Raw genomic sequence first — 51,972 nt, 5'->3', positions numbered from 1 at the left:
TTCCCCCCCCCCCCCCCCCCACCACCCCGGGTCACCAGACGGTGGGCCGGCCCCCCACTCACCCGGTCCACCGGACCGGGGAAGCAACGACAGTCCGAGGAGGACCCCCAGTGGCGAAGGCGAAGTTCGAGCGGACTAAGCCGCACGTCAACATCGGCACGATCGGTCACATCGACCACGGGAAGACGACGCTGACTGCGGCGATCACCCGCGTGCTGCACGACAAGTACCCGGACCTGAACCAGGCCTCGGCGTTCGACCAGATCGACAAGGCTCCCGAGGAGCGTCAGCGCGGCATCACGATCTCGATCGCGCACGTCGAGTACCAGACCGAGGCGCGCCACTACGCGCACGTCGACTGCCCGGGTCACGCGGACTACATCAAGAACATGATCACCGGTGCGGCGCAGATGGACGGCGCCATCCTGGTGGTCGCCGCCACCGACGGCCCGATGCCGCAGACCAAGGAGCACGTCATCCTGGCCCGCCAGGTCGGCGTCCCCTACATCGTCGTCGCGCTGAACAAGGCCGACATGGTGGAGGACGAGGAGCTCCTCGAGCTCGTCGAGATGGAGGTGCGTGAGCTCCTCTCCAGCTACGAGTTCCCCGGCGACGACGTCCCCGTCGTGCGCGTCTCCGCGCTGAAGGCCCTCGAGGGCGACGCCGAGTGGGGCGACAAGCTCATGGAGCTCATGAACGCGGTCGACACCGCGATCCCCGAGCCCCAGCGCGCGGTCGACCAGCCGTTCCTGATGCCGATCGAGGACGTCTTCACCATCACCGGCCGCGGCACCGTGGTGACCGGCCGCATCGAGCGCGGTGTGCTCAACGTCAACCAGGAGGTGGAGGTCGTCGGCATCCGCCCCGCGTCGACCAAGACCACCGTGACCAGCATCGAGATGTTCAACAAGATGCTGGACACCGGCCAGGCCGGCGACAACGCCGCCCTGCTCCTGCGCGGCCTCAAGCGCGACGACGTGGAGCGCGGTCAGGTCGTCGTGAAGCCCGGCAGCATCACGCCGCACACCGAGTTCGAGGGCCAGGCCTACATCCTGTCCAAGGACGAGGGTGGCCGTCACACGCCCTTCTACAACAACTACCGTCCGCAGTTCTACTTCCGGACGACCGACGTCACCGGCGTCGTCTCGCTGCCCGAGGGCACCGAGATGGTCATGCCCGGTGACAACACCGAGATGAAGGTCGACCTCATCCAGCCCATCGCCATGGAAGAGGGCCTGAAGTTCGCGATCCGTGAGGGTGGCCGCACCGTCGGCGCCGGTCGGGTCACGAAGATCATCAAGTGAGCTGAGCCGGCGGGGGAGCGCGAGCCTCCCCGCCGGATCGCTCCCTGCGCGGAGGGGCGGGTCCACCTGGGCCCGCCCCTCCGTCGTGAGGGGTACCCGCCGTCGGCGGGTACCCCGGAGGTCCTCCGGGCGCGCGGCCCGATTCGCCAAGGTGGGGTCCTGTCTGGCAGACTATCGGGGTTGCTGTGCCGCCGCGGGTTCATCCCGCCCGGTGGCCGGCGGCCGCGAACGTCGAACGTCTCGTACGGGCGGCGGACGGTCAACCTGAACAGGACGACCGCCGTGGGTGACCACGGCTAGGGACCACACCGGGCAACCGGGCGAGGGTGCAGAACGTGCGAGAGCGCGACACGCCCGACCTCGGGGGTCGGGGCCCCAGGCGGGGCCCCGCGCCGCGCGCGAGTCAGTAGCGGTACGAAGAGAGAGAGTCAGACGACGCCATGGCGGGACAGAAGATCCGCATCAGGCTCAAGGCCTACGACCACGAGGTCATCGACAGCTCGGCGCGCAAGATCGTCGACACGGTGACCCGGACCGGCGCCTCGGTGGCCGGGCCCGTGCCGCTGCCGACCGAGAAGAACGTCTACTGCGTGATCCGCTCGCCGCACAAGTACAAGGACAGCCGCGAGCACTTCGAGATGCGCACGCACAAGCGCCTCATCGACATCATCGACCCCACGCCGAAGACCGTCGACTCGCTCATGCGTCTCGACCTCCCGGCCGGTGTCGACATCGAGATCAAGCTCTGAGGGACTGCACACGATGAGCGACAGGCAAGTGCGAGGGGTGCTCGGCACCAAGCTCGGCATGACGCAGCTGTGGGACGAGGCCAACCGCCTCATCCCGGTCACGGTCGTCAAGGTCGAGCCCAACGTCGTGACCCAGGTCCGCACCACTACCACCGACGGCTACGAGGCCGTCCAGCTCGCCGCCATGGCGATCCCGCAGCGGAAGGCGAACAAGCCGGCCGCCGGGCACTTCGCGAAGGCCGGCGTCGCGCCGCGCCGCCACCTGGTCGAGCTCCGCACCAGTGACGCCGCGTCCTACGAGCCCGGCCAGGAGGTCACGGCCGAGGTGTTCGACGCGGGCACCACCGTCGACGTGGTCGGCACCACCAAGGGCAAGGGCTTCGCCGGCGTCATGAAGCGCCACGGCTTCGCGGGTGTGAGCGCGTCCCACGGCTCGCACCGCAACCACCGCAAGCCGGGCTCCATCGGCGGGTGCGCGACCCCCGGTCGCGTCTTCAAGGGCCTGCGCATGGCGGGCCGCATGGGTGCCGAGCGCCAGACCACCCAGAACCTGACCGTGCACGCCGTCGACGCGGAGAAGGGCCTGCTGCTCATCACGGGCGCCGTCCCCGGTCCCCGCGGCGGGCTCGTGCTCGTCAAGACCGCCGCCAAGGCGCGCGTGAAGGAGGCCTGAGCACATGACCACGACGACTGAGGCCATCACCGTCCCGCTGCGCACCGCCGACGGCGGTACCAACGGCACCGTCGAGCTGCCCGCGACCGACTTCGGCCGCCAGGTGAACGTCGCCCTGATCCACCAGGTCGTGACGGCCCAGCTGGCCGCCGCGCGCCAGGGCACGCACGCCACCAAGACCCGCGGCGACGTCCGCGGCGGCGGCAAGAAGCCGTACAAGCAGAAGGGCACCGGCCGCGCGCGCCAGGGCTCGCTGCGCGCCCCGCAGTTCACCGGCGGTGGCACCGTGCACGGCCCCCAGCCCCGCGACTACTCGCAGCGCACCCCGAAGAAGATGAAGGCCGCCGCCCTGCGCGGTGCCCTCTCGGACCGGGTCCGTCACGAGCGCCTGCACGTCGTGGAGGGCATGGCCATCGGCGAGGCCCCCTCGACGAAGACGGCCGTCAAGCTCCTGTCGACGCTGTCCGGCCGCAAGAACGTGCTGGTCGTCCTCACCCGCGACGACGAGGTGTCGGCCAAGAGCCTGCGCAACATCGCCGGCGTGCACGTCCTGCCCGCCGACCAGCTGAACACCTACGACGTCGTGAAGAGCGACGACATCGTCTTCACCCGCGCGGCGCTGGACGCCTTCGTGGCGGGACCGCCGAAGGGTCGCAGCGCGACCGCGGTGGCTGCGGAGTCGGAAGGGAGCACCCTGTGAGCGCGCTCGGCGGAACCCAGAAGGACCCGCGCGACATCCTCATCGCGCCGGTCGTCTCGGAGAAGAGCTACGGGCTCATCGACGAGGGCAAGTACACGTTCATCGTGGACCCGGCGGCCAACAAGACCGAGATCAAGATCGCGGTCGAGAAGGTCTTCGGCGTGAAGGTCTCCGCGGTGAACACCGCCAACCGGCAGGGCAAGAGCCGGCGCACCCGGTACGGCACGGGCAAGCGCAAGGACACCAAGCGGGCCATCGTGACGTTGCGCGAGGGCACGATCGACATCTTCGGCGGCTCGGTCGCCTGAGCCCCAGGGCTCGCACGAGAAGCCGTAGACACCTTCGAACCCGAGGAACGACGCAATGGGAATCCGCAAGTACAAGCCGACGACGCCGGGCCGCCGCGGCTCGTCCGTCGCCGACTTCGTCGAGGTCACGCGGAGCGAGCCGGAGAAGTCGCTCGTCCGTCCGCTGACCAAGTCCGGTGGCCGCAACTCCACCGGGCGCATCACCACCCGCCACATCGGTGGCGGTCACAAGCGCGCCTACCGCGTCATCGACTTCCGTCGCAACGACAAGGACGGCGTGCCGGCGAAGGTCGCGCACATCGAGTACGACCCGAACCGCACCGCGCGCATCGCGCTGCTCCACTACGTGGACGGCGAGAAGCGCTACATCATCGCCCCGAGCCGCCTGAAGCAGGGTGACCGGATCGAGAACGGCCCCACGGCCGACATCAAGCCCGGCAACAACCTGCCGCTGCGGAACATCCCGGTCGGCACCGTGGTCCACGCGATCGAGCTGCGCCCCGGCGGCGGCGCCAAGATCGCTCGCTCCGCGGGCGCCAGCGTGCAGCTCGTGGCCCGCGAGGGCCGCTTCGCGCAGCTGCGCATGCCCTCCGGCGAGATCCGCAACGTCGACGTCCGCTGCCGCGCGACGATCGGCGAGGTCGGCAACGCCGAGCAGTCGAACATCAACTGGGGCAAGGCCGGCCGCATGCGCTGGAAGGGCAAGCGCCCGACCGTCCGCGGTGTGGCCATGAACCCGATCGACCACCCGCACGGTGGTGGTGAGGGCAAGACGTCCGGTGGCCGTCACCCCGTCAGCCCCTGGGGTCAGCCTGAGGGCCGCACGCGGCGTCCGGGCAAGGAGAGCGACAAGCTCATCGTCCGTCGTCGCCGCACCGGCAAGAAGCGCTGATAGGGAGTCCAGGCCACCATGCCTCGCAGCTTGAAGAAGGGCCCGTTCATCGACGACCACCTTCAGAAGAAGGTGGACGTCCAGAACGAGGCCGGCACGCACAACGTCATCCGGACCTGGTCCCGCCGTTCGGTCATCACGCCGGACTTCCTGGGTCACACGTTCGCGGTGCACGACGGCCGCAAGCACGTCCCCGTCTTCGTCACCGAGGCGATGGTGGGGCACAAGCTCGGCGAGTTCGCGCCCACGCGGACGTTCAAGGGCCACGAGAAGGACGACCGCAAGGGTCGTCGTCGCTGAGCCCCGCGGTTCAGTGCAACGAAGTCACGAACTGAGACCAGAAGGCAGGACAGGGATGGAAGCCAAGGCGCAGACGCGGTACCTCCGCGTCACGCCCCAGAAGGCGCGCCGAGTCGTCGACCTCGTCCGGGGCAAGCAGGCCACCGAGGCCGTCGCCGTGCTGTCGTTCGCCCCGCAGTCGGCGGCTGAGCCGGTGCGCAAGCTCGTCGAGAGCGCCATCGCGAACGCGAAGTTCCTCGCGGACAAGCACTCGGAGGCGTTCGACCCGAACGACTACGTGGTCAAGGCGATCCACGTGGACGAAGGCCCCACGATGAAGCGCTTCCGTCCCCGCGCCCAGGGCCGCGCGGGACGCATCCTGAAGCGCACCAGCCACATCACGGTGGTCGTCGCCCCCGCAGTCGCCGGCGCCAAGAAGACGAGGAGGACCCGCTAGTGGGACAGAAGGTCAACCCGCACGGGTTCCGACTGGGCATCACCACCGACCACAAGAGCCGCTGGTTCGCGGACTCCACCAAGACGGGTCAGCGCTACGCCGACTACGTCAAGGAGGACGTCGCGATCCGCCGCCTCATGTCCAAGGGCATGGAGCGGGCCGGCATCTCCAAGGTCGAGATCGAGCGCACCCGCGACCGCGTGCGCGTCGACATCCACACCGCCCGGCCGGGCATCGTCATCGGCCGTCGCGGTGCGGAGGCCGACCGCATCCGCGGCGAGCTGGAGAAGCTGACCGGCAAGCAGGTGCAGCTGAACATCCTCGAGGTGAAGAACCCCGAGATCGACGCTCAGCTCGTCGCGCAGGGCATCGCCGAGCAGCTCGCCAGCCGCGTGTCGTTCCGCCGCGCCATGCGCAAGGGCATGCAGACGTCCCTGCGCTCCGGCGCCAAGGGCATCCGCGTGCAGTGCGCCGGCCGCCTGGGCGGCGCCGAGATGAGCCGCTCGGAGTTCTACCGCGAGGGTCGCGTGCCGCTGCACACGCTGCGCGCGAACATCGACTACGGCTTCTACGAGGCCCGCACGACCTTCGGCCGCATCGGCGTGAAGGTCTGGATCTACCACGGTGACGTCACCAGCCGTGAGCTCGCCCAGTCGCAGGCCGCCGCTCCGCGCGCCCCGCGTCGTGGTGAGCGCAGTGACCGCGGCGAGCGCGGCGGCCGTCGCCCCCGTCCCGCGCAGGACGCGACCAGCGCGCCCGTGGCCGAGGCCGCTGCCGGTGGCAGCACCTCGACCGGGACCGCGGCGAGCGAGCCGGTGATCGGCAAGGGCAGCAACGGAACGGAGGGCTGAGTAGTGCTCATCCCACGGCGAGTCAAGCACCGCAAGCAGCACCACCCCACGCGGCGCGGTGCGGCCAGCGGCGGCACCCGCGTCACGTTCGGCGAGTACGGGATCATGGCCGTCGAGGGCGGCTACGTGACCAACCGGCAGATCGAGTCGGCTCGTATCGCCATCACCCGCCACATCCGTCGTGGCGGCAAGGTCTGGATCAACATCTACCCGGACCGCCCCCTCACGAAGAAGCCGGCCGAGACCCGCATGGGTTCCGGTAAGGGCTCCCCGGAGTGGTGGATCGCGAACGTGAAGCCGGGAAGAGTCATGTTCGAGCTGTCGTTCCCCAACGAGAAGGTCGCTTCGGAGGCGCTGACCCGCGCCATCCACAAGCTGCCGGTGAAGTGCAAGATCGTGCGCCGCGAGGGTGGTGAGTGATGGCCATCGGGACCAAGGGCCTGGGTGTCGACGACCTGCGTGGCTTCGAGGACGCGAAGCTGGTCGAGGAGCTCAAGAAGGCCAAGGAAGAGCTGTTCAACCTGCGCTTCCAGTCCGCGACCGGGCAGCTGGAGAACAACTCCCGGCTCCGGGCCGTCAAGCGGGACATCTCCCGCATCTACACCACGATGCGCGAGCGCGAGCTCGGCATCACCGAGGCGCCGATCACGAAGGAGGCCGCGGAGTGAGCGAGCAGACCGCCGCCGCCGCGACGAGCGAGCGCGGCTACCGCAAGACGCGCCGTGGCTACGTCGTCAGCGACAAGATGCAGAAGACCGTCGTGGTCGAGGTCGAGGACCGCGTGAAGCACCCGCTCTACGCGAAGGTCATCCGCCGCACCACCAAGGTCAAGGCGCACGACGAGGCTTCGACCGCCGGCGTGGGGGACCTCGTCCTCATCGCCGAGACGCGGCCGCTGTCCGCCACCAAGCGCTGGCGCGTCGTCGAGGTCCTCGAGCGCGCCAAGTGACCTCGGGCGGAGCGCAGGTGCGCACCGCCTCCCGTACCCCATGTCCGTTCGGCCAGGCTCGGCGCCCCCTCGCGGGGCGTCGAGAACCGGCGCGACGAAGGAGTAGAGAGTGATCCAGCAGGAGTCGCGGCTCAAGGTCGCCGACAACACGGGTGCCAAGGAGATCCTGTGCATCCGCGTGCTCGGCGGTTCCGGCCGCCGCTACGCGGGCATCGGTGACGTGATCGTGGCCACGGTCAAGGACGCGATCCCCGGTGGCAACGTGAAGAAGGGCGACGTGGTCAAGGCCGTGATCGTCCGCACCAAGAAGGAGCGTCGCCGCGCCGACGGTTCCTACATCCGCTTCGACGAGAACGCGGCCGTGATCCTCCGCGCCGACGGCGGCGACCCGCGCGGTACCCGAATCTTCGGGCCCGTCGGTCGTGAACTGCGCGAGAAGAAGTTCATGAGGATCATCTCGCTGGCTCCGGAGGTGCTCTGACCATGGGGAAGATCCGCATCAAGAAGGGTGACCTCGTCCAGGTCGTCACCCGCGTGCGCGGTCGCCGCAACGAGGACGGCACCAAGACCTCGGACCTCGGCAAGCAGGGCAAGGTCCTGGAGGTCTTCGCCGACACGCAGCGCGTGCTCGTCGAGGGCGTCAACCAGATCAAGCGCCACACGAAGGCCCGCCCGGGCGTCGCCGGCGGCGTCGAGGTCCGCGAGGCCCCGATCCACATCAGCAACGTGCAGCTGGTCGACCCGGAGTCGGGCAAGCCGACCCGCGTGGGCATCCGCACCGAGCAGGTCGAGCGCGACGGCCGGACCAAGACCAACCGGATCCGTGTCGCCAAGCGTTCCGGCAAGGACATCTGATGACTACTGAGACTGAAGCTCGCCCGCTGCCCCGTCTGAAGCAGCGCTACCGCGACGAGATCAAGGGTCAGCTGAACGAGCAGTTCGCCTACGGCAACGTCATGCAGATCCCCGGCCTGGTCAAGGTCGTGGTGAACATGGGCGTCGGCGAGGCGGCTCGCGACTCCAAGCTGATCGACGGCGCCGTGCGCGACCTGACCGTGATCACCGGCCAGAAGCCCCAGATCACCAAGGCCCGCAAGTCCATCGCGCAGTTCAAGCTGCGCGAGGGCATGCCGATCGGTGCGCACACCACGCTGCGCGGCGACCGCATGTGGGAGTTCCTGGACCGCCTCGTGTCGCTGGCGCTGCCGCGCATCCGCGACTTCCGCGGCCTGTCGCCCAAGCAGTTCGACGGCAACGGCAACTACACGTTCGGCCTGACCGAGCAGTCGATGTTCCACGAGATCGACCAGGACAAGATCGACCGTGTGCGCGGCATGGACATCACGGTCGTGACGACGGCCAAGACCGACGAGGAGGGCCGGGCGCTGCTGCGTGCGCTGGGCTTCCCGTTCAAGGAGAACTGACCGTGGCGAAGACCGCTCTCATCACCAAGGCCGCGCGCAAGCCGAAGTTCGCTGTCCGCGCCTACACCCGTTGCCAGCGCTGCGGCCGGCCCCACGCCGTGTTCCGCAAGTTCGGCATCTGCCGCATCTGCCTGCGGGAGATGGCGCACCGCGGCGAGCTGCCCGGTGTGACCAAGAGCAGCTGGTGACCTCCAACATCACGACGACGCCGAAGGTCCGCACCGCGCTCCGCGGTGCGGAAACCCCGGCGAGGAAGGGCGGACGAGCCCGATGACGATGACCGACCCCATCGCAGACATGTTGACGCGTCTGCGCAACGCCAACTCGGCGTACCACGACACGGTCTCCATGCCGTACAGCAAGCTGAAGTCGCACATCGCCGAGATCCTCCAGGCCGAGGGCTACATCGCCTCCTGGTCCGTCGAGGACGCCGAGGTCGGCAAGAAGCTGACGCTGGACCTGAAGTTCGGCCCCAACCGCGAGCGTGCGATCGCCGGCCTGCGCCGCGTGAGCAAGCCCGGTCTGCGGGTCTACGCGAAGTCGACCAACCTGCCCCGCGTGCTGGGCGGCCTGGGCGTGGCGATCCTGTCCACGTCCTCCGGGCTCCTGACCGACAAGCAGGCCAACAAGAAGGGCGTGGGTGGGGAAGTCCTCGCCTACGTCTGGTGAGGGAGGAGGACTCATGTCGCGCATCGGTCGACTCCCGATCCCCGTCCCCGCGGGCGTGGACGTGACCATCGACGGCCCCGCCGTCACGGTCAAGGGCCCCAAGGGCACGCTGACGCACACCGTCGCCTCGCCGATCGCGGTGGAGCGCACGGAGGAGGGCACCCTGCAGGTGACCCGCCCCGACGACGAGCGCACCTCGCGCGCTCTGCACGGCCTGACCCGCACCCTGCTGGCCAACATGGTCCAGGGCGTGACGCAGGGCTACGAGAAGCGTCTCGAGATCGTCGGCACCGGGTACCGCGTGACCCCTCGGGGCACGGACCTGGAGTTCGCGCTCGGCTTCAGCCACCCGGTCGTCATCAAGGCCCCGGAGGGCATCACCTTCGCGGTGGAGAACAACACGCGCTTCTCGGTGTCCGGCATCGACAAGCAGCAGGTCGGCGAGGTGGCTGCGAACATCCGCAAGCTGCGCAAGCCCGACCCGTACAAGGGCAAGGGCGTGCGCTACGCCGGCGAGCAGATCCGCCGCAAGGTCGGAAAGGCGGGTAAGTGACGATGGCTCTCTCCACCCAGCGGACCCAGAAGGGCAAGGCGGCTGCGCTCAAGCGCCGTCACACCCGAGTGCGCAAGAAGGTCGTGGGCACCGCCGTGCGCCCGCGCCTGGTCGTCACCCGCTCCAGCCGGCACGTCTTCGTGCAGGTCATCGACGACGCGGCGGGTCACACCCTCGCGTCGGCCTCGACCATGGAGGCGGACCTGCGTGCCAGCGGTGACGACAAGTCGGCCAAGGCGAAGGCCGTCGGCGTCCTCGTCGGCGAGCGGGCCAAGGCGGCCGGCATCGAGGCCGTGGTCTTCGACCGCGGCGGCAACCGGTACGCCGGGCGTGTCGCGGCGATCGCCGACGGCGCCCGCGAGGCTGGTCTCGCCCTGTGATGACCCGAACTGTCGATGAGATGAGGAACGTCTGATGCCTGGACCCCAGCGCCGAGGCGCCGGCGCCGGTGCGGCCGGCGGCGGCGACAACCGTGGCAACGACCGTCGGGACCGCCGTGACGGCGGCCGCGACCAGCGCGGGCGGGGCGACGCGGGTGACCGCGGCAACTTCGTCGAGCGCGTGGTGACCATCAACCGCGTGGCCAAGGTCGTCAAGGGCGGCCGGCGCTTCAGCTTCACGGCCCTCGTGGTCGTGGGCGACGGCGACGGCACCGTCGGCGTCGGCTACGGCAAGGCCAAGGAGGTGCCCGCGGCGATCGCCAAGGGCGTCGAGGAGGCCAAGAAGAACTTCTTCCGGGTGCCCCGCATCCAGGGCACCATCCCGCACCCCATCCAGGGCGAGAAGGCGGCCGGCGTGGTCATGCTGCGCCCGGCCTCCCCGGGTACCGGCGTCATCGCCGGTGGCCCGGTGCGCGCCGTGCTGGAGTGCGCGGGCGTCCACGACGTCCTGTCGAAGTCGCTCGGCTCCGACAACGCGATCAACATCGTCCACGCGACGATCGAGGCCCTGCGGGGTCTGGAGCGTCCCGAGCAGGTCGCGGCGCGCCGCGGCCTGCCGGTGGACCACGTGGCCCCCGCCGCGCTGCTGCGCGCCCGTGCCGAGGGGGTGAGCGCCTGATGGGTCGCATCAAGGTCACCCAGGTGAAGTCCGGCATCGGTGGTAAGCAGAACCAGCGGGACACCCTGCGCAGCCTCGGGCTGCACAAGATCGGGCAGAGCGTCGTCAAGGACGACAAGCCGGAGTTCCGCGGCATGGCCAAGACGGTCGCTCACCTCGTGACCGTCGAGGAGGTTGACTGACATGGCGAACCAGCCGGGCGAGCACGTCCTGAAGTTGCACCACCTGCGCCCCGCGCCGGGGTCGCACACCGCCAAGACCCGCGTCGGCCGCGGTGAGGCCAGCAAGGGCAAGACCGCCGGTCGCGGCACCAAGGGCACCAAGGCCCGCTACCAGGTGCCCGAGGCCTTCGAGGGCGGCCAGATGCCCCTGCACATGCGCCTGCCGAAGCTGCGCGGGTTCAAGAACCCGTTCCGCGTCGAGTACCAGGTGGTCAACCTCGACAAGCTGGCCTCCCTCTACCCCGAGGGCGGCGCGGTCACGGTCGAGGACCTGGTCGCCAAGGGCGCCGTCCGCAAGGGCCAGCCCGTCAAGGTGCTGGGCACCGGTGAGGTCACCGTGGCCCTGCAGGTGACCGCGGACAAGTTCTCCACCTCGGCGGCCGAGAAGATCGCGGCCGCCGGCGGGACGACGACCGCCGCCTGAGGCTCCGGCCCCACAGCTCCACCGGTTCCACACCGCACACGGCGGTAGCGGCGAGTGATCGCCCGCTACCGCCGTGTGCGCGTTGTGGGGGACTGTAGGGTGAACGGGGAGACGCGCGCTGTGCGCGCCGACCCGGCAGGTCCTCCGCAAGTCCGTCCACGAAGTCCACCCGCCGCGCCCCGCCGGGCAGCGGTGGCGCAGGAGGTTCACGTGCTCACCGCATTGGCCCGCGCGTTCCGCACGCCGGACCTGCGCCGCAAGCTGCTCTTCACGCTCGGCATCATCGTGCTGGTACGGGTCGGCTCGTTCGTGCCCACGCCCGGCGTCGACTACGGCGCGGTGCAGCAGTGCATCGCGCTGGCCGAGTCCGGGAACGACCTGCTGGGCCTGGTCAACCTCTTCTCCGGCGGCGCGCTGCTGCAGCTGAGCATCTTCGCGCTCGGGATCATGCCGTACATCACGGCGAGCATCATCATCCAGCTGCTCACCGTGGTGATCCCTCGCTTCGAGGCGCTGAAGAAGGAGGGGCAGCAGGGCACCACCAAGCTGACCCAGTACACCCGTTACCTCACGATCGCCCTGGCGATCCTGCAGTCGACGACGTACGTGACGATCGCCCGGGACCCGTCCCGCCTGTTCGGCACCGCCTGCAACGCCGAGGTGGTGCCCGACCAGAGCATCCCGGCCATCGTCCTCATGGTCATGACCATGACCGCCGGCACGGGCCTCATCATGTGGCTCGGCGAGCTCGTCACCGAGCGCGGCGTCGGCAACGGCATGTCCCTGCTGATCTTCACCCAGATCGCCGCCGGGTTCCCCACGTCGTTGTGGGCCATCCAGCGCGAGCGCGGCACCCTCACGTTCCTCGCGGTGCTCCTCATGGGGCTCGTCGTCGTCGCCGCCGTCGTCGCCGTCGAGCAGTCCCAGCGCCGCGTGCCCGTGCAGTACGCCAAGCGGATGATCGGCCGGCGCATGTTCGGCGGCAGCTCCACCTACATCCCGCTCAAGGTCAACATGGCCGGCGTCATCCCGGTCATCTTCGCCTCGTCGCTGCTGTACCTGCCGGCGCTGGTGGGTCAGTTCAGCGATCAGAACGCCGGGTGGGTCGTGTGGATCAACGAGCACCTGGTCACGGGCGACCACCCGATCTACATGATCACCTACTTCCTGCTGATCATCTTCTTCGCGTACTTCTACGTCGCGATCACGTTCAACCCGGACGAGGTCGCCGAGAACATGCGCAAGTACGGCGGCTTCATCCCCGGCGTGCGCGCCGGCCGGCCCACCGCCGAGTACCTCGACTACATCCTCACGCGCATCACCCTGCCCGGCTCGCTCTACCTGGGGCTCGTCTCGCTGCTCCCCCTGATCGCGCTGGTGGCGTTCAACGCCAACTCCAACTTCCCCTTCGGGGGCACGTCGATCCTGATCATCGTCGGGGTCGGGCTCGAGACGGTGAAGCAGATCGAGTCCCAGCTCCAGCAGCGCAACTACGAAGGGTTCTTGCGATGAGTCGTCTCGTCCTCCTCGGTCCCCCCGGTGCCGGCAAGGGCACCCAGGCCAAGCGCCTGTCCGAGCAGCTGGGGATCCCCGCGATCTCCACCGGTGACATCTTCCGGGCCAACGTGGCGCAGCGGACCGAACTGGGCAGGACCGTCCAGGAGTACCTGGACGCCGGCAAGTACGTGCCGGACTCCGTCACCAACGCGATGGTCCGCGACCGCCTCGCGCAGCCGGACGCCGCCGACGGCTTCATCCTCGACGGGTACCCGCGCACCACCGACCAGGTCCGCGAGCTGGACGACATGCTCGCCGGCCTCGGTGCCAAGCTGGACCGCGTCCTCGAGATCACCGCCGACCCCGACGAGCTGGTGCGCCGCCTGACGAAGCGGGCGCAGGTCGAGGGCCGCAGCGACGACACCGAGGAGGTCATCCGCACCCGGCAGGAGGTCTACGCCGAGCAGACCGCCCCCCTGGTGTCCGTGTACTCCGAGCGGGGCCTGCTGCGCAGCGTGAACGGCCTGGGCGAGGTCCCCGAGGTGACCTCGCGCCTGCTGGACGCCCTCGCCTCCGACGCCGGCTGAGGCGGGGGCCTTGTTCGGCCGCGAGCGCGTCGAGATCAAGACGCCCGAGCAGGTCCTGGCCATGCGCAGGGCGGGCCTGCTCACCCACGCCGCCCTGGAGAGCGCCCGGGCGGCCATCCGCCCGGGCGTCACCACCCGTGAGCTGGACGGCATCGCCGCGGAGGTGATCCGCGCCGGCGGGGGCACGTCCAACTTCCTCGGCTACCACGGCTACCCGGCGACCCTGTGCATCTCGGTCAACCACGTCGTGGTGCACGGCATCCCGGGCGAGCAGGTCCTCGCCGAGGGCGACGTCGTCTCCGTCGACGGCGGCGCGATCGTCGACGGCTGGCACGGCGACTCCGCGTTCACCGCGATCGTGGGGGAGCCCACCGACCCGGCGGACGTGGACCTGGTCGAGACCACCCGGAAGGCGCTCTGGGCGGGCATCGCCGCCCTGGACCGCCGCGGGCGCGTCGGTGACGTCGGCGCCGCCGTGGAGGACGCCGTCGGCGGCCGCTTCGGCATCGTCGACGGGTACACCGGCCACGGCATCGGCACGGCCATGCACATGGCGCCGGAGGTGCTCAACCACCGCGCGCGCGAGCGCGGTCCCAAGGTCCGCCCGGGCATGTGCCTGGCCGTGGAGCCGATGTGCACGCGCGGCGGCGTCGAGACCGACGTGCTGGCCGACGAGTGGACCGTGGTCACCTCCGACGGTGCCCGCGCCGCGCACTGGGAGCACACGGTGGCGGTGCTGGAGGAGGGCCTGTGGGTCCTCACCGCCCCCGACGGGGGAGCCTCCGAGCTCGGCCCGCTCGGGGTCTCCGTGCCGCAGGACTGACTGCCGCGCAGCGGGTCCCGGTCGGTGAGCGCCGCCGATTTCGCCCAGGGCGCGCCGTCGACTAAGCTTGACCGTTGGTTCGCCATGCCCACGTCCCGATGCCTCCGGGCCCCGGGCGGAGCGCGGCGGACACCGAACCGTCACTTGATGAAAAGCGGAGGACATGCCGAAGAAGGACGGGGTCATCGAGATCGAGGGCACCGTGATCGAGGCTCTGCCGAACGCGATGTTCCGCGTCGAGCTGAGCAACGGTCACAAGGTGCTCGCCCACATCTCCGGGAAGATGCGGCAGCACTACATCCGCATCCTCCCCGAGGACCGGGTGGTCGTCGAGCTCAGCCCGTACGACCTGTCCCGCGGGCGCATCGTCTACCGCTACAAGTGATTCCCCCACTGGCCGCCGGCCGCGGTCCCGCCACCTCCGTGGTCGGGGTCCGGTCTGCTCGACCGGAGACACGATGAAGGTCAAGCCGAGCGTCAAGAAGATCTGCGACAAGTGCAAGGTGATCCGCCGCCACGGCCGGGTCATGATCATCTGCGACAACCTGCGCCACAAGCAGCGCCAGGGCTGATCGCAGGACCACCGCCGCCGGGCCCCGCAGCCGGCGGCACCCATCGCAGCACCCGCCCGCCCCGCACGCCGGGAGCGGGCGACACCCCCGGTCGGAGGCCGGGGACCCGCCGGACGAGAGCGGGAGCGGTGCTGCGCCAGACCTCCGCGACAGAAGAGGGACCACCCGCATGGCACGTCTCGTCGGCGTCGACCTCCCCCGCGAGAAGCGGCTCGAGATCGCGCTCACGTACATCTACGGCGTCGGGCGCACGCGCGCCAAGGAGACGCTGACCGCTACCGGCGTCAGCCCGGACCTGCGCGTCCGCGACCTCTCGGACGACGACCTGGTCGCCCTGCGCGACCACATCGAGGGCAACTACCGCGTCGAGGGCGACCTCCGCCGCGAGGTGGCGGCCGACATCCGCCGCAAGGTCGAGATCGGCACCTACCAGGGTCTGCGGCACCGCCGCGGCCTGCCCGTCCGCGGGCAGCGCACCAAGACCAACGCCCGCACCCGCAAGGGACCGAAGCGCACCGTGGCCGGCAAGAAGAAGGCCGGTCGCAAGTAAGCAGTGCGCGGCCCTCAGGGTCGCCTCGCGAGCCGTCCACCGGCTCGCCCTCGAACTCAGTCGTCGCAGTCCACCAGGAGTCCGGACACCATGCCTCCCAAGAGCCGCCAGGCCACGGCGACGCGCAAGCCGCGTCGCAAGGAGAAGAAGAACGTCGCGCACGGCCACGCGCACATCAAGAGCACGTTCAACAACACGATCGTCTCGATCACCGACCCCACCGGTGCGGTGATCGCCTGGGCGTCCGCCGGCCAGGTCGGCTTCAAGGGGTCGCGCAAGTCCACCCCGTTCGCCGCCCAGATGGCGGCCGAGGCCGCCGCCCGCCGCGCCCAGGAGCACGGCATGCGCAAGGTCGACGTCTTCGTCAAGGGCCCCGGCTCCGGCCGGGAGACCGCGATCCGCTCCCTCCAGGCCACCGGCCTGGAGGTCGGCGCCATCCAGGACGTCACCCCCAGCCCGCACAACGGCTGCCGGCCCCCCAAGCGCCGGCGCGTCTGACCCGGTGACGACGCCGGCCGCACCCCCCGGCGGGGGAGCGCGGCCGGCGTCCTCCCGACCGGCCCGAGAGGCCGGACCAGCCAGACCAGCCAGACCCCGTCGGTGGACCGATGCTGACGGGCGTGCGGGGCGTCATATGGCGGACGCCCGCGGGAAGGAACCTCCGTGCTGATCGCACAGCGCCCCACCCTCACCGAAGACGTCGTCGGCGAGTACCGCTCGCGCTTCGTCATCGAGCCCCTCGAGCCCGGTTTCGGGTACACCCTGGGCAACTCGCTGCGCCGCACCCTGCTGTCGTCGATCCCGGGCGCGGCCGTGACCAGCCTGCGCATCGACGGTGTGCTCCACGAGTTCACCTCCGTGCCGGGGGTCAAGGAGGACGTCACCGAGATCGTCCTCAACGTCAAGAACCTCGTCGTCTCCTCCGAGCACGACGAGCCCGTCGTGATGTACCTGCGCAAGCAGGGGCCCGGCGCCGTCACGGCCGCCGACATCGCGCCGCCGGCAGGCGTGGAGGTCCACAACCCGGACCTGCACATCGCCACGCTCAACGGCAAGGGCAAGCTCGAGATGGAGCTGACGGTCGAGCGCGGCCGCGGCTACGTCTCGGCCGCCCAGAACAAGTCCGGCGAGCAGGAGATCGGCCGCATCCCGGTCGACTCCATCTACTCGCCCGTGCTGAAGGTGACGTACAAGGTCGAGGCCACCCGCGTCGAGCAGCGGACGGACTTCGACCGCCTCGTCGTGGACGTCGAGACCAAGCACGCCATCACCCCGCGCGACGCCGTCGCCTCCGCCGGCAAGACGCTCGTCGAGCTGTTCGGTCTGGCGCGCGAGCTGAACGTCGAGGCCGAGGGCATCGACATGGGTCCCTCGCCCACCGACGCCGCGCTCGCGGCCGACCTCGCGCTGGAGATCGAGGCGCTGGACCTGACGGTCCGCTCCTACAACTGCCTCAAGCGCGAGGGCATCCACTCCGTCGGCGAACTGGTCTCGCGCAGCGAGGCCGACCTGCTCGACATCCGCAACTTCGGGCAGAAGTCCATCGACGAGGTGAAGGCCAAGCTGGCGGGCATGGGCCTGCACCTCAAGGACTCCCCGCCCGGGTTCGACCCGAGCACCGCCGTCAACGACTTCGAGGAGGACGACTCGTCCTTCGCCGAGGACGAGCAGCTCTGACCGTCCGCTGACCGGCACCCTCCACCCGGGTGTCGGCGACCTTCGAGGAGATCGACAACCATGCCCACCCCCACCAAGGGTCCGCGGCTCGGCGGCGGGCCGGCCCACGAGAAGCTCATCCTCGCCAACCTGGCGACGCAGCTCTTCGACCACCGCAGCATCACCACGACCGAGGCGAAGGCCAAGCGCCTGCGCCCGGTCGCGGAGCGCCTGATCACCTTCGCGAAGAAGGGTGACCTCGCGTCCCGCCGCCACGTGATGAAGACCGTGCGCGACAAGTCCGTCGTGCACTTCCTCTTCACCGAGATCGCCCCGGCCATGGCCGAGCGCGAGGGCGGCTACACCCGCATCGTGAAGATCGGCCCCCGCAAGGGCGACCAGGCCCCCATGGCGGTCATCCAGCTCGTCATGGAGCCGGTCAGCCCGAAGCAGGCCACCGTCCGCGAGGCCGAGCAGGCCGCCGCGAGCGCCGCCGCGGCCTCCGCCGCCGTGGCCGCCGACGCCGAGGCCGGCCAGGCCGCGGCGGAGGAGCCCGTGGAGCCGGGCAGCGTGGACCAGCCCGACACCCTGCCCGAGGGTGACGGCGCCGACACCGGTGCCGAGGTCGACGCCGCCGAGGCCGACCCGAGCGACGAGAGCGCGGAGGGGAAGGCCTGAGCGCCTCCTCCACGCACCGCGACGAGCCCGTCCTCCCCGCTGGGGAGGGCGGGCTCGTCCGCGTCGGCCCGGCCGGTGCCCGGGAGCTGCTGCGGTTGCGCCTCGACCTCGGCTACGACGGCGCGGGTTTCGCCGGGTGGGCCGAGCAGCCGGGGCTGCGCACCGTGCAGGGCGAGCTGACGCGCGCCCTGGGGCGCGTGCTGCGCCTGGAGCCGCCCCCGCGCCTGACGGTCGCCGGCCGCACCGACGCCGGTGTCCACGCCCGCGGGCAGGTCGCGCACGTGGACGTGCCCCGCGCCGCGTGGGAGGCGGCACCGGGCCGTTCCGGTTCCGACCCCGGCGCCGCCCTCGTGCGGCGCCTGGCGGGCGTCCTGCCGGCCGACGTGCGGGTGCACCGCGCCGCCGTCGCCCCGGACGGCTTCGACGCGCGCTTCTCCGCCCTGCGGCGCCGCTACGCCTACCGCGTGAGCGACGACCCCGCCGGTGCACCTCCGCTGCTGCGCTCCCACGTCCTGCACCACCGGCGACCGCTCGACGCGGACGCGATGGACGCCGCCGCCCGCGCGATGGTCGGCCTGCACGACTTCGCCGCCTACTGCCGGCCCCGCGAGGGCGCCACGACCGTGCGCACGCTGCTGGCGCACTCGTGGCGGCGCGAGCGGGAGGGGCCGTACGCGGGGCTGCTGGTGGCCGACGTGCGCGCCGACGCCTTCTGCCACTCGATGGTGCGCGCCCTCGTCGGCGCCGTCCTCGCCGTGGGCGACGGCCGCCGCGGGCCCGACTGGCCGGCGCAGGTGCTGCTGCGCGGGGTGCGCGACCCGGCCGTCGCCGTCGTCGCCCCGCACGGGCTGTGCCTGGAGGAGGTCTCCTACCCGCCCGAGGCGGAGCTGGCCGCGCGCGCCCGCGAGGCGCGCGCCGTGCGTTCGCTGCCCGCCCCGCCGGCCGCCGAGGACCCCCTGCGCCCGCGCTGACCCGCTCCGCCCGCCGCGGTGCGGGCGTGCCGGCGGTGCGCGGGGGCGCCTGCCGGGCGCCGGGGGCGGTGGGGCAGGCTTGCTCCGTGCCCACGCTCGTCCTCGTCCGCCACGCCAAGGCGGACACTCCCCTCGGCCTGCAGGACATCGCCCGCCCCCTCACCGAGCGGGGCCGCGCGGACGCGGCCGCCGCCGGTCGCTGGCTGTCCGAGCACGTCGCCGCCCCCGACCTGCTGGTCACCTCGCCGTCGCGGCGCACGGAGGAGACCACGGCCCGCCTGCTGGACGCCTGGGGCGTCGAGCCGTCGATCGTGGACGAGGAGCGGGTCTACGAGGCTTCCGCGGGGGACCTGCTGCGCCTGGTGCGCGGGCTGGACACCGACCGCCCGGAGTCGGTCGTCGTCCTGGTCGGCCACAACCCGGGCCTGTCCGACCTGCTGGAGGCGCTGACCGGCGAGGTGCAGCAGCTGCGCACCTGCGGCGTCGCGGTGCTCGACGTGGCGGGGGAGTGGGCCGACGCCGACACCACCAGCTGCGCGCTGCGCACCGTGCACACGGCCCGCGCGTGAGCGCGGGCCCCGCCGCCGTGCGGGGACGGGTGGCCGGGGAACGCGTGACCGGGGGACCGGTGGCGGGGGTACCGGCAGCGGAGGAAGCGGCGGCGGGGAAACCGGCGGCGCCGGCCCGGCGCGGCCGGGCAGACTGACCGCCCGTGGGTCACGTCGACGTCCAGGCCGTCAGCCACGAGCTGCCCGACGGCCGCCCCCTGCTGCACGAGGTGACGTTCCGCGTCGCCGACGGCACCACCACCGCGCTGGTGGGTCCCAACGGCACCGGCAAGACGACGCTGCTGCGGCTGGTCGCCGGCGACGAGCCCGTCCAGTCCGGGGCGATCGCCCGCAGCGGCGGCCTGGGGGTCATGCGGCAGTTCGTCGGCTCGGTGCGCGACGCCACCACCGTCGGCGAGCTGCTGGCCTCCGTCGCCCCGGCGCCGCTGCGCGAGGCCGCCGCGACCGTGGACGCCGCCGAGGCGGCGATGCTGGAGACGGACGCCGAGCGCGAGCAGATGCGCTACGCGCAGGCCCTGGCCGACTACGGCGACGCGGGCGGCTACGACGCCGAGGTGGGCTGGGACGAGTGCACCACCGCCGCGCTGGGGGTGGGTTTCGAGGCCTGCCGGCACCGCCTGGTGCGCACCCTCTCGGGCGGGGAGCAGAAGCGGCTGGTGCTGGAGGCGCTGCTGCGCGGGCCCGACGAGGTCCTGCTGCTGGACGAGCCGGACAACTACCTCGACGTGCCGGGCAAGCGCTGGCTGGAGGAGCAGCTGCGGGCCACGGCCAAGTCGGTGCTGCTGGTCAGCCACGACCGCGAGCTGCTGTCCGCCGCCGCCGACCGCATCGTCACGCTCGAGCCCGGCCCGCTGGGCGCCGTGTCGTGGGTGCACGGCGGCTCCTTCGCCACCTACGGCGAGGCGCGCACCGCGCGCGGGGAGCGGCTGGAGGAGCTGCGCCGGCGCTGGGACGAGGAGCGCGTGAAGCTGCGCGCCCTGGTGCTCTCGCTGCGCGAGAAGGCGAAGTTCAACGACGGCGTCGCCTCCCGCTACGCCGCGGCGCAGACGCGGCTGGCGAGGTTCGAGGAGGCCGGGCCGCCGCAGGCGCCACCGGCGGTGCAGGACGTGCGGATGCGCCTGCGCGGCGGCCGCACCGGCAAGCGGGCCGTGGTGTGCGAGGGGCTGGAGCTGACCGGCCTGATGCGGCCCTTCGACGCGGAGCTGCACCTGGGCGACCGGGTGGCGGTCCTCGGCTCCAACGGCTCGGGGAAGTCGCACTTCCTGCGGCTGCTGGCGGCCGGGGGCTCCGACCCCGACCCCGAGCACGCCCCCGTCGACGAGCACCCCGTGGCCGCCGTGCCGCACGCGGGCGCGGTGCGGCTGGGGGCGCGGGTGCGGCCGGGCTGGTTCGCGCAGACGCACGAGCAGCCGGCGCTGGTGGGCCGCACCCTGCTGGACGTGCTGCACCGCGGTACCGCCCACCGCTCCGGCCTGGACCGGGAGGCGGCCGCGCGGGCGCTGGACCGCTACGGGCTGGCGCAGGCCGCCGAGCAGCGCTTCGAGCACCTCTCCGGCGGCCAGCAGGCCCGGCTGCAGATCCTGCTGCTGGAGCTGTCCGGCGCCACGCTGCTGCTGCTGGACGAGCCCACCGACAACCTCGACCTGCACTCGGCCGAGGCGCTGGAGCAGGCGCTCGCCTCCTTCGAGGGCACCGTGGTGGCGGTCACCCACGACCGCTGGTTCGCCCGCGGCTTCGACCGCTTCCTCGTCTTCGGCGCCGACGGGCGGGTCGTCGAGAGCGCCGAGCCGGTGTGGGACGTGGCGCGGGTGGCGCGGGCCCGCTGATCCACCCCGGTGCGGCGCGCAGCCGTTTTGACCCTTCGGCACCGGGGCGGGTAACGTCATTGGTCGTTGTGCCCACGCAGTGCCTGTCCGCCCGGAAACCCCGGAGCAGAAGGCCCCGAGCGCGGGCCCGTTCCGCAATCGTCTCGAGGAGATGGGCAAGCCCCGTGCGCACGTTCACCCCGAAGCCCGGCGACATCGACCGCCGTTGGCTCGTCATCGACGCGGAGGACGTCGTCCTGGGTCGCCTCGCGTCGCAGACGGCCACCCTGCTCCGCGGCAAGCACAAGCCGACCTTCGCGCCGCACGTGGACGGCGGCGACTACGTCGTCATCGTCAACGCCGCCAAGGTGGCCCTGACGGGGTCCAAGCGCGAGCAGAAGATCGCCTACCGCCACTCCGGGTACCCGGGCGGCCTGAAGGCCACGAGCTACGTGGACCTGCTGGAGCAGAGCCCCGAGAAGGCCGTGGAGAAGGCCGTCCGCGGGATGCTGCCGAAGAACTCGCTGGGACGGCAGATGCTGTCCAAGCTCAAGGTCTACGCCGGCCCGGAGCACCCGCACGCGGCGCAGCAGCCGCAGCCCTTCGAGCTGACCCAGGTCGCGCAGTGAGCGCCGCCCCCACTGCGAACTGACTGAGGAGAACCGTGGCCGAGTACACCACCGAGACCGTCGAAGACATCACCGAGTCCGACGAGTTCACCGGCACCTACACCAGCGAGTCCGCGCAGCCGCAGACCGGCGGCAACAGCGTGATCGCCCCCGGCGGGGCCACCGGCCGCCGCAAGGAGGCCATCGCCCGCGTGCGCATCGTCCCCGGCTCGGGCAAGTGGTCGATCAACGGCCGTGAGCTGGAGAGCTACTTCCCGAACAAGGTGCACCAGCAGCTCGTCAACGAGCCGTTCCGGGTCACCGCGCTCGAGGGCTCCTTCGACGTCATCGCCCGCATCCACGGCGGCGGCTCCTCCGGCCAGGCCGGTGCGCTGCGCCTGGGCGTGGCCCGCGCGCTCAACGCGATCGACCTCGAGGCGAACCGCCCGGCGCTGAAGAAGGCCGGGTTCCTGACCCGCGACCCGCGCGCCATCGAGCGCAAGAAGGCCGGTCTGAAGAAGGCCCGCAAGGCGCCGCAGTTCAGCAAGCGCTGATCCGCGCCCGCACCCGCGGGCACGCACAGCTCACACCGCGACGGCCCCGGGGGAGAACCCCGGGGCCGTCGTGGTGTCAGGACGCATTGGACCGAGTGGGGGACGGACGCAGTGGGACGGCTCTTCGGCACCGACGGGGTTCGGGGCCTGGCGAACGTCGACCTGACCGCGGAGACGGCCCTGGGCCTGTCCGTGGCGGCGGCGACGGTGCTCGCCGCACCGGGCGGGGCCGCGCACCCGCGCGCCCTCGTGGGCAGGGACCCGCGCGTGTCCGGGCAGTTCCTGTCCGCGGCGGTCGTGGCGGGGCTCGCCAGCGCCGGCGTGGACGTGCTGGACGTGGGCGTGGTGCCCACCCCCGCGCTGGCCCACCTCGTCGACGTCACCGGCGCCGACTTCGGCGTGATGCTGTCCGCCTCGCACAACCCCATGCCGGACAACGGGCTGAAGATCTTCGCCCGCGGCGGCACGAAGCTGCCCGACGAGGTCGAGGACGCCGTCGAGCGGGAGTTCCGCGCCGGCGGCGGCCGCCGCCCCACCGGTGCGGCCGTGGGGCGGGTGCACTCCGGCCCGGACGTCGAGCAGGACGCCGCCGACACCTACGCCGCGCACCTGCTGTCCACCCTGCCGAACCGGCTGGACGGCCTGCACGTCGTCGTGGACTGCGCCAACGGGGCGGCCAGCGCCATCGCCCCGCGCGTGCTCGCCGAGGCCGGGGCGCGCGTGACCACCCTGTTCGCGCACCCCGACGGGCTGAACATCAACGACGGCTGCGGCTCCACCCACCTGGGCCCCCTCACCGAGGCCGTCCTCGCCCACGGCGCCGACGTCGGCATCGCCCACGACGGCGACGCCGACCGCTGCCTGGCCGTGGACGCGACCGGTCAGGTCGTGGACGGCGACCAGATCCTCGCCGTCCTGGCGCTGGCGATGCGCGAGCGCGGTGAGCTGCACGAGTCCACCCTCGTGGCGACCGTGATGAGCAACCTCGGCCTGCGGCTGGCCATGCAGCGCGAGGGCGTGCGGCTGGTGGAGACCGGCGTCGGGGACCGCTACGTGCTCGAGGCGCTGGGTGCGGGGGGCTGGAGCATCGGCGGTGAGCAGAGCGGCCACGTCGTCCTGCCGGCGCACGCCACCACCGGCGACGGCGTGCTGACGGCCCTGCACCTGCTGGCGCGGGTGGCGGGCACCGGCCGCTCGCTCGCCGACCTCGCGGGCGTCGTGCAGCGCCTGCCGCAGGTCCTCGTCAACGTGCGCGGCGTGGACAAGTCCCGCGCCGGGCAGGACGAGCGGTTGCGCGAGGCCGTCGCAGCGGCCGAGGCCGAGCTGGGCGGGACCGGCCGCGTGCTGCTGCGCCCCAGCGGCACCGAGCCGCTCGTGCGCGTCATGGTCGAGGCCGCGCGCACCGAGCACGCCCAGGAGGTCGCCGACCGCCTGGCGGGCGTGGTGCGCGAGCGCCTGGCGCTCTGACGCCCCGGCGTCCCGCCCGGAAAACTCCTCGCCCGCACCGCGGGTGCCCTGGCTCACTGGTGCCGTGCGCATCGTGGCGACCAGCACCGACGACCCCGCCCGCGCCGCCTGGGCGGCCGAGCACTTCGACGACTGGTACGCCGCGCAGGCCGCCGGGGAGTCCCACGGCCGCGCGGACCCGGCGCTGTGGCAACCGGGGGAGCGGCGCGCCGAGCTCGAGCACGGCACCGTCGACGACCGGATCCACCTGCTGCTGGCGCGCGACGGCGCCGGGACGGCGCTCGGCGCCGCCGAGGTGTGGCTGCCCGTGCACGACAACGCGCACCTGGCGCTCGTCGACGTCGCGGTCGTCCCCGCCCACCGCCGCCGCGGGGTGGGCAGCGCCCTGCTGCGCGCCTGCCTGGACGTGGCCGCGGCGGCCGGGCGCACCCGCGTGCGCTGCACGACCGAGCGGCCGCTGGACGTGGCCGCCGGCGACTGGCCCGGCTCGGCCGCCGCGGCCGCGTGGGGGTTCACGCTCGCCCAGGCCGTCGCCCGCCGCCAGCTGCTGCTGCCGCCGCCCGAGGGGCTGCTGGAGGAGCTGGAGCGCACCGCCGCCCCGCACGCCGCCGGGTACGCGGTGCGGACCTGGGCCGGCCCCGCGCCGCAGGAGCACGTCGACGCGCTCGCGCACCTGGCGTCGCGGATGAGCACCGACGCCCCGCTGGGGGAGCTGAGCACCACCCCGGAGGTGTGGGACGCCGCCCGGGTGCGCGAGGGGGAGGCGCTGCGCAGCGCGCAGGGCAGGCGGTGGTGGACGGCGCTGGCCCTGTCCCCGGGCGGCGAGCCCGTCGGGTACACGGTGCTGGTGAACTCCCGGCACGAGCCGCAGCGGCTGCTGCAGCACGACACCCTCGTGGTGCGCGAGCACCGCGGCCACCGCCTCGGGCTGCTGCTGAAGGTGGCCTGCCTGCGGGCGGCGCTGCGCGACGTGCCGGGCGCCGAGCGGGTCACGACGTGGAACGCCGTCGCCAACGCGCCGATGGTCGCGGTCAACGAGGCGATGGGTTTCCGGGCGGACGAGGTCGTCGAGGAGCTGGAGGCGCCGCTGCCGGCCGTGCAGGCCGCCCTGGACGCCGTCGAGGCCGCGGGTGCCGCGAGCGCCCGCTGAGCGGCCGGTTCAGAGCTTGCGCAACCGCACCTGCTGCACCGCGTGGTCCGGGCCCTTGCGCAGCACGCACGTCGCCCGCCCGCGGGTGGGGCGCACGTTCTCCACGAGGTTGCGCTCGTTGATGTCCGCCCAGATGCGCTGCGCCCGCGCCACGGCCTCCTCGTCGCTGAGGTCCGCGTAGCGGCGGAAGTACGACTGCGGCTGGTTGAACGCGGTGCGCCGCAGCTCCAGGAACCGCGAGACGTACCAGGAGCGCACGTCGTCGGTGCGGGCGTCGACGTAGAGCGAGAAGTCGAAGTAGTCGCTGACGGCCACGCCCTGCGTGCCGTCGGCGCGCACCCGCGCCGGCTGCAGCACGTTCAGGCCCTCCACGATGAGCACGTCGGGCCGGCGCACCACGGCCTCCTCGCCGGGCACGATGTCGTACGTCAGGTGCGAGTACACCGGCGCGCGCACCTCCGCGGCGCCCGACTTCACCGCGGAGACGAACCGCAGCAGCGCCCGGCGGTCGTAGGACTCCGGGAACCCCTTGCGGCCCAGCAGCCCGCGCCGCTCCAGCTCGGCGTTCGGCAGCAGGAACCCGTCGGTGGTCACCAGTTCCACGCGCGGAGTCTCCGGCCAGTGCGAGAGCAGTTCGCGCAGCACGCGCGCGGTGGTGGACTTGCCGACCGCCACGGAACCGGCGACGCCGATGACGAACGGGGTGCGCCGCGCCCGCTCGCCCAGGAACGTGGACGTCGCCGCGTGCAGGCTGCCGGCGGCGCGCTCGTACAGCGTCAGCAGTCGCGACAGCGGCAGGTACACCTCCTCCACCTCGCGCAGGTCGACGCGGTCGCCCAGGCCGCGCAGCCGCGCGACGTCCTGCGCGGTCAGGGTCAGCGGGGTCGCGGCGCGCAGCCGGCTCCACTGGGCGCGGTCCAGCACCACGTACGGGGAGGTGTCGCGGGACGCCTCGCGGGTCTCGTCGCGGGGGGCGTCGGGCGCGACCGGCCGCCTGACCGGCGACGGCGACGTCCCGGGCAGGTGTCCGGCCGTGCTCACCGGCGGCACGGTACCCGCTGCCGGCGCCCCGCCCGCCGCCCGCGCACCCCGGTGCGCGCACGGTGCGTCACCCGCGGGTCGCGCGGGCGCGCCCGTCCGGGTGTCGCGCACAGCACCCGCACACCGTGCTCCCCGCCCGGACCGGCACCGGACCGTACGCTTGCTGACCATGTGCGGCATCGTGGGCTACGTCGGGCGACCCGGGGCACCGGGCGCGGCAGCGGAGGGCGGCGCGGCCGTCGTCCTGGAGGGCCTGCGGCGGCTGGAGTACCGCGGGTACGACTCGGCGGGCATCGCCGTCGTCACCGAGGGCGGCGTGTCCGTGCGCAAGCGCGCAGGCAAGCTCGCCAACCTCGTCGAGCTGCTCGACGCCGACCCGCTGCCGGCGGCGGAGACCGCGATCGGTCACACCCGGTGGGCCACCCACGGCGGCCCCACCGACGCCAACGCCCACCCGCACGTGGACGGCACCGGCCGGGTCGCGGTCATCCACAACGGCATCGTCGAGAACTTCGCGGCGCTGCGCGCGGAGCTGACCGAGGCGGGCGTGGAGTTCACCAGCGAGACCGACACCGAGGTCGTCGCCCACCTGCTGGGCGCCCAGCACCGCCTCACCCCGGACCTGACCGAGGCGATGCGCGCGGTGTGCGCGCGCCTCGAGGGCGCCTTCACCCTGCTGGCCGTGCACGCCGACGCCCCCGGCACCATCGTGGGCGCTCGCCGCAACTCCCCGCTGGTCGTCGGCCTCGGCGAGGGCGCGAACTACCTCGGCTCGGACGTGGCGGCGTTCATCGCGCACACCCGCGAGGCGCTGGAGCTGGGTCAGGACCAGGTCGTCACCATCACCCCCGACGAGGTGCGCGTCGTCGGCTTCGACGGCACGCCCGCGCAGGGCCGCCGCTTCCACGTCGACTGGGACGCCTCCGCCGCGGAGAAGGGCGGCTTCCCCAGCTTCATGGCCAAGGAGATCCACGACCAGCCGCAGGCCATCGCGGACACCCTGCTGGGGCGCACCGACGCCGCCGGCCGCCTGCAGCTGGACGAGATGAAGATCTCCGAGGCGGAGCTGCGCAGCATCGACAAGATCGTCGTCATCGCCTGCGGCACCGCCGCCTACGCCGGGCAGGTCGCCAAGTACGCGATCGAGCACTGGTGCCGCATCCCGGTGGAGGTGGAGCTGGCGCACGAGTTCCGCTACCGCGACCCCGTCGTCTCCGAGCGCACCCTCGTCGTGGCGATCTCGCAGTCCGGCGAGACCATGGACACGATCATGGCGGTGCGGCACGCCCGCGAGCAGGGCGCCAAGGTGCTCGCCATCTGCAACACCAACGGCTCCACCATCCCGCGCGAGTCCGACGCGGCGCTGTACACGCACGCCGGCCCGGAGATCGCGGTGGCCTCCACCAAGGCGTTCCTCGCGCAGATCACCGCCTGCTACCTGCTGGGCCTGTACCTGGCGCAGCTGCGCGGCAACAAGTTCGCCGACGAGGTCGCCGAGGTCCTCGCCCAGCTGCACGAGGTGCCCGGGCAGGTCCGCCAGGTGCTCGACGGCCTGGAGCAGGTGCGCGAGATCGCCCGGTCCATGGCGGACACCCGCTCGGTGCTGTTCCTGGGCCGGCACGTCGGCTACCCGGTCGCGATGGAGGGCGCCCTGAAGCTGAAGGAGCTGGCGTACATCCACGCCGAGGGCTTCGCCGCCGGCGAGCTCAAGCACGGCCCCATCGCCCTCGTCGAACCCGGCCAGCCGGTGTTCGTCGTCGTGCCCAGCCCCCGCGGGCGCGACTCGCTGCACGCCAAGGTCGTCTCCAACATCCAGGAGGTGCGCGCCCGCGGTGCCCGCACCCTCGTCATCGCCGAGGAGGGCGACACCGACGTGGAGCCCTACGCCGACGTCGTCATCCGCGTCCCGCGCACCTCCACGCTGCTGTCCCCGCTGCTGGCCGTGGTGCCGCTGCAGGTGTTCGCGTGCGAGCTCGCCACCGCCAAGGGCCTGGACGTCGACCAGCCCCGCAACCTCGCCAAGTCCGTCACCGTGGAGTGAGCCGGACCCCGCCGCGGGCGGTCCGGACCCCGCGTGGGACCGTGGCCGCCTCGCGGAGGGGGCTTGAGGATGATCGTCGGAGTGGGCATCGACGTGGTCGACGTCGCGCGGTTCGTGCGGCAGCTCCAGCGCACGCCGCGACTGCTGGACCGGCTGTTCGGCGACGGCGAGCGCGGCCTGCCCGCCGAGTCCCTCGCCGCGCGCTTCGCCGCCAAGGAGGCCGTCGCCAAGTCGCTCGGCGCCCCCGTGGGCCTGGTGTGGCGCGACGTGGTCGTCGAGCGCGAGGACGGGCACCGCCCCGAGGTCGTGGTGCGCGGCAGCGCCGAGCGCATCGCCCGCGAGGCGGGTGTGGAGCGCTTCCACCTCTCCCTGTCCCACGACGCCGGCATCGCCACGGCGATGGTCGTGGCCGAGGGGTCCGCCCCGGGCGCCTGACGCCCGCGTGCGCCCCGGCACGTCCCGGGGCCCCGCTGAGCCGGCCGGTGGGCCTCGGCGAGCGCTCCGGTCCCCGCGGTGCCAGGGTCGGCGGGTGATCGAAGCGCACGCCACCGCCGACGTCCGCGCCGCCGAACGCGCCGTGATGGCCACCGTCCCCGAGGGCACCCTCATGCAGCGCGCCGCCACCGCCCTCGACGCCGAGTGCGCCGCCGTGCTGCGCGCCGCCACCGGCCGCGTCACCGGCCGCCGCGTGGTCGTCCTCGCGGGCGCCGGCGACAACGGCGGCGACGCCCTGTTCGCCGCCGCCCGCCTCGCCGGCCGCGGCGCCGGTGTCCTCGTCCTCACCACCGCCGGCACCGCCCACCCCGAGGGCCTGGCCGCCGCCGTGGCCGCCGGCGCGCGCGTGCGCCCCTTCGACGGCGACGGCCCCGCCGCCTGCCGCGCCGCCGACCTCCTCCTCGACGGTGTCGCCGGCATCGGCGGGCGCGGCGGCCTGCGCGAGCCCCTGAGGGAGCTGCCCGCGGCGCTGGCCGGCGCCGGCGAGGACGGCCCCGTCGTCGTCGCCGTCGACCTGCCCAGCGGCCTGGACGCCGACCGCGGCGCCGTCGAGGGCGCCGTGCTGCGCGCCGACGTCACCGTCACCTTCGGCACCGCCAAGCCCGCCCACCTGCTGGCGCCCGCCGCCGCCCGCTGCGGGCGCGTCGTCGTCGCCGACATCGGCGTGCGCGAGGAACTGTCCGCCCCCGCGGTGCGCCGCGTCGAGCCCGCCGACGTCGCCGCCCGCTGGCGCCGCCCCGGCCCCGGCGACGACAAGTACTCCCGCGGTGTCGTCGGCGTCGTCGCCGGCGGCCCCGACTACACCGGCGCCGCCCTGCTGGCCGTGGACGCCGCCGTGCGCGCCGGCGCCGGCATGGTGCGCTACCTCGGCCCCGAGCACCCCGCCGAGCTGGTGCGCCACCACCGCCCCGAGGCCGTCGTCGGCCCCGGCCGGGTGCAGGCGTGGGTGCTGGGGCCCGGCGTGTCCCCGGACGACGACGAGCAGCAGCAGCGGGTGCGCGAGGCGCTCGCCTCCGGCGAGCCGGCCGTCGTGGACGCCGGTGCGCTGGCCGGGGCGCCCCGCGACCTCGGTCCCCAGCACGTGCTCACCCCCCACGCCGGTGAGCTCTCCCGCCTCCTCGGCGCCCTCGGCGAGGACGTGCCCCGCGCCGCCGTGGAGGCCGACCCGCTGCCGCACGCCCGCCGCGCCGCGGCCGCCACCGGCGCCACCGTCCTGCTGAAGGGCTCCGTCACCACCGTCGCCGGTCCCGACGGCAGCGTGCTGACCGCCGCGGCCGCCCCCGCCTGGCTGGCCACCGCCGGGGCGGGCGACGTGCTCGCCGGCGTCCTGGGCGCCGCGCTCGCCTCGCACGCCGCCGAGCTCGCGCAGGACCCGGCGCTCGCCGCCGAGGTCGCCGCCGACGCCGCCGTCCTGCACGGCTGGGCCGCCACCCTGGCCAGCGCCGGAGGCCCGATGAGCGCCCTGGACGTCGCCGAGGCGGTGCCGGCGGCGCTGACGTCGCTGCCCGGCTGGTGAGGGGTGCGCGGGCCGGGTCCGGGGTGGCCGTCGGGCGAGGTCCCGCCGCCGTGGTGGGGGAGGGGAGGTCGGGGGCGGCGGGTACCGTCGGAGCGTGGGCTCACCCGTGGACGAGGCCGTGGACCCGGCCGCCGCACCCGCTCGCCGCACCCCGCCCGAGCCGTCGCCGGGGCTGCCGGCGGAGGCCGTCGTCGACCTCGACGCGATCGCCGGCAACGCCGCCGTCCTGCGCGAGCGGCTCGGCACCGCGCAGCTCATGGCCGTGGTGAAGGCCGACGGGTACGGGCACGGCGCCGTGCCCGCCGCCCGCGCCGCCCTGGCCGGCGGGGCGAGCTGGCTGGGCGTGGCGCACGTGCACGAGGCGCTCGCGCTGCGCCGGGCGGGCATCACCGCGCCGGTGCTGGCGTGGCTGCTCACGCCCGGGCTGGACCTGGCCGCCGCCGTCGCCGCCGACGTGGACCTGTCGGTGGCCGCCCCCTGGGCGCTGGCGGAGGTGGTGGCCGCGGCCCGCGCCACCGGGCGCACCGCGTCGATCCACCTGGAGCTGGACACCGGCATGTCCCGCGGCGGCGCCTCCCCGCAGCGGTGGGCGGACCTGCTGGACGCCGTCGCCGGCCACGTCGCCGAGGGGTCGGTGCGGGTGCGCGGCACGTGGGCGCACTTCGCCTCCGCCGACGCGCCCGGCGACCCCTCCGTGGACGCGCAGCTCGACGTCTTCGCCGCCGCCGTCGCCACCGCCCGAGCCCGCGGCGTCGACCCCGGCCTGCTGCACCACGCGAACTCCCCGGCCGCGCTGCTCGTGCCGCGCGCGCGCCTGGACCTGGCCCGCTGCGGCATCGCCCTGTACGGGCTCAGCCCGGCGCCGGCCGCGGCGCCCGCCGCGCGGCTGGGCCTGGTGCCGGCGATGACGCTGACGGCGCGGCTGGCGCACGTGCGCCCCGTGCCCGCCGGGGTGGGCGTCTCCTACGGCCTCACCCACGTCGTGCCCCGCGCGACCACCCTGGGCCTGGTGCCCGTCGGGTACGGCGACGGGCTGCCGCGGCACGCCTCCACGGTCCCCGGCCCGGCGGCCGCGGTGCTCGTCGGCGGGCGCCGCCGGCCGGTGCTGGGGCGGGTGTGCATGGACCAGGTGGTCGTCGACCTCGGTGGTGACGAACCGGCGCCGGGGGCGCCGGTGGTGCTCTTCGGCGCCGGGCAGGCGGCGGGGCGGCCGGAGGAGCCGACCGCGCAGGACTGGGCGGAGGCCGCCGGCACGATCGCCTACGAGGTCGTCACCCGCATCGGGCCGCGCGTGCCGCGCCGCTGGACGGGGGCCGCGGCGTGAGGGCGGCCGTCGCCCCCCGGCTGCGGCGGCGCCCCGGCGCCGCCCGGGAGGAGCTGCAACCCCTGCACGGGGAACCGGTCGAGGTGGACACCGACGACGGCGCGCGCCTGCACGTCGAGGTCGACCCCTGCGGTGCCGCCCCGGCCGGTGCGCCCACCGTCGTCCTGCTGCACGGCTACGGGCTGTGCGCCGACTCCTGGCACTTCCAGCGCGTGGCGCTGCGCGACCGGTACCGCCTCGTGCTGCCCGAGCACCGCGGGCACGGCCGCTCCACCCGCGGCCCCGGCGGGCCCGTGGGGGTGGCGCGGCTGGCGGACGACCTCGGGCAGGTGCTGGACGCGGTGGCCCCCACCGGTCCGCTGGTGCTCGTGGGGCACTCCCTGGGCGGCATGACGATCATGGAGCTGGCGGTGCGCCGGCCCGACCTGCTGGAGCGCGTGCGCGGCGTCGGCCTGGTCGCCACCAGCTCCGGCGGGCTGGCCGCGTTCGACCACGGGCTGCCGCTGCTGGGCCGGCACCTGGTGCGCTGGGCCGAGCAGGCGCTGCAGCGCACCGCCGAGCGCGCCGACGTGCTCGAGCGCAGCCGCCGGCGGGCCGCGGAGGTGGAGCAGCGGCTGGTGTCGCACTGGTCGTTCGCCTCGCCGGTGTCCCCGGAGGTGGAGCGGCTCGCCGCCCGCATGATGGCCGCCACCCCCGTGGAGACCATCGCGGACCTGCTGCCGGCGTTCGGCACCCTCGACGAGAGCGAGGCGCTGACCGCGCTGGCCGGGCGGGCGGTGCAGGTGATCGCCGCCGAGCGCGACCTCATGACGCCCGCCGCCCACGGGCGCACCATCGCCGACGCGGTGCCCGGCGCCGAGCACGTGCTGGTGCGCCAGGCCGGGCACCTGGTGATGCTGGAGCACCCCGCGGTGGTCACCGCCCGCCTGGAGCGGCTGCTGGCGCGCGCCGCCGGTGCCGCCGCCCCCGTCGGCGACGAGGTGGTCCTGCCGGTGGCCGCCCGCTCCCGCACCCGGCGGGGCCGGCGGTGAGCGCGCTGGAGCTGCAGCTGGCCACCGCCGAGGCCACCGGGGAGTTCGGCCGGCGCCTGGGCGCGCTGCTGCGCGCCGGGGACCTCGTGGTCCTCTCCGGTGACGTGGGCGCGGGCAAGACGACGATGACCCGCGGGCTCGCCGACGGGCTGGGGGTGCGTGGTCCGGTCACCTCCCCGACGTTCGTGATCGCCCGGGTGCACCCCTCCCTGCGCGGCGGCCCACCGCTGGTGCACGTGGACGCCTACCGGGTCGGTTCCCTGGCGGAGGTCGACGACCTGGACCTGGACGCCGACGCCGAGGAGGCCGTCACCGTCGTGGAGTGGGGCGCGGGGCTGGTGGAGGACCTCGCCGGGCAGCGCCTGGAGGTGCACCTGGAGCGCCCGCACGGCGCCGCACCGGTGGGGGAGTCCGGGGAGGTGCCGGTGGAGCCGCGCACCGCGCGCGTGCTCGCGCACGGCGAGCGGTGGGCGGGCGTGGACCTGGCCGCCGCGCTGGGCGGGGCGTGAGGGGCGTACCGGAGCGGGACCTGCTCGAGCGCGACGAGCGGGCCCGGCCGTGGAGCGAGCGGGTGCCGGGGGCGCGCGCCGGGGTGGTCGTCGTGCACGGCTTCACCAGCACCCCGCAGAGCGTGCACGGCTGGGCGCGGGCGTTCGCCGACGCCGGGTGCAGCGTGGACGTGCCGCTGCTGCCCGGTCACGGGCGCACCGTGGCGGCGTGCAACGCCTCCACCTGGCCGCAGTGGCTGGCGGAGGTGGTGGCGGCGCTGCGCCGGCTGCGCGAGCACCACGACGTCGTCGTGGTCGCGGGCATCTCCCTGGGCGGAGCCCTGGCCCTGCGGGCGGCGCAGCTGCACCCGGAGCTGGTCGACGGCCTGGTGCTGGCCAACCCCGCGACGGGGCTGACCCGGCCGCTGGAGCTGGCGGTGGAGGTCCTCGGCCGTGTGCGCGCCACCCGCCCCGCCATCGCCGGCGACATCGCCGCCCCCGGCGTGGTGGAGCTGGCGTACGAGCGCACCCCGCTGCGGGCGCTGCGCTCGCAGGCGGCCCTGTGGCGCCACGTGCGCCGCGACCTGCCGCTGGTGCGGCAGCCGGTGCTGCTGCTGCGCAGCGCGGTGGACCACGTCCTGCCGCCGAGCTCCAGCGCCCGCGTCCTGGCCTCGGTGTCCTCCGCGGACGTCACCGAGGTCGTCCACCGCGACAGCTTCCACGTGCTGACGCTGGACCGCGACGCGCCCGCCGCGTTCGCCGAGTCGGTCGCGTTCGTGCGCCGGCTCGCGGACGGCCTCACACCCGGCCCACCGGGTCCCGCAGGCGCTCCAGCCAGCTGACGACCGCGCCGGCGAACTCGGGCGGTGGCGTCCCCGGCACGGAGGCCAGGGCCCGCTCCCACGACACCGCCCGGGTGATCGCCCCCAGGTGGGCGGCGAGGTCGGCGGCGCGGCGCAGCCGCCGCGGGTCGCCGGCCCAGCCCGCCAGGTAGGCGGCGTGGTCCGCCGCGGCGCGCTCGGGACGCAGGCCGACGCGCAGGCTCGTGAAGGGGTGCCCCACGCAGGCGTCACCCCAGTCGAACGGCCGCAGCCCGGCCGCGAGCACGTTGCCGTCGTGCAGGTCGTCGTGCTGCGCGGTGGGGGCGGGGCCGAGCTCGTCCAGCTCCGCGGCTTCGTCGGCGACGAGCGGCAGCAGGTCGCGCAGGTGCGGGGCCCGTCGCCGCACCAGCTCGGCGGCGATCCCCGGCAGGGCGCGCGGGCGCGCGTCGGGCACGCCGAGGGCGAGCAGTTCGCCGGCGTGCGCGGTGGCGGCCCGCTGCAGCTCGGCGTAGCCGGCCAGGGCGGCCGGCTAGCGGTCCGGCCCACCGCCCGCCTCCCGCAGGGTGGGCCCGCCGTCCGGCAGCAGCAGCCACCCGCGCCCGGGGTCGGCGGCCAGCGGGCCCAGCACGTGCGGCACCCCGTGCGCGGCGAGCGCGGCCACGAGCGCCACCTCGTGCGCCACCGCCGGTGGGCACGCCTTCAGCCAGGCGCGCCCCGCGGGCGTCGGCAGCCACCACACCCGCGACCACGGCCTGCGCTTCACCAGGACCGGCTCGCCCGTGACCTCCTGGTGCCCGGCGGCCCAGCGCAGCACCTCGGCGTCGTCGTCCCCCTCGGCGGTGCCCACGCGGGCAGCCTCGCGGGTCGGGCGGCCCGCCGGCCACGCCTTAAGCTGCGCGGCGTGCTGCTGCTCGCCCTGGACACCGCCACCGACGGGGTCGCCGTGGCGGTGCACGACGGCACCCGCGTGCTGGACGCGCGCCGCGCCGGCGACGCCCGCCACCACAACGAGGTCCTCGTCCCCACGATCGCCGCCGCGCTCGCCGCCGCCGGCCGCGAGCGCGGTGAGGTCACCGACGTCGCGGTGGGGGTGGGACCGGGCCCGTTCACCGGCCTGCGGGTGGGGCTGGTCACCGCCCGCACCCTGGCCCTGGCGTGGGGGGCGGCCCTGCACGGGGTGTGCTCGCTGGACGCGCTCGCGGCGCAGGCGCTCGTGCGGGGAGCCGTCCCGGCGGTGGGGGAGTTCCTCGTCGCCACCGACGCGCGCCGCCGCGAGGTGCACACCGCCCGCTACCGCGTCGTCCCGGAGGCCGGCGGGGGCGCCGGCCCCGAGCGGCTGGTGCGGGTGGCGGGCCCGGACGTGCTGGCCCCCTCGGCGGTGCAGCGCGACGGCCTGACCGTGGTGGGCCGCGGCGCCGCCCTGTACCCGGACGCGCTGGGACCGGCCGGGCCGCTCGCGGACGTCGACGCCGGGTTCCTCGCGCAGGTGGCCGTCGACGCGCTCGCCGGCCGCGGCGGGCCGGGGCTGCTGCCGGCGGAGCCGCTGTACCTGCGCCGCCCGGACGCCGTCGAGCCGGGAGCCCGCAAGCGCGTCACCGCCTGAACCCGCCGGGCGGCGCGCCGGTGATCGGCAGCGGTTGACACGCCCGGCGGGAGTGGGAGGGTTTGATCGCCGCCGGGTCCCCGGTGGCACCGTCTGAGCCAGGCACCGCCCGCAGGACACCGCCGTCCACCCGTCCCCGGAGGCCACATGCTCGCCACCGACGTCGTCGAACCCGCCTACGGCACCGGCACCCTGCTGCTCATCGCGGCCGCCGCCGTGGCCGTGCTCCTGCTGCTCATCATCAAGTTCAAGCTGCACGCCTTCCCCGCGCTCGTCCTCGTCAGCGTGCTGACCGCGGTGGCGACCGGGATCCCCGTCCGCGACGTCGTCGACACCCTGCTGACCGGGTTCGGCGGCACGCTGGCCAGCGTCGCGCTGCTCGTGGGGTTCGGCGTCATCATCGGCCGCCTGCTGGAGGTGACCGGCGGTGCGAAGGTGCTCGCCGACACCCTCATCGCCCGGTTCGGGGAGAAGCGCGCCCCGCTGGCCCTGGGCGTCGCCTCGCTCGTCTTCGGCTTCCCGATCTTCTTCGACGCCGGGTTCGTCGTCTTCCTGCCGATCATCTTCTCGGTCGCCCGGCGCTTCGGCGGCTCGGTGCTGCGCTACGCGCTGCCCGCGGCCGGCGCCTTCGCGATCATGCACGCGTTCGTGCCGCCGCACCCCGGCCCGGTGGCCGCGGCGGAACTGCTGGGCCTGAGCACCAACATCGGCCTGCTCATCATCGTCGGGTTCGTCCTGGCGATCCCCACCTGGTTCGTCTCCAGCTACCTGTTCGGCCTGTGGGCGGCCAAGCGGATCGACGTGCCGCTGCCGGCCGAGTGGGCCGGTCGCGTCGCGGTGAACGCCGGCGGCACCGACCACGGCACCAACCGCGACTCCTCCACCGGCGCCGGCAGCGGCAGCGCCGCCGGCGCGGTCGGCGACGGCCGCGCCGGTGAGCCCGCCGTCGGCGAGGACGAGGGCCTGCCCGGCCCGCCGCCCTCGTTCGGCACCGTGCTGGGCATCCTGCTGCTGCCGCTGGTGCTGATCTTCCTCAACACCGGCCTGAACACGCTGGCCACCGCGGGCAGCCTCGACGGCGACGCCGGCTGGGTGCAGACGCTGCGCCTGATCGGGCAGACGCCGATCGCGCTGCTCATCGCCGTCCTGGTGGCGATGGTCGTCCTGGGACGCGGCCGGTTCAGCAGGGGTGCCGTGGAGGACCTCGCCAACGGCGCCCTCGGCCCGGTCTGCGCGATCATCCTCATCACCGGCGCCGGCGGCATGTTCGGCTACGTGCTGCGCACCAGCGGCATCGGCGGTGCCCTGGCGGACACCCTCGAGGCCGCCGGCCTGTCGGTGATCCTGGCCGCGTTCATCATCTCGCTGGGCCTGCGCGTCGCGCAGGGCTCGGCCACCGTGGCGCTGACCACGACGGCCGGCCTCATCGCCCCGGCCGTGCAGAACGCGGGCCTGTCGTCGCTGGACCTGTGCTTCGTCGTCATCGCCATCGCCGCCGGCGCGACCGCCCTGAGCCACGTCAACGACTCCGGGTTCTGGCTGGTCGGCCGGTTCCTCGGCATGGACGTGCCCACGACGCTGCGCACCTGGACCGTGATGGAGACGATCATCGGCGTCGTCGGCTTCCTGCTGGCGTGGCTGGGGTACGTGCTCCTGTGACGGTCGCGCTCGCGCCGGGGGTGGTCCTCGGCCCGGCCCGCTGGTGGCACCTGGCGGACGTGCAGCGCCTGGAGGCGGACCTGTTCGGGCCCACCGCCTGGTCGGTGGAGACGTTCTGGGGGGAGCTGGCGGCGCCGGGGCGCACCTACCTCGTCGCGCTGGAGGGCGAGGGGGTCGTCGGCTACGCCGGCCTCGCGCTCTCCGGCGCGGACGCCGACGTGCAGACGATCGGCGTGGCGCGCTCCGCGCAGGGCCGGGGGCTGGGCCGGGCGCTGCTGCGCGCCCTGCTGGCGGCGGCCCGCGCGGGCGGCGCCACCCACGTCCTGCTGGAGGTGCGCGCCGACAACGAGCCGGCGCAGGCGCTGTACCGCAGCGAGGGGTTCGAGCAGATCGCCCGCCGGGCGCGCTACTACCAGCCCGGCGGGGTCGACGCCCTGGTGCTGCGCGCCCGGCTCTGAGGCCTCAGCCGACCGGTTCCACCACGAGCACCGACTGCCGGCCCGCCAGGCGCGTCAGCACGATCGTCGCGGGCGCCGACCCCTTCAGCGCGAGCTGCCGGCGCAGCACGTCCGGGTCGACGGCGGTGCCGCGCTTCTTCACCGTCAGCGGGCCGACGTCGCGCTCGCGCAGGTACCGGCGCAGCGGCTTCAGCCCGAAGGGCAGCACGTCCAGCACCGCGTAGGAGCGCGTGAAGGGGGTGCTCGCCGGGGCGTCGGTGGTGACGTAGGCGATGGTCTCGTCCACCAGGCGCCCGCCGAGCAGCCGCGCGACCGCGCCGACCAGGCCGGCGCGGACGACGGCGCCGTCCGGCTCGTGCAGGTGGGCGCCGACGGCGCCGACGTCCGGCACGGGGTTGTCGGCGTCGTCCAGCTCGAAGCGCTCGCCGCCGCGCAGCACCAGGGCGCTGCGCGCCACGCCCGGCCGGGCCAGCGGCCCGCACCACAGCGCCGCCTCCACCACGTCGCCGTCCACGGACGTCCACCGCGCCTCCGCCCCGGCGGGCACCAGCTCGTGCGGCAGGCCGGGGGCGAGCTTGGCGCCGGTGGCCGCCACTCGTGCCGCGGTGGCCAGCACGAACGACAGCGGCGGGGAGGTGGCCTCGGGGTCGAACAGGCGCCGGCCGCCGGCGGTGCGCCGGGCCGGGTCGAACCAGGCGCCGTCGCCGGGGCCCAGCTCGTCGACGACGCCGGCGGTGACGTCCGCGCAGCGGACCTCCGCGCGCCCGGCGAGGTTGGCCGCGGCCACCGCGGCGGTGCCGGGGTCGGCGTCCACGGCGAGCACGGCCAGCCCCGCGTCGGCCAGGGCGAGGGCGTCGGCGCCGATGCCGCAGCCGAGGTCGGCCACCCGGCGCACCCCGGCGCCGGCGAAGCGGCGGGCGTGCTCGGCGGCCACGGCGGCGCGGGTGGCCTGCTCCACCCCGGCGGCGGTCAGCAGCAGCCCGTGCGCGCGCGGGCCGAGCTTGGCGGCGGCGCGCTCGCGCAGCCGCGCCTGCGTCATGGCCAGGGCCACCAGCGCGGGCTCGTGCCCCTCGCGGCGCAGCCGCTGCCCCAGCACGAGCGGGTCGGCCGCGCCGGCGGCGGCGATCAGGTCCAGCAGCGCGCGCCCGGCGGGGGAGGTCAGCGCGGCGACGTCGGCGGGGTCCACCCGCCCGACTGTGCCAGCACCCCACCCGCCCGGTCGCACGAGCGGGGGCCGTCCCTGGCACTCGGGCAGTGGGAGTGCTAACTTCTGTCGCAGCGTCGGTGGCACTCCCCCGAAGGGAGTGCCAGCACGCGAGACGGTGCCGCCCGGCACCCGCGACGACGGGCGGGCACCACCCTCGCAGCCGACCCACCAGTACGCCAGATCCGTACCGAGTACGCAGAAGGGGAGGGCCGCTCAGTGTCGGTCTCCATCACTCCGCTCGAGGACCGCATCGTCGTCAAGCCGCTCGACGCGGAGCAGACGACCGCTTCCGGTCTGGTCATCCCGGACACCGCCAAGGAGAAGCCCCAGGAGGGCGAGGTCCTGGCCGTGGGTCCGGGTCGCGTCGACGACAACGGCAACCGCGTGCCCGTCGACGTCTCCGTCGGCGACAAGGTCATCTACTCCAAGTACGGCGGCACCGAGGTGAAGTACGGCGGCGACGAGCTGCTGATCCTCTCGGCGCGCGACGTCCTCGCCAAGGTCGCCAAGTAAGCAGCAGCAGGTCCTGACGCCCCGGGCGCCCGACGACACCGGGCGCCCGGGGCGTTCGCCGTTGCCGCCAAAGATCTGGAAGGAACACGCACATGGCCAAGCAGCTCTCGTTCAACGAGGACGCCCGCCGCTCCCTGGAGCGCGGTGTGGACGCCCTCGCCAACGCCGTCAAGGTGACCCTGGGGCCCCGCGGCCGCAACGTCGTCATCGACAAGAAGTGGGGTGCGCCGACGATCACGAACGACGGCGTCACCATCGCCCGCGAGGTCGAGCTCGAGGACCCGTACGAGAACCTCGGCGCGCAGCTCGCCAAGGAGGTCGCCACCAAGACCAACGACGTCGCCGGTGACGGCACCACCACCGCGACCGTCCTGGCGCAGGCGATGGTCCACGAGGGCCTGCGCAACGTGGCGGCCGGCGCGGCCCCGTCCGCCCTCAAGCGCGGCATCGACGCGGCCGTGGAGGCCGTGGGCGACGAGCTCCTCAAGCTCGCCCGCGACGTCGACGGCAAGGGCGACATCGCCCACGTCGCCACGATCTCCGCGCAGGACCCGGCCGTCGGCGACCTGCTCGCCGACGCGTTCGACAAGGTCGGCAAGGACGGCGTCATCACGGTCGAGGAGTCCTCCACGACCGCGCTGGAGCTGGACTTCACCGAGGGCATGCAGTTCGACAAGGGCTACATCTCTCCCTACTTCGTCACCGACGCCGAGCGCCAGGAGGCGGTGCTGGAGGACGCGTACGTCCTCGTGCACCAGGGCAAGATCTCCACGGTCACCGAGCTGCTGCCGCTGCTGGAGAAGGTCCTGCAGGCCTCCAAGCCGCTGCTGATCATCGCCGAGGACGTCGAGGGCGAGGCCCTGTCCACGCTGGTCGTCAACAAGATCCGCGGCACCTTCAACGCCGTCGCGGTGAAGGCCCCGGGCTTCGGCGACCGCCGCAAGGCGATCCTGGGCGACATCGCCGTCCTCACCGGCGCGCAGGTCGTGGCCGAGGAGGTCGGCCTCAAGCTCGACCAGGTCGACCTGGACGTGCTGGGCACCGCCCGCCGCATCGTCGTCACCAAGGACGACACCACGATCGTCGAGGGCGCCGGCGCGTCCGACGAGGTGGAGGGCCGGGTGGCGCAGATCAAGGCCGAGATCGAGCGCACCGACTCCGACTGGGACCGCGAGAAGCTCCAGGAGCGCCTCGCGAAGCTGGCCGGCGGTGTGGTCGTCATCAAGGTCGGCGCGCACACCGAGGTGGAGCTGAAGGAGAAGAAGCACCGCATCGAGGACGCCGTCTCCGCGACGCGCGCCGCGATCGAGGAGGGCATCGTCGCCGGCGGCGGCAGCGCCCTGACCCACGCGGTGAAGGTGCTCGAGGGCGGCCTGGGCAAGGAGGGCGACGAGGCCACCGGCGTGAAGCTGGTGCACCGCGCCGCCACCGAGCCGCTGCGCTGGATCGCCGAGAACGCCGGTCACGAGGGCTACGTCGTGGTGGAGAAGGTGCGCGGCCTCGAGGTCGGTCACGGCCTGAACGCCGCCACCGGCGAGTACGTGGACCTGCTGGCCGCGGGCGTCATCGACCCGGTGAAGGTCACGCGCTCCGCCCTGGTCAACGCCGCGTCGATCGCGTCGATGGTCCTGACCACCGACACGCTCGTGGTGGACAAGAAGGAGGAGGAGCCGGCGGCTGCCGGCCACGGTCACGGCCACGGCCACTGACCCCTCCCCGCGCACGACGAGAGGCCCGGTCCCCGAGGGGACCGGGCCTCTCCGTCTCGCTGCGGCGTGCCGCGCACCGCACCACCGTGCGCGGGTGCGCCGTCGGGCGCCGGCGGGCCCCCGCCCGCCGGGCGGGTGTCAGCTGGCGATGCGCAGGCTGCGGCGGCGCTCGGTGGCGTAGATGGCCTCGCGGTCGTCCTCGGTGAGGCCTCCCCACACGCCGTAGGGCTCGCGGACCTTCAGGGCGTGCTTGCGGCACTCCTCGATGACGGGGCAGCCGGCGCACACGGCCTGGGCGGCGGCGTCGCGGTTGCGGCGGGCGGGGCCGCGCTCGCCCTCGGGGTGGAAGAAGAGGTCGGGGTCGGCGTCGCGGCAGGCGCCGATGAGCTGCCACTCCCAGATGTCGGCGACGGGACCGGGGAGGCGGGAGATCTCAGCCATGGTGCGCTCCTTGGGGAGGGGTGTTCGGGGGCCACCGCCGGGCGGCGGATCTTGCTGACGAGGTAGGACGCTACAACCGCGCCAGAAGTTGTTCAAGGCCCTGTGCGGAAGTTGTTCAGAGCAAAATCGAGTGACCTGGGTCACGTTGTTCACGGGTGGCGGCGTGGGGCTGACCGGAATGTGCACAGCCGGTGAACAACCTTGTGGACGCCCGGCCGGAAAGCCCTTGCACCCGTCCTGACCTGCGGTGAACAACGTTGAACAACCTGTGGCCGGCCTGGTGCCGGGTCGCCGTGCCCGCACCGGCGGGGGTGAGTGGCGACCGGGCCCGCCGCGCGGGAGGATCCGGGGGTGTCCTCGTCCCCCCAGGGCTCCACCGCGCCCCCGGCCCCGCGCATGACCCTCACCGTCGCCGCGGTGGCGCGCCGGCTCGGGGTCGCCCCGGCCACCCTGCGCACCTGGGACCGCCGCTACGGGCTGGGCCCCTCCGAGCACACCGCCGGCGCCCACCGGCGCTACTCCTCCACCGACCTCGCCCGCCTGGTGGTGATGCGCCGCCTCACCCTGGAGGGCGTCGCCCCCGCCGAGGCCGCCGCCATCGCCGCCACCACGGCCGTCGCCGACGGCGGCTTCGCCCTGGCCAGCGTCTCCACGATCCCCGCCGCGGTCATCGAGGCGGCCGTCACCGACGCCGCCGCCCTGGCCGGCCCCGGGCAGGACGGCGCGGGCCCCGCCGCGGCGGACCCCCGCGCCGGGCTGCCCGCCCCGGCCACCGGTGCGGACGTCGCGAGCCCCGGTGCGAGCGACGCGGACGACGACGCGGACGACGACGAGGACGACGACGAGGGCCCCGGCGCCCCGAGCGGTGCCGCCGGCCGGCCGGCGGCACCGCCGCGCGGGGCGGGCGAGCTGCAGGACTGGGCGGTGCAGAGCCTGGCGGACCGCTTCGCCGAGGAGGTGCGCAACCGCGGGGCGGCCGCCGCGTGGGACGCGGTCCTCGGGCCGGCGCTCGCCACCGACGACGCCGCCCTGCACGAGGCCGTGGCCCGCGCCCTGGCCGGGCTGCCGACGCGCGACGACGACCGCTCCGTCCTGCTCGCCGGTGCCGACCCCGCGCCCCGCGGGCCGCTGCTGCCGGCCGCCGCGGCCGCGCTGGCCGAGGCGGGTGCGGGCGCGCGCTCGGTGGGCGACGGCGTCCCGGTGCGGGTGCTGGCCGCCGCGGTGCGCCGCACCCGGCCCCCCGCCGTCCTGCTGCACGCCCAGCGCGAGCGCGGTCCCGCGGACGTCGCCGCCCTGGCGGCGCTGCTGGCCGTGCGGCCGGCGCCGCTGCTCGTGCTCCACGGCCCGGGGTGGCCGGAGGCCGTCGAGGGCTGCGAGCGCGCCGCGACCCTCGCGGACGCCGTGCGGCGCTGCGCGGCCGCCGTCCACGCCTGACGCGCGCGTTACCACGCCGCACGCGCCGGCCGGAACCCGATCCCGCGCACGCCTCAGGTGCGGAGCACCACGTGCCGATGCCTTCCTCGTGGCGCACCCGACGTGCGCCGCGACGCCCCACGGACGGGTGCGTCCCACCCGTACAGGGAAGAGGCAAGTGGTGGCTACGGTCCTGGTCTGTGACGACCTCCCGCTGGCCCGGGAGACGATGCGGCGCATGGTCGCCGCGGTCCCGGGCGTGACGCGCGTCGTGGGTGCCGCCTCCGGCGAGGAGGCGCTGACGCGCTGGCCCGTCGAGCGGCCCTCGCTCGTCATCATGGACGTGCGCATGCCGGGGATCGGCGGGGTGGAGGCCGCCCGCCGCCTGCTCGCCCGGCACCCCGAGGCGAACGTCCTCATGGCGACGATGGCCGAGGACGGTGACGGCGTCGCCCGTGCGGTGGCCTCCGGCGCCCGCGGCTACGTCGTCAAGGACGTCTCCCGCGAGGAGCTGGCGACCGCGGTGCTCCAGGCGCTGCAGGACGTCTCCCGCCGCCGCGGCGCCGGCCGCCCCCGCACGGTGCTCTCCGGCCGGGCGCCGGTGCTGACCGAGCGCGAGGGGCAGGTCCTCGTCGGCATGAGCCGGGGCCGCAGCAACGCCGAGATCGGGCGTGAGCTCTTCCTGTCCGAGGACACGGTCAAGACGCACGCGCGCCGGCTGTTCCGCAAGCTCGAGGCGGCGGACCGGGCGCAGGCGGTGGCTGTGGGATTCCGCTGGGGTCTCGTACGGTAGGTCCGTGGGCCCGGGGGGCGACGAGACCGGTGGACCGGCCGGGGTGGACGCCGTGCGGCGCGTCCACCCCGGTGCTGCCTCCGCGACCGGTGTCGCCCCCGGCGGTGTCGAGGTGCGCACCTCCCCGGCCCTGCTGCACGGCGACGCCGACCCGGGCGTCCCCGAGGTGCTGCACGGTCCCGGCGGTGACGCGGACGTCACCGGTGATGACGCTGAGGAACCGGGTGTAACGGCCGGTGCTCCCCGCGCGATGAGCAGGGTGGATGCCGGGGGGCTCCAGGACCTGGCGGCGCGCGCCCTGACGGGGGAGCAGGGCGCCGTCGCCGACCTCCTGGCAGCGGTTCGCCGCCTCGTCCACCGCTACTGCCGGGCCAGGCTCGGGCGCATGCCCGGGGCTGATCACGCCGCCGAGGACGCGGCACAGGAGGTCTGCATCGCCGTGCTGACGGCACTGCCCCGCTACAAGGACACCGGACGCCCGTTCGAGGCGTTCGTGTACCGCATCGCGGCCAACAAGGTCGCCGACGCGCAGCGGGCCGCCTACCGGGCTCCCGTGCCCACCGACGAGGTCCCCGACGCCGCCGCCGCCGAGCCGGGGCCGGAGCAGCTGGCCCTGGACGCCTTCGACGCGGAGACGGTCGGGCGGCTGCTGGAGACCCTGCCGCCGAAGCTGCGGGAGATCCTCACGCTGCGGGTGGGGGCGGGCATGTCCGCCGAGGAGACCGGCCGCGCCCTGGACATGACGGCGGGGGCGGTGCGCGTCGCGCAGCACCGCGCGGTGCAGAAGCTGCGCAAGGCCGCGCTGGCCGACGAGTCGCTGCGGGTGACGTCGTGAGCGCCGGGTCCGGCCGCGGCGACCGCGGTCACCTGCGCGGCGGCCCGGAGCAGCTGCCCACGGTGCCGGACCTGCTGGCCACCGACGCCCTGCTGGACCGCCTGGGTGCGCACCGCGCCACCGAGGGCGACCTGGGTGACGCCGTGGCGCGCCTGCTGGACGCCTACGCCCTGCACGCCGACCCGGAGACCGCCGGGGCGCGGCAGGTGGACCTGCCGCTGCCCGTCGAGGTGCCGGCCGCGCCCGTCGCGTCCGCGGGGGCGGACGCGACCCCGCCGCGGGTGCTCCTGGCGCGGCGGCGCACCCTCGAGCGCCTGGGCCGCGGCACGGCCGCGGCGTGCGCGGTGCTGGCGCTGCTCGGCGGCACGGCCGCCGCGGCCGCGACGAGCCGCGGGCCGGTGGTCTCCTCCACCGACCGGGTCGCCAGCACGGACGCCGCCGGCAAGCCCGCCTGGTTCCCCGGCAGCGTCTGGGAGGTGCTGGGCGGCACCGTCGAGCAGCGCGTGCAGCTGCAGCTGGAGCAGGCGCGCGACGCCGCGTCCTCCGGCGCGCACGAGGAGGCCGTGGAGCGCGTCGGCCGCGTCCTGACGAGCCTGCGCGCCGCCGAGGGGGAGACCCCGCTGGTGCGCTCGGTGCGCGACACCCTCGAGGAGCTGCGCCAGCGGGCCGCGGCGCAGGACCCCGTGCTCGCCGCACCGCCCACCCCGACGGCGAGCCCGGGGACGCTGCCCCGCCTGGTCGCCGACTCGACCCCCGCGGTGGAGGGGTCCCCGCGCTGGGTGGCGCCCATGGCGCCCCCGGTGGGTGCGACGCCCTCGACCCCCGCGGCGCCCGCGACGCCGGGTCCCTCGACGCCTGGTCCCGCGACGCCGGTCCCCTCGGCGCCGTCGGTCCCCGGTGGCGAGGAGCCCGGCGGCACCGCCACGCCCGTGCCCACCGGCACGCCCGCCCCGCGCCCCTCCTCCGGCCCGGCCGCTCCGGGGTCGCCGGGCACCCCGGCGCCGAGCGCCCCGGCGCCGGACAGCCCGGCGCCCTCCACGGGCGGGGCCACCGCGCCCGGTGCGCCCGCGGAGCCGTCCCCGAGCGCGCCGGACGAGCCGGCGGGCACGCCCCCGCAGCCCTCGGGACCGGGGCAGGCGCCGACGGACGGGCCGAGCGCGCCCGCGGGCGGTGGGACCCCCGGCGGTCCCGGGGGCACGGACGCCCCCTCCGCGCCGGCGGGGCCGTCCGTCCCGGCGGAGCCGTCCGCCCCGGACACGGCCACGGGCGAGCCGGTCGAGCCGTCCCCGACCGGTGGTGAGCCGGCCCCGGGCGCCACCGTCCCCACGGCGCCCGCCGACCCCGGCGCCGCCGTCCCGACCACCCCGCCCGCGCCCGAGTCCTCGCCCGGGCCCTCGCCGGAGCCTTCGCCCGAGGCGGGGGTCCTGCCGGAGCCCGAGCCGTCGCAGGTCCCCGTCCCCGAGCCGGCCCCGGTCCCCGAGCCGTCGCCGGCCCCGGTCCCCGAGCCGTCGCCGGCCCCGGTCCCCGAGCCGTCGCCGGAGCCGGTCCCCGCGCCGTCGCCGGAGCCGGGACCGACGCAGGCCCCCACCGGGGAGGGGACGAACCCGGGGGCGCAGGGGGACGCCGCGCAGACGTCGGCGCGGGGCTGAGCGAGCCGTAGCATCGAGGGGTGAGCGCGCAGACCCCCGCCGGTGCCCCGACCCCCCTCCCCGCTCCCGACCACCCCGGTCACGACCCCTTCGGCTTCGTGGGCCTGACGTACGACGACGTCCTGCTGCTGCCGGGTGAGTCGGACGTGATCCCCTCGGAGGCGGACACCTCCAGCCGCGTCTCCAAGCGGGTGAGCCTGCGGGTGCCGCTGCTGAGCTCGGCCATGGACACCGTCACCGAGGCCCGCATGGCGATCGCGATGGCCCGCCAGGGCGGCCTCGGCGTGCTGCACCGCAACCTGTCCGCGGACGAGCAGGCGGACCAGGTGGACATCGTCAAGCGCTCCGAGTCGGGCATGGTGACGCGCCCGGTGACGACGTCGCCGGACGCGACGCTGGCGGACGTGGACGAGCTGTGCGGGCGGTACCGCATCTCCGGCGTGCCCGTGGTCGACGCCGACGGCGTCCTGCTGGGCATCGTCACCAACCGCGACCTGCGCTTCGAGACCGACTTCACCCGCTCGGTGCGCGAGGTCATGACCCCGATGCCGCTGGTGACCGCGCCGGTGGGCATCAGCGCCCACGACGCCGAGCAGCTGCTGCGCAAGCACAAGATCGAGAAGCTGCCGATCGTCGACGAGCGGAACCGCCTCACCGGCCTGATCACGGTGAAGGACTACGTCAAGAACGAGCAGTACCCGCTGGCGACGAAGGACGACTCGGGCCGGCTGCGGGTGGCCGCGGCGATCGGCATCTTCGAGGACGCCTGGAAGCGCGGCATGCAGCTCGTCGACGCGGGCGTGGACGTGCTCGTGGTGGACATGGCGCACGGGCACTCGCGCGCCGTGCTGGAGATGATCTCCCGCCTGAAGGCCGACAGCGCCGCCGCGCACGTCGACGTCGTCGGCGGCAACGTCGCCACCCGCGCCGCGGCGCAGGCGCTGGTGGACGCCGGCGTGGACGGCATCAAGGTGGGCGTGGGCCCGGGGTCCATCTGCACCACGCGCGTCGTCTCGGGCGTGGGCGTTCCGCAGGTGACGGCCATCCACGAGGCCGCGAAGGCCGCGCGCCCGGCGGGCGTGCCGCTCATCGGCGACGGCGGCCTGGCGTACTCCGGCGACATCGCCAAGGCGCTGGTGGCGGGTGCGGACACGGTGATGCTCGGCTCGCTGCTGGCCGGGTGCGACGAGAGCCCCGGCGACCTGGTCTTCATCAACGGCAAGCAGTTCAAGAGCTACCGCGGCATGGGCTCGCTGGGGGCGCAGCAGACCCGGCAGGGCGGGCGCTCCTTCTCCAAGGACCGCTACTTCCAGAACGACGTCGCCTCCGACGACCGCTTCGTGCCCGAGGGCGTGGAGGGCCAGGTGCCCTACCGCGGCCCGCTGGCCGCGGTGGCGCACCAGCTGGTCGGCGGCCTGCGGCAGTCGATGTTCTACGCCGGTGCCCGCACCGTGCCGGAGCTGCAGCGCGTCGGGAAGTTCGTCCGGATCACCCCGGCGGGGCTGAAGGAGTCGCACCCGCACGACATCCAGATGACGGTCGAGGCGCCCAACTACTCGCGCGGTCGCTGACGGCGCGCCCGCCCCTCCCGCCGGGGGAGGGGCGGGCGCCGGGCAGCCGGTAGCCTGTCGGGGTGTACGAGATCGAGATCGGCCGCGGCAAGCGGGGACGTCGCGCCTACAGCTTCGACGACGTGGCGATCGTCCCCAGCCGCCGCACGCGCGACCCCGAGGACGTCTCCACGGACTGGCAGATCGACGCGTACCACTTCTCGCTGCCGGTGCTGAGCGCGCCGATGGACTCGGTGGTCTCGCCGGCCACCGCGGTGGCCATCGGCCGGCTCGGCGGGCTCGGTGTGCTGGACCTCGAGGGCCTGTGGACGCGCTACGAGGACCCGGAGCCGCTGCTGGCGGAGATCGCCGCGCTGGACGCGGCGGTCGCGGTGCGGCGCATGCAGGAGATCTACTCCGAGCCGATCAAGCCCGAGCTGATCACCGCGCGGCTGGCGCAGGTGCGGGCCGCGGGCGTGACGGTCGCGGGTGCCCTGTCGCCGCAGCGCACGCAGGAGTTCTGGAAGGTCGTCGTCGACGCGGGCGTGGACCTGTTCGTCATCCGCGGCACCACCGTCTCCGCCGAGCACGTCTCCGGGCGCAGCGAGCCGCTGAACCTCAAGCGGTTCATCTACGAGCTGGACGTGCCGGTCGTGGTGGGCGGTGCCGCCACGTACACGGCGTCGCTGCACCTGATGCGCACCGGTGCCGCGGGCGTGCTCGTCGGTTTCGGCGGGGGAGCGGCCCACACGACCCGCCGCACCCTGGGCATCCACGCCCCGATGGCGAGCGCGGTGGCGGACGTGGCGGCGGCCCGGCGCGACTACATGGACGAGTCCGGCGGCCGCTACGTGCACGTCATCGCCGACGGCGGCGTGGGCACCTCCGGCGACATCGTCAAGGCGGTCGCGTGCGGTGCGGACGCGGTGATGCTGGGCGCGGCGCTGGCGCGGGCGACGGAGGCCCCCGGTCGCGGCTGGCACTGGGGCTCGGAGGCGCACCACTCGGTGCTGCCGCGCGGTGAGCGGGTCCACGTGGGCACGGTCGCGCCGCTGGCGGAGATCCTCGAGGGCCCCGGCCGGGTGGCCGACGGCACCACGAACCTCGTCGGTGCGCTGCGCCGCTCGATGGCGACGACGGGCTACTCCGACCTGAAGGAGTTCCAGCGCGTCGAGGTCGTCGTCTCCCCGTACCAGCCCGCGTGAGCGGGCCCGGGGGAGGTCGCGGCGTGACGGCCTGGACGCCGGACGCGCTGGGGCGCCAGGACGGTCGCACCGTCCTGGTGACGGGCGCGAACTCCGGCCTGGGGTTCCACGTGGCGACGGAGTTCGCCCGCCGCGGCGCGGACGTGCTGCTGGCCTGCCGCGACACCGGTCGTGGCGAGGCGGCGCTGGAGCGGTTGCGCGCAGACGTCGCGGACTCGGGTGCGCGGGCGTCCGCGGAGCTGGTGGCGCTGGACGTGGCGGACCTGGCGAGCGTGCGCCGCGCGGCGGCGGACGTCGCCGGCCGGCGCGCGAGCGTGGACGTCCTGGTGAACAACGCCGGGGTCATGGCGCCGCCGTTCGCCCGCACCGCGGACGGGTTCGAGCTGCAGGTCGGCACGAACCACCTGGGGCACTTCGCGCTGACGGGGCTGCTGCTGCCGCTGCTGCTCGCCGGGGACGGCGCGCGCGTGGTCAGCGTGGCGAGCGTGGCGCACCGGTTCGGCGCGCTGGACCGCGAGAACTACCTCAGCGAGCGCTCCTACTCGCGCTGGCACGCGTACGGGCAGTCGAAGCTGTCGAACCTGCTGTTCGGGCTGGAGCTGCAGCGGCGCGCCGCGGCGGCGGGGGCGCCGCTGGTCTCGACGATCGCCCACCCGGGGATCTCGGACACGAACCTGTGGAAGGCGACGCCGCTGGCGGCGGACAGCCGCGTGGGCGGTGCGCTGGGGCGGGCGCTGGGCCGCGCGGTGGGGCACCCGCCGGCGCAGGGGGCGTGGCCGCTGCTGCGCGCGGCGGGGGATCCGGCCGCCACCGGTGGGGAGTACTTCGGCCCGGACGGGTTCGGCGGCTGGAAGGGTTTCCCGGTGCTGGAGCGGGCGTCCGCGGCGGCGTACGACACCTCGGACGCGGCCTGGTTGTGGGCGCGCTCGGCGGAGTGGACGGGCGTGGGGTTCGAGGAGCTCACCGCTCGCTGAGCCGCCGCGGTCCCCGGGGCGTGGGTGTTCCCGCCCCGGGGACGGCCGGTCAGTCGATCAGGGACGGTGCCAGGTCGGGCGCGGCCTTCGTGCTGGACGTCCCGTACACGTCGTCCACCACGCCCGCGCTGCCGCCGCCGCGCCGGGTGGTCTCGGCCGCGGCGAGCATCAGCGGGGTGCGGCCCTCGGGCGTGGGCAGGAACTCCACCGCGGTGGCGGCGCCGATCTCCGCGGTCTCGCTGAAGGCGTGACCGAGGGCGGTGAGCTCCGCCCCGTGCGCCTCGATGAACGCCGGCTCGGCGTTCACGGTCGCCGTGTTGCGCGGCGTGGCCCGCGGCGCGGCGATGGCCCGGTCGAGCTGCATGTTGGCGTCGATCCGGTTCACGAGGGTCTGCAGGACGGTCGTGATGATGGTGCTGCCGCCGGGGGAGCCGAGCGCCATGAGCGGCTCGCCGTCGTTCAGGACGATCGTGGGCGCCATGCTGCTGCGCGGGCGCTTGCCGGGGGCGGGCAGGTTGGGTTCGGGCTTCGTCAGGTCGGCGGGCGCGAAGGTGAAGTCGGTGAGCTCGTTGTTGAGCAGGAACCCGCGGCCGGGGACGGTGATGCCGCTGCCGCCGGTCTGCTCGATGGTCAGCGTGTAGCTGGCGATGTTCCCCTCGGCGTCGGCGACGGTGAGGTGGGTCGTGGAAATCCCCTGCGCGTCGTCCGGCACGGTGGTGCCGTCGGTGGCGGCGCACGGGTCGTACTCGCCGTCCGGCACCCCGGCCGGGACGGGCTTGGGCGCCGCGGCGGTGGGGTCGATCTCGCAGGCCCGCTCGGACGCGAAACCCTCCGAGAGCAGTTCCCCGACGGGGACCTGGGTGTAGGCGGGGTCGCCGACGTAGGCGTTGCGGTCGGCGAAGGCCAGCGCCCCGGCTTCGAGGTAGTGGTGGAGCCGGTCGGCCTCGGGCATCGAGGCGAGCGGGTACTGGTCGAGGATGTTCAGGGCCTCGCCGACGGTGGTGCCGCCGCTGGAGGGGGGCGCCATGCCGTAGACCTCCAGGCCGCGGTACTCCACCTTCGTCGCGTCGCGCAGCGGGGCGTCGTAGGCGGCGAGGTCGGCCGCGGTGAGCAGGCCGTCGTGGACCTCCGGAACGCCCTCGGCCTCCTGCGGGTCCTGCGCGGTGGCGGCGATCTCGTCGGCGAGGCGGCCGTCGTAGAAGGAGTCCACGCCGCGCGTACCGAGCTGCCGGTAGGTGCGGGCGAGGTCGGGGTTGCGGAAGACGGACCCGACCTCGGGCAGTTCCCCGCCGGGGAGGAACAGTTCCGCCGTCGCGGGGAACATCCGGAAGCGCTCCTCGTTCTCGGCGGTCTGCTGCCGGAACGTCTCGTCGACGGTGAAGCCGTCCCGGGCGAGGGCGGTGGGCCCGGCGAGAACGTCGCGCAGCGACTTGGTGCCGAACTCCTCCAGGGCCCGCTCCCAGGTGCGCGGTGTGCCCGGTGTGCCCACGGACAGGCCGCTGCTGACGGCCTCGGCGAAGGGCAGGGGCTCGCCGTCCTCGCCGAGGAAGGCGGTGGCGCCCATGGCCATCGGGGCGGTCTCCCGGCCGTCGATGGTGGAGACCTCGCCGCTCTCGGCGTCGTAGTAGACGAAGAACCCGCCACCGCCGACCCCGGCGGAGTAGGGCTCGGTGACGCCGAGCGCGGCGGCGGCGGCCACGGCGGCGTCGGCGGCGTTGCCGCCGTCGGCGAGGACCTCCAGGCCGATGCGGGTGGCGTCGGGGTCGACGGTGGCGACGGCACCACCGGTGCCGACGGCCAGGGGGACCTTCTCGGCGGTGGGGGCGGCGGTGGCCGGGGCGGCGACGGCGACCCCGGCGGTCAGGCCGACGAGCGCGAGGAGGGAGGTGCGGCGACGGTGCAGCATGCGTGCTCCAGGCGGGGGGTGGGACCGCGGACGCCGTCATCCAATACCCCGGCGGAGTGCGAGCGCAAGGATGCGAGCACGCAGGGTGAGGAATCGCGGCGCCCTCGGGGGGCCCGTGCTCGTCACGCAGTGTTGATGATCGCGTGATCTGCGTGAAACACGGCACCGCCAGGGTTCGGGTGTCTCCCCACCCCGGGTGATCCCCCCCTGTCCTCCCGAGGAGAACCGTGCCCGTTTCCCGCAGGAACTTCCTCCGTGGTGTCGGCGCCACCGGTGGCGCCGGAGTCCTGTACGGCGCCAT

Annotated in this window: 64 protein-coding genes; 58 read left to right on the top strand and 6 right to left on the bottom strand. The window is 74.5% G+C overall.

The genetic code is table 11. The annotated features are described in order from the left end of the window. Positions 1–110: 110 nt before the first annotated feature. The 38 genes from tuf (at position 111) to V9U69_RS05375 (ending at position 24,999) form a co-directional block, all read left to right on the top strand. On the top strand, positions 111–1,304 hold the full coding sequence (gene tuf, locus V9U69_RS05560) for an elongation factor Tu (RefSeq protein ID WP_337060314.1): 1,194 nt from the start codon (positions 111–113) through the stop codon (positions 1,302–1,304). A gap of 440 nt (positions 1,305–1,744) precedes the next feature. Beyond that, positions 1,745–2,053 carry a 30S ribosomal protein S10 gene (gene rpsJ, locus V9U69_RS05555; protein WP_012084982.1) on the top strand — a complete coding sequence of 103 codons (309 nt, stop codon included), beginning with the start codon at positions 1,745–1,747 and terminating at the stop codon, positions 2,051–2,053. A 13-nt stretch (positions 2,054–2,066) separates the two neighbouring features. Further along, complete coding sequence (gene rplC, locus V9U69_RS05550) at positions 2,067–2,726, top strand: 50S ribosomal protein L3 (RefSeq protein WP_442907612.1); 660 nt, start codon at positions 2,067–2,069, stop codon at positions 2,724–2,726. A 4-nt stretch (positions 2,727–2,730) separates the two neighbouring features. Beyond that, on the top strand, positions 2,731–3,426 hold the full coding sequence (gene rplD / locus V9U69_RS05545; RefSeq protein ID WP_337060312.1) for a 50S ribosomal protein L4: 696 nt from the start codon (positions 2,731–2,733) through the stop codon (positions 3,424–3,426). Beyond that, positions 3,423–3,734, top strand: coding sequence for a 50S ribosomal protein L23 (gene rplW, locus V9U69_RS05540; RefSeq protein ID WP_337060311.1), 312 nt, complete (start codon positions 3,423–3,425; stop codon positions 3,732–3,734). Before rplD ends, rplW begins: the two co-directional genes overlap by 4 nt. 55 nt (positions 3,735–3,789) lie before the next feature. Then, positions 3,790–4,626, top strand: a complete 837-nt coding sequence (rplB, locus tag V9U69_RS05535) for a 50S ribosomal protein L2 (RefSeq protein ID WP_337060310.1) — start codon at positions 3,790–3,792, stop codon at positions 4,624–4,626. An 18-nt stretch (positions 4,627–4,644) separates the two neighbouring features. Further along, a complete protein-coding gene (gene rpsS / locus V9U69_RS05530) occupies positions 4,645–4,926 on the top strand; it encodes a 30S ribosomal protein S19 (protein WP_337060309.1) in 282 nt (93 codons plus the stop codon). Positions 4,927–4,981: 55 nt separating this feature from the next. Continuing rightward, on the top strand, positions 4,982–5,362 hold the full coding sequence (rplV, locus tag V9U69_RS05525; protein ID WP_242126757.1) for a 50S ribosomal protein L22: 381 nt from the start codon (positions 4,982–4,984) through the stop codon (positions 5,360–5,362). Then, positions 5,362–6,213: a 30S ribosomal protein S3 gene (gene rpsC, locus V9U69_RS05520; protein WP_337060307.1), complete on the top strand. Its 852-nt coding sequence runs from the start codon at positions 5,362–5,364 to the stop codon at positions 6,211–6,213. The genes rplV and rpsC overlap by 1 nt, the downstream gene beginning before the upstream one ends. 3 nt (positions 6,214–6,216) lie before the next feature. Beyond that, positions 6,217–6,633 (top strand): 50S ribosomal protein L16, encoded by a 417-nt coding sequence (gene rplP, locus V9U69_RS05515; RefSeq protein ID WP_242126754.1) that lies wholly within the window; start codon positions 6,217–6,219, stop codon positions 6,631–6,633. After that, positions 6,633–6,881 carry a 50S ribosomal protein L29 gene (gene rpmC / locus V9U69_RS05510; protein ID WP_337060304.1) on the top strand — a complete coding sequence of 83 codons (249 nt, stop codon included), beginning with the start codon at positions 6,633–6,635 and terminating at the stop codon, positions 6,879–6,881. The genes rplP and rpmC overlap by 1 nt, the downstream gene beginning before the upstream one ends. Further along, positions 6,878–7,162: a 30S ribosomal protein S17 gene (gene rpsQ / locus V9U69_RS05505; RefSeq protein WP_308220261.1), complete on the top strand. Its 285-nt coding sequence runs from the start codon at positions 6,878–6,880 to the stop codon at positions 7,160–7,162. The genes rpmC and rpsQ overlap by 4 nt, the downstream gene beginning before the upstream one ends. 109 nt (positions 7,163–7,271) lie before the next feature. Continuing rightward, positions 7,272–7,643, top strand: a complete 372-nt coding sequence (gene rplN / locus V9U69_RS05500; RefSeq protein WP_242126750.1) for a 50S ribosomal protein L14 — start codon at positions 7,272–7,274, stop codon at positions 7,641–7,643. Positions 7,644–7,645: 2 nt separating this feature from the next. Continuing rightward, entirely contained in the window at positions 7,646–8,017 is a 372-nt protein-coding gene (gene rplX, locus V9U69_RS05495; protein ID WP_337060302.1) for a 50S ribosomal protein L24, read from the top strand. After that, positions 8,017–8,586, top strand: coding sequence for a 50S ribosomal protein L5 (gene rplE / locus V9U69_RS05490; protein ID WP_337060300.1), 570 nt, complete (start codon positions 8,017–8,019; stop codon positions 8,584–8,586). The genes rplX and rplE overlap by 1 nt, the downstream gene beginning before the upstream one ends. A 2-nt stretch (positions 8,587–8,588) precedes the next feature. Then, on the top strand, positions 8,589–8,774 hold the full coding sequence (locus V9U69_RS05485) for a type Z 30S ribosomal protein S14 (protein WP_242126746.1): 186 nt from the start codon (positions 8,589–8,591) through the stop codon (positions 8,772–8,774). An 82-nt stretch (positions 8,775–8,856) separates the two neighbouring features. Further along, complete coding sequence (gene rpsH, locus V9U69_RS05480; RefSeq protein WP_242126745.1) at positions 8,857–9,255, top strand: 30S ribosomal protein S8; 399 nt, start codon at positions 8,857–8,859, stop codon at positions 9,253–9,255. A 13-nt stretch (positions 9,256–9,268) separates the two neighbouring features. Further along, positions 9,269–9,808 (top strand): 50S ribosomal protein L6, encoded by a 540-nt coding sequence (gene rplF, locus V9U69_RS05475; protein WP_337060295.1) that lies wholly within the window; start codon positions 9,269–9,271, stop codon positions 9,806–9,808. A 2-nt stretch (positions 9,809–9,810) separates the two neighbouring features. Further along, on the top strand, positions 9,811–10,188 hold the full coding sequence (gene rplR, locus V9U69_RS05470; protein ID WP_337060294.1) for a 50S ribosomal protein L18: 378 nt from the start codon (positions 9,811–9,813) through the stop codon (positions 10,186–10,188). Between the two features lie 34 nt (positions 10,189–10,222). Then, entirely contained in the window at positions 10,223–10,867 is a 645-nt protein-coding gene (rpsE, locus tag V9U69_RS05465) for a 30S ribosomal protein S5 (protein ID WP_337060293.1), read from the top strand. Continuing rightward, the gene (gene rpmD / locus V9U69_RS05460; RefSeq protein ID WP_337060292.1) at positions 10,867–11,049 is read left to right on the top strand and encodes a 50S ribosomal protein L30; all 183 of its coding nucleotides are present in this window, start codon (positions 10,867–10,869) and stop codon (positions 11,047–11,049) included. The genes rpsE and rpmD overlap by 1 nt, the downstream gene beginning before the upstream one ends. 1 nt (position 11,050) lies before the next feature. After that, a complete protein-coding gene (rplO, locus tag V9U69_RS05455) occupies positions 11,051–11,512 on the top strand; it encodes a 50S ribosomal protein L15 (protein ID WP_442907611.1) in 462 nt (153 codons plus the stop codon). 210 nt (positions 11,513–11,722) lie between these two features. Beyond that, entirely contained in the window at positions 11,723–13,024 is a 1,302-nt protein-coding gene (secY, locus tag V9U69_RS05450; RefSeq protein ID WP_337060291.1) for a preprotein translocase subunit SecY, read from the top strand. Continuing rightward, the gene (locus V9U69_RS05445; RefSeq protein WP_337060290.1) at positions 13,021–13,596 is read left to right on the top strand and encodes an adenylate kinase; all 576 of its coding nucleotides are present in this window, start codon (positions 13,021–13,023) and stop codon (positions 13,594–13,596) included. The genes secY and V9U69_RS05445 overlap by 4 nt, the downstream gene beginning before the upstream one ends. Before the next feature lie 10 nt (positions 13,597–13,606). After that, on the top strand, positions 13,607–14,419 hold the full coding sequence (map, locus tag V9U69_RS05440) for a type I methionyl aminopeptidase (RefSeq protein WP_337060289.1): 813 nt from the start codon (positions 13,607–13,609) through the stop codon (positions 14,417–14,419). Between the two features lie 163 nt (positions 14,420–14,582). Further along, a complete protein-coding gene (gene infA, locus V9U69_RS05435; protein ID WP_012084955.1) occupies positions 14,583–14,804 on the top strand; it encodes a translation initiation factor IF-1 in 222 nt (73 codons plus the stop codon). A gap of 73 nt (positions 14,805–14,877) precedes the next feature. Then, positions 14,878–14,991 carry a 50S ribosomal protein L36 gene (gene rpmJ / locus V9U69_RS05430; protein ID WP_106209588.1) on the top strand — a complete coding sequence of 38 codons (114 nt, stop codon included), beginning with the start codon at positions 14,878–14,880 and terminating at the stop codon, positions 14,989–14,991. 169 nt (positions 14,992–15,160) lie between these two features. Continuing rightward, entirely contained in the window at positions 15,161–15,541 is a 381-nt protein-coding gene (rpsM, locus tag V9U69_RS05425) for a 30S ribosomal protein S13 (RefSeq protein ID WP_337060288.1), read from the top strand. Positions 15,542–15,631: 90 nt separating this feature from the next. Further along, positions 15,632–16,039 carry a 30S ribosomal protein S11 gene (gene rpsK / locus V9U69_RS05420; protein ID WP_106209584.1) on the top strand — a complete coding sequence of 136 codons (408 nt, stop codon included), beginning with the start codon at positions 15,632–15,634 and terminating at the stop codon, positions 16,037–16,039. Positions 16,040–16,204: 165 nt separating this feature from the next. After that, a complete protein-coding gene (locus tag V9U69_RS05415; protein WP_337060287.1) occupies positions 16,205–17,218 on the top strand; it encodes a DNA-directed RNA polymerase subunit alpha in 1,014 nt (337 codons plus the stop codon). Positions 17,219–17,278: 60 nt separating this feature from the next. Beyond that, the gene (rplQ, locus tag V9U69_RS19295) at positions 17,279–17,875 is read left to right on the top strand and encodes a 50S ribosomal protein L17 (RefSeq protein WP_442907609.1); all 597 of its coding nucleotides are present in this window, start codon (positions 17,279–17,281) and stop codon (positions 17,873–17,875) included. An 86-nt stretch (positions 17,876–17,961) separates the two neighbouring features. Next, complete coding sequence (locus V9U69_RS05405; RefSeq protein ID WP_442907615.1) at positions 17,962–18,846, top strand: tRNA pseudouridine synthase A; 885 nt, start codon at positions 17,962–17,964, stop codon at positions 18,844–18,846. Positions 18,847–18,932: 86 nt separating this feature from the next. Beyond that, on the top strand, positions 18,933–19,415 hold the full coding sequence (locus V9U69_RS05400) for a SixA phosphatase family protein (protein WP_337060285.1): 483 nt from the start codon (positions 18,933–18,935) through the stop codon (positions 19,413–19,415). Positions 19,416–19,558: 143 nt separating this feature from the next. Further along, positions 19,559–21,241 carry an ABC-F family ATP-binding cassette domain-containing protein gene (locus tag V9U69_RS05395; RefSeq protein ID WP_337060284.1) on the top strand — a complete coding sequence of 561 codons (1,683 nt, stop codon included), beginning with the start codon at positions 19,559–19,561 and terminating at the stop codon, positions 21,239–21,241. A gap of 164 nt (positions 21,242–21,405) precedes the next feature. Continuing rightward, entirely contained in the window at positions 21,406–21,849 is a 444-nt protein-coding gene (rplM, locus tag V9U69_RS05390) for a 50S ribosomal protein L13 (RefSeq protein WP_337060283.1), read from the top strand. A 35-nt stretch (positions 21,850–21,884) separates the two neighbouring features. After that, positions 21,885–22,382, top strand: coding sequence for a 30S ribosomal protein S9 (gene rpsI, locus V9U69_RS05385; protein ID WP_442907608.1), 498 nt, complete (start codon positions 21,885–21,887; stop codon positions 22,380–22,382). 111 nt (positions 22,383–22,493) lie between these two features. Beyond that, positions 22,494–23,849, top strand: coding sequence for a phosphoglucosamine mutase (gene glmM, locus V9U69_RS05380; RefSeq protein WP_337060282.1), 1,356 nt, complete (start codon positions 22,494–22,496; stop codon positions 23,847–23,849). A gap of 73 nt (positions 23,850–23,922) precedes the next feature. After that, complete coding sequence (locus tag V9U69_RS05375; RefSeq protein ID WP_337060281.1) at positions 23,923–24,999, top strand: GNAT family N-acetyltransferase; 1,077 nt, start codon at positions 23,923–23,925, stop codon at positions 24,997–24,999. A gap of 9 nt (positions 25,000–25,008) precedes the next feature. Here the strand turns inward: V9U69_RS05375 and coaA are convergent, their stop codons facing one another. Next, positions 25,009–26,040, bottom strand: coding sequence for a type I pantothenate kinase (gene coaA / locus V9U69_RS05370; protein ID WP_337060280.1), 1,032 nt, complete (start codon positions 26,038–26,040; stop codon positions 25,009–25,011). Positions 26,041–26,209: 169 nt separating this feature from the next. On the opposite strand from coaA, the gene glmS reads away from it, so the two are divergent. The 7 genes from glmS to V9U69_RS05335 all read left to right on the top strand — a co-directional run bounded on the left by glmS (position 26,210) and on the right by V9U69_RS05335 (position 33,777). Next, positions 26,210–28,081 carry a glutamine--fructose-6-phosphate transaminase (isomerizing) gene (gene glmS, locus V9U69_RS05365; protein WP_337060279.1) on the top strand — a complete coding sequence of 624 codons (1,872 nt, stop codon included), beginning with the start codon at positions 26,210–26,212 and terminating at the stop codon, positions 28,079–28,081. Between the two features lie 69 nt (positions 28,082–28,150). Then, positions 28,151–28,516: a holo-ACP synthase gene (locus V9U69_RS05360; protein ID WP_337060278.1), complete on the top strand. Its 366-nt coding sequence runs from the start codon at positions 28,151–28,153 to the stop codon at positions 28,514–28,516. 94 nt (positions 28,517–28,610) lie between these two features. Continuing rightward, positions 28,611–30,092: an NAD(P)H-hydrate epimerase gene (locus tag V9U69_RS05355; protein WP_337060277.1), complete on the top strand. Its 1,482-nt coding sequence runs from the start codon at positions 28,611–28,613 to the stop codon at positions 30,090–30,092. 172 nt (positions 30,093–30,264) lie between these two features. After that, positions 30,265–31,416 carry an alanine racemase gene (alr, locus tag V9U69_RS05350; protein WP_442907614.1) on the top strand — a complete coding sequence of 384 codons (1,152 nt, stop codon included), beginning with the start codon at positions 30,265–30,267 and terminating at the stop codon, positions 31,414–31,416. Continuing rightward, entirely contained in the window at positions 31,413–32,447 is a 1,035-nt protein-coding gene (locus V9U69_RS05345; protein ID WP_337060275.1) for an alpha/beta fold hydrolase, read from the top strand. Before alr ends, V9U69_RS05345 begins: the two co-directional genes overlap by 4 nt. Beyond that, positions 32,444–32,956 carry a tRNA (adenosine(37)-N6)-threonylcarbamoyltransferase complex ATPase subunit type 1 TsaE gene (tsaE, locus tag V9U69_RS05340; protein ID WP_337060274.1) on the top strand — a complete coding sequence of 171 codons (513 nt, stop codon included), beginning with the start codon at positions 32,444–32,446 and terminating at the stop codon, positions 32,954–32,956. The genes V9U69_RS05345 and tsaE overlap by 4 nt, the downstream gene beginning before the upstream one ends. After that, on the top strand, positions 32,953–33,777 hold the full coding sequence (locus V9U69_RS05335) for an alpha/beta hydrolase (protein ID WP_337060273.1): 825 nt from the start codon (positions 32,953–32,955) through the stop codon (positions 33,775–33,777). Before tsaE ends, V9U69_RS05335 begins: the two co-directional genes overlap by 4 nt. On the opposite strand, the gene V9U69_RS05330 is transcribed toward V9U69_RS05335, so the two are convergent. Together V9U69_RS05330 and V9U69_RS05325 are read right to left on the bottom strand one after the other, a co-directional pair. Beyond that, complete coding sequence (locus V9U69_RS05330; RefSeq protein WP_337060272.1) at positions 33,734–34,210, bottom strand: phosphotransferase; 477 nt, start codon at positions 34,208–34,210, stop codon at positions 33,734–33,736. The two genes, V9U69_RS05335 and V9U69_RS05330, sit on opposite strands and share 44 nt — an antisense overlap. Before the next feature lie 75 nt (positions 34,211–34,285). Next, positions 34,286–34,603 carry a hypothetical protein gene (locus V9U69_RS05325; RefSeq protein ID WP_337060271.1) on the bottom strand — a complete coding sequence of 106 codons (318 nt, stop codon included), beginning with the start codon at positions 34,601–34,603 and terminating at the stop codon, positions 34,286–34,288. A gap of 54 nt (positions 34,604–34,657) precedes the next feature. On the opposite strand from V9U69_RS05325, the gene tsaB reads away from it, so the two are divergent. From tsaB to rimI, 3 genes are all read left to right on the top strand, one after another. Further along, positions 34,658–35,359: a tRNA (adenosine(37)-N6)-threonylcarbamoyltransferase complex dimerization subunit type 1 TsaB gene (tsaB, locus tag V9U69_RS05320; RefSeq protein ID WP_337060270.1), complete on the top strand. Its 702-nt coding sequence runs from the start codon at positions 34,658–34,660 to the stop codon at positions 35,357–35,359. A 147-nt stretch (positions 35,360–35,506) separates the two neighbouring features. Next, positions 35,507–37,018, top strand: coding sequence for a GntP family permease (locus V9U69_RS05315; RefSeq protein ID WP_337060269.1), 1,512 nt, complete (start codon positions 35,507–35,509; stop codon positions 37,016–37,018). Beyond that, positions 37,015–37,476 (top strand): ribosomal protein S18-alanine N-acetyltransferase, encoded by a 462-nt coding sequence (rimI, locus tag V9U69_RS05310; protein WP_337060268.1) that lies wholly within the window; start codon positions 37,015–37,017, stop codon positions 37,474–37,476. Before V9U69_RS05315 ends, rimI begins: the two co-directional genes overlap by 4 nt. Positions 37,477–37,480: 4 nt before the next feature. Here the strand turns inward: rimI and V9U69_RS05305 are convergent, their stop codons facing one another. Then, positions 37,481–38,662, bottom strand: a complete 1,182-nt coding sequence (locus tag V9U69_RS05305; protein WP_337060267.1) for a THUMP-like domain-containing protein — start codon at positions 38,660–38,662, stop codon at positions 37,481–37,483. Between the two features lie 237 nt (positions 38,663–38,899). Here V9U69_RS05305 and groES point away from each other — a divergent pair, with 237 nt between their 5' ends. Next, positions 38,900–39,196: a co-chaperone GroES gene (groES, locus tag V9U69_RS05300; protein WP_166615173.1), complete on the top strand. Its 297-nt coding sequence runs from the start codon at positions 38,900–38,902 to the stop codon at positions 39,194–39,196. A 92-nt stretch (positions 39,197–39,288) separates the two neighbouring features. Then, positions 39,289–40,905 (top strand): chaperonin GroEL, encoded by a 1,617-nt coding sequence (gene groL / locus V9U69_RS05295; RefSeq protein ID WP_337060266.1) that lies wholly within the window; start codon positions 39,289–39,291, stop codon positions 40,903–40,905. 138 nt (positions 40,906–41,043) lie between these two features. Here groL and V9U69_RS05290 read toward each other — a convergent pair whose 3' ends face one another. Further along, positions 41,044–41,346: a WhiB family transcriptional regulator gene (locus V9U69_RS05290; protein WP_337060265.1), complete on the bottom strand. Its 303-nt coding sequence runs from the start codon at positions 41,344–41,346 to the stop codon at positions 41,044–41,046. 351 nt (positions 41,347–41,697) lie between these two features. Here V9U69_RS05290 and V9U69_RS05285 point away from each other — a divergent pair, with 351 nt between their 5' ends. The 7 genes from V9U69_RS05285 (at position 41,698) to V9U69_RS05255 (ending at position 49,765) form a co-directional block, all read left to right on the top strand. Continuing rightward, the gene (locus tag V9U69_RS05285) at positions 41,698–42,780 is read left to right on the top strand and encodes a MerR family transcriptional regulator (protein ID WP_337060264.1); all 1,083 of its coding nucleotides are present in this window, start codon (positions 41,698–41,700) and stop codon (positions 42,778–42,780) included. Positions 42,781–42,940: 160 nt separating this feature from the next. Beyond that, a complete protein-coding gene (locus V9U69_RS05280) occupies positions 42,941–43,552 on the top strand; it encodes a response regulator transcription factor (RefSeq protein ID WP_337060263.1) in 612 nt (203 codons plus the stop codon). Positions 43,553–43,556: 4 nt separating this feature from the next. Then, a complete protein-coding gene (gene shbA / locus V9U69_RS05275; RefSeq protein WP_337060262.1) occupies positions 43,557–44,387 on the top strand; it encodes an RNA polymerase sigma factor ShbA in 831 nt (276 codons plus the stop codon). After that, positions 44,384–46,036: a hypothetical protein gene (locus V9U69_RS05270; protein ID WP_337060261.1), complete on the top strand. Its 1,653-nt coding sequence runs from the start codon at positions 44,384–44,386 to the stop codon at positions 46,034–46,036. Before shbA ends, V9U69_RS05270 begins: the two co-directional genes overlap by 4 nt. A 20-nt stretch (positions 46,037–46,056) precedes the next feature. Continuing rightward, the gene (guaB, locus tag V9U69_RS05265; protein ID WP_442907607.1) at positions 46,057–47,607 is read left to right on the top strand and encodes an IMP dehydrogenase; all 1,551 of its coding nucleotides are present in this window, start codon (positions 46,057–46,059) and stop codon (positions 47,605–47,607) included. A 62-nt stretch (positions 47,608–47,669) separates the two neighbouring features. After that, positions 47,670–48,791: a GuaB3 family IMP dehydrogenase-related protein gene (locus V9U69_RS05260; protein ID WP_337060260.1), complete on the top strand. Its 1,122-nt coding sequence runs from the start codon at positions 47,670–47,672 to the stop codon at positions 48,789–48,791. Positions 48,792–48,814: 23 nt separating this feature from the next. Further along, on the top strand, positions 48,815–49,765 hold the full coding sequence (locus V9U69_RS05255) for an oxidoreductase (protein WP_337060259.1): 951 nt from the start codon (positions 48,815–48,817) through the stop codon (positions 49,763–49,765). 49 nt (positions 49,766–49,814) lie between these two features. Here the strand turns inward: V9U69_RS05255 and ggt are convergent, their stop codons facing one another. Then, the gene (gene ggt / locus V9U69_RS05250; protein ID WP_337060258.1) at positions 49,815–51,671 is read right to left on the bottom strand and encodes a gamma-glutamyltransferase; all 1,857 of its coding nucleotides are present in this window, start codon (positions 51,669–51,671) and stop codon (positions 49,815–49,817) included. 227 nt (positions 51,672–51,898) lie between these two features. On the opposite strand from ggt, the gene V9U69_RS19290 reads away from it, so the two are divergent. Continuing rightward, positions 51,899–51,972 (top strand): twin-arginine translocation signal domain-containing protein (locus V9U69_RS19290; protein ID WP_442907613.1); only part of this gene is annotated, 74 nt, incomplete at its 3' end.

The sequence above is a fragment of the Kineococcus sp. G2 genome (assembly GCF_037154035.1).
Lineage (GTDB): Bacteria > Actinomycetota > Actinomycetes > Actinomycetales > Kineococcaceae > Kineococcus.
The sequence above is the reverse complement of the archived record's forward strand: the minus strand, read 5'-3'. Positions and strand labels throughout refer to the sequence as shown.

Bases quoted from the DNA above. Each gene is read 5' to 3' on its own strand.
- rpsJ (WP_012084982.1), top strand. From the start codon at position 1,745: ATGGCGGGACAGAAGATCCGCATCAGGCTCAAGGCCTACGACCACGAG.
- rplC (WP_442907612.1), top strand. From the start codon at position 2,067: ATGAGCGACAGGCAAGTGCGAGGGGTGCTCGGCACCAAGCTCGGCATG.
- rplD (WP_337060312.1), top strand. From the start codon at position 2,731: ATGACCACGACGACTGAGGCCATCACCGTCCCGCTGCGCACCGCCGAC.
- rplB (WP_337060310.1), top strand. From the start codon at position 3,790: ATGGGAATCCGCAAGTACAAGCCGACGACGCCGGGCCGCCGCGGCTCG.
- rpsS (WP_337060309.1), top strand. From the start codon at position 4,645: ATGCCTCGCAGCTTGAAGAAGGGCCCGTTCATCGACGACCACCTTCAG.
- rplV (WP_242126757.1), top strand. From the start codon at position 4,982: ATGGAAGCCAAGGCGCAGACGCGGTACCTCCGCGTCACGCCCCAGAAG.
- rpmC (WP_337060304.1), top strand. From the start codon at position 6,633: ATGGCCATCGGGACCAAGGGCCTGGGTGTCGACGACCTGCGTGGCTTC.
- rplX (WP_337060302.1), top strand. From the start codon at position 7,646: ATGGGGAAGATCCGCATCAAGAAGGGTGACCTCGTCCAGGTCGTCACC.
- rplE (WP_337060300.1), top strand. From the start codon at position 8,017: ATGACTACTGAGACTGAAGCTCGCCCGCTGCCCCGTCTGAAGCAGCGC.
- rpsH (WP_242126745.1), top strand. From the start codon at position 8,857: ATGACGATGACCGACCCCATCGCAGACATGTTGACGCGTCTGCGCAAC.
- rplF (WP_337060295.1), top strand. From the start codon at position 9,269: ATGTCGCGCATCGGTCGACTCCCGATCCCCGTCCCCGCGGGCGTGGAC.
- rplR (WP_337060294.1), top strand. From the start codon at position 9,811: ATGGCTCTCTCCACCCAGCGGACCCAGAAGGGCAAGGCGGCTGCGCTC.
- rpsE (WP_337060293.1), top strand. From the start codon at position 10,223: ATGCCTGGACCCCAGCGCCGAGGCGCCGGCGCCGGTGCGGCCGGCGGC.
- rpmD (WP_337060292.1), top strand. From the start codon at position 10,867: ATGGGTCGCATCAAGGTCACCCAGGTGAAGTCCGGCATCGGTGGTAAG.
- rplO (WP_442907611.1), top strand. From the start codon at position 11,051: ATGGCGAACCAGCCGGGCGAGCACGTCCTGAAGTTGCACCACCTGCGC.
- V9U69_RS05445 (WP_337060290.1), top strand. From the start codon at position 13,021: ATGAGTCGTCTCGTCCTCCTCGGTCCCCCCGGTGCCGGCAAGGGCACC.
- infA (WP_012084955.1), top strand. From the start codon at position 14,583: ATGCCGAAGAAGGACGGGGTCATCGAGATCGAGGGCACCGTGATCGAG.
- rpmJ (WP_106209588.1), top strand. From the start codon at position 14,878: ATGAAGGTCAAGCCGAGCGTCAAGAAGATCTGCGACAAGTGCAAGGTG.
- rpsM (WP_337060288.1), top strand. From the start codon at position 15,161: ATGGCACGTCTCGTCGGCGTCGACCTCCCCCGCGAGAAGCGGCTCGAG.
- rpsK (WP_106209584.1), top strand. From the start codon at position 15,632: ATGCCTCCCAAGAGCCGCCAGGCCACGGCGACGCGCAAGCCGCGTCGC.
- rplQ (WP_442907609.1), top strand. From the start codon at position 17,279: ATGCCCACCCCCACCAAGGGTCCGCGGCTCGGCGGCGGGCCGGCCCAC.
- glmS (WP_337060279.1), top strand. From the start codon at position 26,210: ATGTGCGGCATCGTGGGCTACGTCGGGCGACCCGGGGCACCGGGCGCG.
- V9U69_RS05360 (WP_337060278.1), top strand. From the start codon at position 28,151: ATGATCGTCGGAGTGGGCATCGACGTGGTCGACGTCGCGCGGTTCGTG.
- V9U69_RS05315 (WP_337060269.1), top strand. From the start codon at position 35,507: ATGCTCGCCACCGACGTCGTCGAACCCGCCTACGGCACCGGCACCCTG.
- groL (WP_337060266.1), top strand. From the start codon at position 39,289: ATGGCCAAGCAGCTCTCGTTCAACGAGGACGCCCGCCGCTCCCTGGAG.
- V9U69_RS05290 (WP_337060265.1), bottom strand. From the start codon at position 41,346: ATGGCTGAGATCTCCCGCCTCCCCGGTCCCGTCGCCGACATCTGGGAG.
- ggt (WP_337060258.1), bottom strand. From the start codon at position 51,671: ATGCTGCACCGTCGCCGCACCTCCCTCCTCGCGCTCGTCGGCCTGACC.